Annotated in this window: 46 protein-coding genes (2 of these 46 only partly in view); 26 read left to right on the plus strand and 20 right to left on the minus strand. The window is 64.5% G+C overall.

Features of this window, described 5'->3' with window-relative positions:
• The 5 genes from V0R59_RS12080 to ahpF form a co-directional block, all read left to right on the plus strand.
• Positions 1–289, plus strand: the final stretch of a protein-coding gene (locus V0R59_RS12080; RefSeq protein WP_330074524.1) for a c-type cytochrome. It extends 626 nt beyond the left edge of the window; 289 of the gene's 915 nt are visible here — the last part of the coding sequence; the start codon falls outside the window, past its left edge; its stop codon occupies positions 287–289.
• A 243-nt stretch (positions 290–532) separates the two neighbouring features.
• Positions 533–1372, plus strand: a complete 840-nt coding sequence (gene galU, locus V0R59_RS12085) for a UTP--glucose-1-phosphate uridylyltransferase GalU (protein WP_009407129.1) — start codon at positions 533–535, stop codon at positions 1370–1372.
• A gap of 131 nt (positions 1373–1503) precedes the next feature.
• Positions 1504–2859, plus strand: coding sequence for a glutathione-disulfide reductase (gorA, locus tag V0R59_RS12090; protein ID WP_330074525.1), 1356 nt, complete (start codon positions 1504–1506; stop codon positions 2857–2859).
• A 243-nt stretch (positions 2860–3102) separates the two neighbouring features.
• Complete coding sequence (ahpC, locus tag V0R59_RS12095) at positions 3103–3666, plus strand: alkyl hydroperoxide reductase subunit C (protein ID WP_330074526.1); 564 nt, start codon at positions 3103–3105, stop codon at positions 3664–3666.
• A 117-nt stretch (positions 3667–3783) separates the two neighbouring features.
• Positions 3784–5346: an alkyl hydroperoxide reductase subunit F gene (gene ahpF / locus V0R59_RS12100; RefSeq protein ID WP_330074527.1), complete on the plus strand. Its 1563-nt coding sequence runs from the start codon at positions 3784–3786 to the stop codon at positions 5344–5346.
• A gap of 51 nt (positions 5347–5397) precedes the next feature.
• Here ahpF and V0R59_RS12105 read toward each other — a convergent pair whose 3' ends face one another.
• From V0R59_RS12105 to ribBA, 6 genes are all read right to left on the minus strand, one after another.
• A complete protein-coding gene (locus V0R59_RS12105; protein WP_330074528.1) occupies positions 5398–8247 on the minus strand; it encodes an RHS repeat-associated core domain-containing protein in 2850 nt (949 codons plus the stop codon).
• Between the two features lie 136 nt (positions 8248–8383).
• Positions 8384–9532: an ABC transporter ATP-binding protein gene (locus V0R59_RS12110; RefSeq protein ID WP_330074529.1), complete on the minus strand. Its 1149-nt coding sequence runs from the start codon at positions 9530–9532 to the stop codon at positions 8384–8386.
• Positions 9533–9551: 19 nt separating this feature from the next.
• On the minus strand, positions 9552–10361 hold the full coding sequence (locus V0R59_RS12115) for an ABC transporter permease (RefSeq protein WP_330074530.1): 810 nt from the start codon (positions 10359–10361) through the stop codon (positions 9552–9554).
• 6 nt (positions 10362–10367) lie between these two features.
• On the minus strand, positions 10368–11285 hold the full coding sequence (locus V0R59_RS12120) for an ABC transporter permease (protein WP_330074531.1): 918 nt from the start codon (positions 11283–11285) through the stop codon (positions 10368–10370).
• Positions 11282–12307 carry an ABC transporter substrate-binding protein gene (locus tag V0R59_RS12125; protein WP_330074532.1) on the minus strand — a complete coding sequence of 342 codons (1026 nt, stop codon included), beginning with the start codon at positions 12305–12307 and terminating at the stop codon, positions 11282–11284. The genes V0R59_RS12120 and V0R59_RS12125 overlap by 4 nt, the downstream gene beginning before the upstream one ends.
• 241 nt (positions 12308–12548) lie before the next feature.
• Entirely contained in the window at positions 12549–13670 is a 1122-nt protein-coding gene (gene ribBA / locus V0R59_RS12130; RefSeq protein WP_330074533.1) for a bifunctional 3,4-dihydroxy-2-butanone-4-phosphate synthase/GTP cyclohydrolase II, read from the minus strand.
• A 77-nt stretch (positions 13671–13747) separates the two neighbouring features.
• Here ribBA and V0R59_RS12135 point away from each other — a divergent pair, with 77 nt between their 5' ends.
• Positions 13748–14041 (plus strand): DUF1330 domain-containing protein, encoded by a 294-nt coding sequence (locus tag V0R59_RS12135; protein ID WP_330074534.1) that lies wholly within the window; start codon positions 13748–13750, stop codon positions 14039–14041.
• Between the two features lie 30 nt (positions 14042–14071).
• Here the strand turns inward: V0R59_RS12135 and V0R59_RS12140 are convergent, their stop codons facing one another.
• Entirely contained in the window at positions 14072–14794 is a 723-nt protein-coding gene (locus tag V0R59_RS12140; RefSeq protein WP_330074535.1) for a pirin family protein, read from the minus strand.
• 206 nt (positions 14795–15000) lie between these two features.
• On the opposite strand from V0R59_RS12140, the gene V0R59_RS12145 reads away from it, so the two are divergent.
• On the plus strand, positions 15001–15951 hold the full coding sequence (locus tag V0R59_RS12145; RefSeq protein ID WP_330074536.1) for a GlxA family transcriptional regulator: 951 nt from the start codon (positions 15001–15003) through the stop codon (positions 15949–15951).
• Between the two features lie 226 nt (positions 15952–16177).
• On the opposite strand, the gene V0R59_RS12150 is transcribed toward V0R59_RS12145, so the two are convergent.
• The 8 genes from V0R59_RS12150 to V0R59_RS12185 form a co-directional block, all read right to left on the minus strand.
• Entirely contained in the window at positions 16178–17401 is a 1224-nt protein-coding gene (locus tag V0R59_RS12150) for an OprD family porin (protein ID WP_330074537.1), read from the minus strand.
• 99 nt (positions 17402–17500) lie between these two features.
• Positions 17501–18625: a class II histone deacetylase gene (locus V0R59_RS12155; protein ID WP_330074538.1), complete on the minus strand. Its 1125-nt coding sequence runs from the start codon at positions 18623–18625 to the stop codon at positions 17501–17503.
• 33 nt (positions 18626–18658) lie between these two features.
• Positions 18659–19990 carry an MFS transporter gene (locus V0R59_RS12160; RefSeq protein WP_330074539.1) on the minus strand — a complete coding sequence of 444 codons (1332 nt, stop codon included), beginning with the start codon at positions 19988–19990 and terminating at the stop codon, positions 18659–18661.
• Positions 19991–20502: 512 nt separating this feature from the next.
• The gene (locus V0R59_RS12165) at positions 20503–21306 is read right to left on the minus strand and encodes an ABC transporter permease (RefSeq protein ID WP_330074540.1); all 804 of its coding nucleotides are present in this window, start codon (positions 21304–21306) and stop codon (positions 20503–20505) included.
• Positions 21303–22523 (minus strand): ABC transporter permease, encoded by a 1221-nt coding sequence (locus V0R59_RS12170; RefSeq protein ID WP_330074541.1) that lies wholly within the window; start codon positions 22521–22523, stop codon positions 21303–21305. The genes V0R59_RS12165 and V0R59_RS12170 overlap by 4 nt, the downstream gene beginning before the upstream one ends.
• 19 nt (positions 22524–22542) lie before the next feature.
• Positions 22543–23592, minus strand: coding sequence for an ABC transporter substrate-binding protein (locus tag V0R59_RS12175; RefSeq protein ID WP_330074542.1), 1050 nt, complete (start codon positions 23590–23592; stop codon positions 22543–22545).
• Between the two features lie 87 nt (positions 23593–23679).
• Entirely contained in the window at positions 23680–24795 is a 1116-nt protein-coding gene (locus tag V0R59_RS12180; RefSeq protein ID WP_375547363.1) for an ABC transporter ATP-binding protein, read from the minus strand.
• 35 nt (positions 24796–24830) lie between these two features.
• Positions 24831–26201 carry an aminotransferase gene (locus tag V0R59_RS12185; RefSeq protein ID WP_330074544.1) on the minus strand — a complete coding sequence of 457 codons (1371 nt, stop codon included), beginning with the start codon at positions 26199–26201 and terminating at the stop codon, positions 24831–24833.
• Between the two features lie 352 nt (positions 26202–26553).
• On the opposite strand from V0R59_RS12185, the gene V0R59_RS12190 reads away from it, so the two are divergent.
• From V0R59_RS12190 to V0R59_RS12235, 10 genes are all read left to right on the plus strand, one after another.
• Positions 26554–27327, plus strand: a complete 774-nt coding sequence (locus V0R59_RS12190; protein WP_330074546.1) for an IclR family transcriptional regulator — start codon at positions 26554–26556, stop codon at positions 27325–27327.
• 102 nt (positions 27328–27429) lie between these two features.
• Complete coding sequence (locus V0R59_RS12195) at positions 27430–28989, plus strand: alkaline phosphatase D family protein (RefSeq protein ID WP_330074547.1); 1560 nt, start codon at positions 27430–27432, stop codon at positions 28987–28989.
• A gap of 104 nt (positions 28990–29093) precedes the next feature.
• Positions 29094–29612, plus strand: coding sequence for a sigma-70 family RNA polymerase sigma factor (locus tag V0R59_RS12200; protein ID WP_330074548.1), 519 nt, complete (start codon positions 29094–29096; stop codon positions 29610–29612).
• The gene (locus V0R59_RS12205; RefSeq protein WP_330074549.1) at positions 29609–30520 is read left to right on the plus strand and encodes a DUF4880 domain-containing protein; all 912 of its coding nucleotides are present in this window, start codon (positions 29609–29611) and stop codon (positions 30518–30520) included. The genes V0R59_RS12200 and V0R59_RS12205 overlap by 4 nt, the downstream gene beginning before the upstream one ends.
• A 75-nt stretch (positions 30521–30595) precedes the next feature.
• A complete protein-coding gene (locus V0R59_RS12210; protein WP_330074550.1) occupies positions 30596–32947 on the plus strand; it encodes a TonB-dependent siderophore receptor in 2352 nt (783 codons plus the stop codon).
• A gap of 14 nt (positions 32948–32961) precedes the next feature.
• Positions 32962–33795, plus strand: coding sequence for an alpha/beta hydrolase (locus tag V0R59_RS12215; RefSeq protein ID WP_330074551.1), 834 nt, complete (start codon positions 32962–32964; stop codon positions 33793–33795).
• Between the two features lie 120 nt (positions 33796–33915).
• Entirely contained in the window at positions 33916–35310 is a 1395-nt protein-coding gene (locus V0R59_RS12220) for a heavy metal sensor histidine kinase (RefSeq protein ID WP_330074552.1), read from the plus strand.
• A 110-nt stretch (positions 35311–35420) separates the two neighbouring features.
• Positions 35421–35624: a hypothetical protein gene (locus V0R59_RS12225; RefSeq protein ID WP_330074553.1), complete on the plus strand. Its 204-nt coding sequence runs from the start codon at positions 35421–35423 to the stop codon at positions 35622–35624.
• A 174-nt stretch (positions 35625–35798) separates the two neighbouring features.
• The gene (locus V0R59_RS12230; protein ID WP_330105839.1) at positions 35799–36728 is read left to right on the plus strand and encodes a LysR family transcriptional regulator; all 930 of its coding nucleotides are present in this window, start codon (positions 35799–35801) and stop codon (positions 36726–36728) included.
• Positions 36729–36931: 203 nt separating this feature from the next.
• On the plus strand, positions 36932–38227 hold the full coding sequence (locus tag V0R59_RS12235; RefSeq protein WP_330074555.1) for an OprO/OprP family phosphate-selective porin: 1296 nt from the start codon (positions 36932–36934) through the stop codon (positions 38225–38227).
• A 59-nt stretch (positions 38228–38286) separates the two neighbouring features.
• Here V0R59_RS12235 and V0R59_RS12240 read toward each other — a convergent pair whose 3' ends face one another.
• The 4 genes from V0R59_RS12240 to V0R59_RS12255 form a co-directional block, all read right to left on the minus strand.
• On the minus strand, positions 38287–38607 hold the full coding sequence (locus tag V0R59_RS12240; RefSeq protein ID WP_330074556.1) for a DUF2790 domain-containing protein: 321 nt from the start codon (positions 38605–38607) through the stop codon (positions 38287–38289).
• A 158-nt stretch (positions 38608–38765) separates the two neighbouring features.
• Positions 38766–41918: a CusA/CzcA family heavy metal efflux RND transporter gene (locus V0R59_RS12245; protein ID WP_330074557.1), complete on the minus strand. Its 3153-nt coding sequence runs from the start codon at positions 41916–41918 to the stop codon at positions 38766–38768.
• Between the two features lie 24 nt (positions 41919–41942).
• Positions 41943–43181: an efflux RND transporter periplasmic adaptor subunit gene (locus V0R59_RS12250; protein WP_330074558.1), complete on the minus strand. Its 1239-nt coding sequence runs from the start codon at positions 43179–43181 to the stop codon at positions 41943–41945.
• Between the two features lie 29 nt (positions 43182–43210).
• Positions 43211–44458: a TolC family protein gene (locus V0R59_RS12255; RefSeq protein ID WP_375547360.1), complete on the minus strand. Its 1248-nt coding sequence runs from the start codon at positions 44456–44458 to the stop codon at positions 43211–43213.
• A 316-nt stretch (positions 44459–44774) separates the two neighbouring features.
• Here V0R59_RS12255 and V0R59_RS12260 point away from each other — a divergent pair, with 316 nt between their 5' ends.
• Both V0R59_RS12260 and V0R59_RS12265 read left to right on the plus strand, forming a co-directional pair.
• Positions 44775–46106: an OprD family porin gene (locus V0R59_RS12260; RefSeq protein WP_330074559.1), complete on the plus strand. Its 1332-nt coding sequence runs from the start codon at positions 44775–44777 to the stop codon at positions 46104–46106.
• 217 nt (positions 46107–46323) lie between these two features.
• Positions 46324–46998, plus strand: a complete 675-nt coding sequence (locus V0R59_RS12265; protein WP_330074560.1) for a heavy metal response regulator transcription factor — start codon at positions 46324–46326, stop codon at positions 46996–46998.
• Positions 46999–47004: 6 nt separating this feature from the next.
• Here V0R59_RS12265 and V0R59_RS12270 read toward each other — a convergent pair whose 3' ends face one another.
• On the minus strand, positions 47005–48384 hold the full coding sequence (locus V0R59_RS12270; RefSeq protein ID WP_330074561.1) for an MFS transporter: 1380 nt from the start codon (positions 48382–48384) through the stop codon (positions 47005–47007).
• Positions 48385–48664: 280 nt separating this feature from the next.
• On the opposite strand from V0R59_RS12270, the gene V0R59_RS12275 reads away from it, so the two are divergent.
• From V0R59_RS12275 to tssL, 7 genes are all read left to right on the plus strand, one after another.
• Positions 48665–50041, plus strand: a complete 1377-nt coding sequence (locus V0R59_RS12275) for an aspartate aminotransferase family protein (protein ID WP_330074580.1) — start codon at positions 48665–48667, stop codon at positions 50039–50041.
• A 605-nt stretch (positions 50042–50646) separates the two neighbouring features.
• Entirely contained in the window at positions 50647–51642 is a 996-nt protein-coding gene (locus tag V0R59_RS12280; RefSeq protein ID WP_330074562.1) for an ABC transporter substrate-binding protein, read from the plus strand.
• A gap of 81 nt (positions 51643–51723) precedes the next feature.
• On the plus strand, positions 51724–53136 hold the full coding sequence (locus V0R59_RS12285; RefSeq protein WP_330074563.1) for an APC family permease: 1413 nt from the start codon (positions 51724–51726) through the stop codon (positions 53134–53136).
• A gap of 547 nt (positions 53137–53683) precedes the next feature.
• A complete protein-coding gene (tssB, locus tag V0R59_RS12290; protein WP_330074564.1) occupies positions 53684–54178 on the plus strand; it encodes a type VI secretion system contractile sheath small subunit in 495 nt (164 codons plus the stop codon).
• Between the two features lie 42 nt (positions 54179–54220).
• A complete protein-coding gene (tssC, locus tag V0R59_RS12295; RefSeq protein ID WP_330074565.1) occupies positions 54221–55759 on the plus strand; it encodes a type VI secretion system contractile sheath large subunit in 1539 nt (512 codons plus the stop codon).
• Between the two features lie 23 nt (positions 55760–55782).
• Positions 55783–57135, plus strand: a complete 1353-nt coding sequence (tssK, locus tag V0R59_RS12300; protein WP_330074566.1) for a type VI secretion system baseplate subunit TssK — start codon at positions 55783–55785, stop codon at positions 57133–57135.
• On the plus strand, positions 57132–57671 hold the 5' portion of the coding sequence (tssL, locus tag V0R59_RS12305; protein WP_330074567.1) for a type VI secretion system protein TssL, short form. The gene runs 123 nt beyond the window's last position; 540 of the gene's 663 nt are visible here — the first part of the coding sequence; it begins with the start codon at positions 57132–57134; its stop codon lies off the right edge, out of view. The genes tssK and tssL overlap by 4 nt, the downstream gene beginning before the upstream one ends.

Here is a 57671-nt window from a genome sequence, read left to right on the forward strand (position 1 = left end):
GCCGCTGTGGGGCAAGGACTCCTACAACTGGGGCGCGGGCATGCACCGGATCAATACGGCGGCGTCCTTCATCAAGTACAACATGCCCCTGGGCAAGCCCGGCAGCCTGAGCGACCAGCAGGCCTGGGACGTTGCCGCCTTCGTCAACAAGCATGAGCGGCCCCAGGACCCGCGGCTGGTCGAAGGCTCGGTGGAGAAGACCCGCGTCAGGTTCCATGCCAACGATGGCGTCAACCTGTACGGCCAGACCGTCGATGGCGTGCTGATCGGGCAGGGCACGGGCAAGTGAGGGTGACGGCCTGAACGCCCTCGTCAGGATGATGGCAAAGGTGTCGTTTCCTGCCGTGGAAACGGCACCTTCGCGGCGCCTGACGAGTGGTGCAAAGCCAATATTTTCAATGGTTGGGAACTATCGCCCGCTGGTTTTCTCTATGATGGCGTCGGTTGCGTCCTGGCGGGGCATTGTAAGGTGCACGCCGCCTGATTAGACTGCGCCGAAATTCGTACGCACAGCCCTTCGTTAAGGACTTTTATGATCAAGAAATGCTTGTTCCCGGCAGCCGGTTACGGCACTCGCTTCCTGCCAGCAACCAAAGCCATGCCCAAGGAAATGCTGCCGGTGGTCAACAAGCCACTGATCCAGTACGGCGTCGAAGAGGCCCTGGAGGCCGGTCTGACCGAAATCTCCATCGTGACCGGTCGCGGCAAGCGCGCCCTGGAAGACCACTTCGACATCAGCTACGAGCTGGAAACCCAGATCAAGGGCACCGACAAGGAAAAATACCTGGTCGGCATCCGCCGCCTGCTGGACGAGTGCTCCTTCTCCTACACCCGTCAGACCGAGATGAAGGGCCTGGGCCACGCCATCCTCACTGGCCGTCCACTGATCGGTGACGAGCCGTTCGCCGTGGTCCTGGCCGACGACCTGTGCGTCAACCTCGACGACGACGGCGTTCTGACCCAGATGGTCAAGCTGTACAAGCAGTTCCGCTGCTCGATCGTCGCCATCCAGGAAGTCGATCCGCAGGAAACCAACAAGTACGGCGTGATCGCCGGCGAGATGATCCGTGACGACATCTACCGCGTGCACAGCATGGTCGAGAAGCCGAAGCCGGAAGACGCACCGTCCAACCTGGCGATCATCGGCCGCTACATCCTGACCCCGGACATCTTCGACCTGATCGAACAGACCGAGCCAGGCAAGGGTGGCGAGATCCAGATCACCGACGCCCTGATGAAGCAGGCGCAGAACGGTTGCGTCATGGCCTACAAGTTCAAGGGCAAGCGCTTCGACTGCGGTGGCGCCGAAGGCTACATCGAGGCAACCAACTTCTGCTTCGAAAACTTCTACAAGACTGGCAAGGCTTACTGAGTTCTTCCCAGCCCGCTTTACCCAGAACGCCCGGTGCCTTGCACCGGGCGTTCTGCTTTCAGGCCCGCAAGGAGCCCTTTTGTCTATGGGCATCACTGGCGCTATGCTGGCGACCTGCCGAGGAGATTGATATGGCCTACGATTTTGACCTGTTTGTGATTGGCGCCGGTTCCGGCGGTGTGCGTGCCTCGCGATTCGCTGCGGGCTTCGGGGCCAGGGTGGCGGTAGCGGAGAGTCGCTACCTGGGCGGGACCTGCGTCAACGTCGGTTGTGTGCCGAAGAAGCTGCTGGTGTACGGCGCTCATTTCGCCGAAGAGTTCGAGCAAGCCTCGGGCTTCGGCTGGTCGCTGGAGGACGCGCAGTTCGACTGGAGCCAGTTGATCGCCAACAAGAACCGCGAGATCCAGCGCCTCAACGGCATCTACCGCAACCTCCTGGTCAACAGCGGCGTGACCCTGCTGGAAGGCCACGCGAAGATCACCGCGCCCCATGAGGTGGAAGTGGAGGGCAAGCGCTACTCGGCCAGACACATCCTCATCGCCACCGGCGGCTGGCCGCAGGTTCCTGACATCCCGGGGCGCGAGCTGGCGATCAGCTCCAATGAAGCCTTCTTCCTCAAGACCCTGCCCAAGCGCGTGCTGGTGGTGGGCGGTGGCTATATCGCCGTCGAGTTTGCCGGGATCTTCCAGGGCCTGGGCGCCGATACCACCTTGCTCTATCGCGGCGACCTGTTCCTGCGTGGCTTCGACGGTTCGGTGCGTACCCACCTGAAGGAAGAACTGGAAAAGCGCGGTCTCGACCTGCAGTTCAACAGCGATATCGCGCGCATCGACCAACAGGCCGACGGCAGCCTCAAGGCCACTCTCAAGGATGGTCGCGAGCTGGTCACCGACTGCGTGTTCTACGCCACAGGGCGCCGGCCGATGCTGGACAACCTGGGCCTGGAGAACACCGAGGTGCAGCTGGACAAGCGCGGCTTCATCCAGGTCAATGACGAGTTCCAGACCGACGAATCGTCGATCCTCGCCATCGGCGACGTGATCGGCCGCGTGCAACTCACCCCGGTGGCCCTGGCCGAAGGCATGGCGGTGGCGCGGCGCCTGTTCAAGCCGGAGGAATACCGTGCGGTGGACTACCGCAATATCCCGACCGCAGTGTTCAGCCAGCCACCGATCGGCACCGTCGGCCTGACGGAAGAGCAGGCGCTGGAGGCCGGGCATTCGCTGAAGATCTTCGAAAGCCGCTTCCGCCCGATGAAGCTGACCCTCACCGAGGTCCAGGAAAAGACCCTGATGAAGCTGGTGGTGGATGCCGAGACGGACCGCGTGCTGGGCTGCCACATGGTTGGACCGGATGCCGGCGAGATCATCCAGGGCCTGGGCATCGCCCTCAAGGCCGGGGCGACCAAGCAGCAGTTCGACGAGACCATTGGCGTACACCCGACGGCGGCGGAAGAGTTCGTCACCATGAGGACCGTTACCCGCTGAGGCAATATAGGCACGGGTCATGTAGGAGCGGGTTCACCCGCGATGAGGCCGGTGAATTCACCACCGTAATCGCGGGTGAACCCGCTCCTACATGACCTGTGCCAACTGCGAGTTCTTCTATTAGTACTGTCGGTTATAGCCAAAACCAATCACCAACATCATTTTTGCCAATGAGCATTGAGCAACTCTATTGGCTAGGATCTCTCCATCAAGTTTTTACAAACCCTGAAGGAGAGACACCCGATGCCTATCATCAACAGCCAGGTCAAACCGTTCAACGCAACTGCTTACCACAAAGGCGAATTCGTTCAGGTCTCCGAAGCGGACCTGAAAGGCAAATGGTCCGTTGTGTTCTTCTACCCAGCCGACTTCACCTTCGTCTGCCCGACCGAGCTGGGTGACCTGGCTGACAACTACGCCGAGTTCCAGAAGCTGGGCGTGGAAATCTACGGCGTGTCCACCGACACCCACTTCACCCACAAAGCCTGGCACGACACTTCGGACACCATCGGCAAGATCCAGTACCCGCTGATCGGCGACCCGACCCACGTCATCTCGCGCAACTTCGACGTGCTGATCGAAGAAGCCGGTCTGGCCGATCGTGGCACCTTCGTGATCAACCCTGAAGGCCAGATCAAGATCGTCGAACTGAACGACGGTGGTGTCGGCCGTGACGCCAGCGAGCTGCTGCGCAAGGTCAAGGCTGCCCAGTACGTCGCTGCTCACCCGGGCGAAGTCTGCCCGGCCAAGTGGAAAGAAGGCGAGGCCACCCTGGCCCCATCGCTGGACCTGGTCGGCAAGATCTAAGTGATGCACAAGTCGGTGGCGGACTTCCGCACCTAACTGCTGTACCGCCCCGCAAAACGCCCGGGCGCTTTCGCCCGGGCGTTTGTATTTCTACCGTTTGAAAAAGGAATCGCCTGTATGTTGGACGCCACGCTTAAAACTCAGTTGAAAGCCTACCTGGAGCGGGTCACTCAGCCGATCGAGATCGTTGCCTCCCTCGATGACGGCGCGAAGTCCCGCGAACTTCACGATCTGCTGCGCGAGATCGCCAGCCTGTCGAACCTGATCACCCTGCGCGAGGACGGCAGCGACGCCCGCGTCCCGTCGTTCTCGCTCAACCGCCCGGGGGCCGATATCAGCCTGCGTTTCGCCGGCATCCCCATGGGCCACGAATTCACCTCCCTGGTCCTGGCCCTGCTGCAGGTCGGCGGCCATCCGTCCAAGGCCAGCGCCGAGCTGATCGAACAGATCGCCGGGCTGGAAGGTGAATTCAACTTCGAAACCTACTTCTCGCTGTCGTGCCAGAACTGCCCGGACGTGGTCCAGGCGCTGAACCTGATGGCGGTACTCAACCCCAACGTGCGCCACGTCGCCATCGACGGCGCGCTGTTCCAGGGCGAAGTCGAGTCGCGCCAGATCATGGCGGTGCCGAGTGTGTACCTCAATGGCGAAGTGTTCGGCCAGGGCCGCATGGGCCTGGAAGAGATCGTCGCCAAGCTCGACAGCAGCACCGGCGAGCGCCAGGCCGAAAAGCTCAACGCCAAGGACGCCTTCGACGTGCTGGTGATCGGTGGAGGCCCGGCGGGTGCCGCGGCAGCCATCTACGCGGCACGCAAAGGCATCCGTACCGGTGTCGCGGCCGAGCGTTTCGGCGGCCAGGTGCTGGACACCATGGCCATCGAGAACTTCATCTCGGTGCAGGAGACCGAAGGCCCGAAACTGGCCACCGCGCTGGAAGAACACGTCAAGCAGTACGACGTCGACATCATGAACCTGCAACGCGCCGAGGCCCTGCTGCCGACAGCCGCAGGCGGACTGCACGAAGTGCGCATGGCCAGTGGCGCGACGCTGAAAGCCAAGACCGTGATCCTCGCCACCGGTGCGCGCTGGAGGGAAATGAACGTGCCGGGCGAGCAGCAATACCGCTCCCGTGGCGTGGCCTACTGCCCGCACTGTGACGGCCCGCTGTTCAAGGGCAAGCGCGTGGCGGTGATCGGCGGAGGCAACTCCGGCGTGGAAGCGGCCATCGACCTGGCCGGGATCGTCGCCCAGGTGACCCTGATCGAGTTCGACAGCCAGTTGCGTGCCGACGCGGTGCTGCAGCGCAAGCTGCACAGCCTGCCGAACGTGAAGGTCATCACCAGCGCGCTGACCACCGAAGTGCTGGGCGACGGGCAGAAGGTCAATGGCCTGCGCTACAAGGACCGCACCAGTGATGCCGATCACGAACTGGCGCTGGAAGGAATCTTCGTGCAGATCGGTCTGCTGCCGAACACCGACTGGCTCAAAGGCACCGTCGAGCTGACGCCGCGCGGCGAGATCATCGTCGATGCCAAGGGCCAGACCAATGTGCCGGGTGTGTTCGCAGCCGGTGACGTGACCACGGTGCCGTACAAGCAGATCGTGATCGCGGTGGGCGAGGGGGCCAAGGCTTCGCTGGCGGCGTTCGATCACCTGATCCGTACCAGCGCACCGGCGTAAACCACGCGTGCCCTGACTCGGCCAAGCGAGTCAGGGCTTTTCGTGCGTGACTCATCGTGCCCAGGAGTGGTCCGCTCCGTTGGAGATGAATTTGCCAAGTCCGCGGATCTGGCGGTAGGGCCTCTGCAATGCAGCGATGTCCTCAAGGTTCAGATTGGCGTTACTGGAGACCAGACTCCGCTTGTGTGCGGTGAACAGGTCCAGCTTGAGATTGAAGTCGGCGGGTGCCATGCCGCGGTAGTGGTGGTAAAGGGTCGTAGTGAATGCCCTGGGGCCTGCAATCCTGAAAATGTCCTCTTCACCTTCTGCGACACGTGCGACCGCGCCTTCCAGCATCTGCTGGATGACGGGATGTCCTTCCACGGCTGCTATCGGTGAATTGCCGATGAATTCCCCGTAGCCGGCCATGCTGCTTTCGACATTCACGCCCAGGCCTCCGGGAAATTCCAGCGCTCCGAAGGGCTGTTCCTGCCGGTCGTCGATGTCCTTGTAAACGCCCCCTTCATACTTGAGCAGCATCAGCCGCAGCAGGTCGCTGGCTTCTGCATATTTCCTTCTTGCGGTGGCCTTTTCATAGAGGCCGAAGGAGGGATGTTTCCTGGCATCGGACAACCAGCGCGCGGAGCGAACGTCTCGCAGCCTGATTGCGCTTGAGTCGAACTGCTGGCGCATGTCCGCGAGGGCGGCCTCGTGGCCGGTGATGGCACTGTCGAACCATATATGCGTGGCGTAGTCGCTGTTCATTCGTGCGGTGTCATGGGAGAGCGCACTGTTTTTTTCGGAGAGCGGCGCGGTCCCGATCCAGATCATCTGGATGGCTTTCTTGATCGCGCGCATGGGTAGTCGGGCAACTTCCGCGTCGACCAGTTCGTCGAACCGTGCGTTGTTTGCCGAGCCAAGACATGCCGACCTCGCCACCCGGCCGTCGCTGTCGATCAGGGATACCGGATTGTTGCGCACCATTCGATAAAGATTCGGCCCATCGGCGGTGCCGGCCGGATCGCTCGACAACCAACGTCCCGCCCAAGGTTGGTAGTAGCGGTAACCGTAATAGTAAAGGCCGGTAGCATCCCGTTCCTTGCCGGAGTATCTGGCAATCTTCAAATCGGCCGCGCCAGGGGTGGGAGTGCTCCAGAGCGCCCTGCCGCCGTACGGATAGAACTCTTCGCGGCTGACCAGGGCACCTCGATCGTCCAGTTCCAGTTCGTGGCTGCCCACCAGGTTGGTCAGGCTGTAGCGGACTTGATCGTTTTCGATGCCCTCCGGCAGACCCGATTGCCAGTGCATCACGCGTACCTGACCCAGCGTCACGATATGAAGGCATTCCTTCTGTACGCCATCAATTGTGGTCGTGCGTATTTCAAGGTCCGGCAGATAAACCACGGTGCTCTGTACGACGGTGTTGCGGGCGTGAGCACGGCGTATCTTGCGAATGCGCCGGGCGTCGGCTCCGTACTGATACGACTCGATGTCGGAGTCGTTCCCCGGGCGCGTGACGGGGGTGACCTGGCTCAACTCGCCACGGCTGTTCCAGTGCAGCGCCTGGCCAGGCTGCAAGTACCGCTGGTGCCCCTGAGGACTGAACAGCGCATCGACCTGCTCGGGATCGTCCGTCAGGGCGGCGATCACCGCGCGATTGCTGTACTGCGAAACCGTCATGTCGAGCGTAAAGCCGTGGTTGGCGGCAGGAGCGGTGTGACGGATGCGTGTCAGGTTACCGCCCCGGTCGTAACTGTAGCTGCGCTCATAGCGCGTCAAGCTGTCGTCGGTCACAGGTGGCGGGTAGGTGGCCACCCACTCGTTCGTGGCGTTGCCGGCCATCTCACGACCGGTCGAATGGGTCATCTGGTACAGCGTGTCGTATTCGAACGCGCTGTGCGCCGAAACCCTCTGGTTGCGCCAGTAGCGCTCGGGTTGGGCCAAGTCCCTGATGTGGAGGACATTGCCCATGGGGTCATATTCATGGTTCAGGTCTTGCAGAGTGCGAGAGCCTTGGCGGCTGGTCAGGCGAGTCAGGCGCAAGGTCTCGGGTTCATGGCCGTGCTCGGTGGACACGCCATTGGCCAGGTGTTCGGAACGTTTTTCTCCCGAGGCACCGTAGGTGACATTGCTGATGACAGGCTGTTCGTCGGCACCCGCGAGCGTTATCCAGCTGCGAGTCAATTGACCGGTCACATCGTATGCCATGCGCTGACGATGGCCCATGGCGTCGATGATTGCGACCGGATCGCCGGTGCTGTCATGGTCAGTGCGGGTGGTGAACGCGTCGGGCTCCAGCAGCGTTCGCCAGTCGTCTTCGCTAGCACCTTGCCAGTCCACGTTGTCCGTGGCAGTCGCCAGCCGACGCGTCGTAGAACGCAGTTGGCCGCACAGGGCAACACTGTCGATCTGATCCAGCCCGGCAGTATCGTAGTGCCTTACGCAGTGGCCGCAGAGGTTGTGACGCTGTTCTTCCGGCAATTGCCGTGCCCAGACGAAACGTTCGCTGACCGTCGCGGGCTGCTCCGCCAGACCCTCGCGGATGCTGAGCACACGGCCCGGCAAGGAGGCGGGTTCGTACTCCCATTGACGGATTACCTGGCTGTCACTGCCAACCCCTGTGTAAAGCAATGAGGGCCGCCCTGCGGCGTCCATGAGGCTGATGCTCACACCGGCATCGATGCTTCCAGTGAGCGCAATGGCACCGCCCAACGTGTGGATGTGGTGCACACAGGGCGTTTCGCTCAATCGTGGATCGAACAACTTCGCTGGACGTCCTGCGAGGTCGTAGTGCTGGACCGACCTTCGGGTATCCGTCACCTCCGGGTTGTCCGGGTGGCGATGGTAAGACAGGGTGCAGACTTCCAGTCCGCGACCGTCACGCGCGGTAACGGTCGGCGTGTGGGAGAACAATGCACGCATGCTGGTGTCCTGAGGGAGGCCTTCTGTTCCAGTGAAGCGCCTCGCTTCAGGAGTCGCCAGGGCTCGATAGACCGATTTGCACTAACCTGACCTGGCTCCGCCACATGAATCCATGCGCAGATCGTGCCGGGATTGATCAGTGTGCCCCTGCAGCCTTGCTCAGATCACTCTCCTGCCACTCGGTATACACACAGGCATCCGCCACCGCCCAGCGCACCTTCACCTCATCCCCAGGCTTCATCGACATCCCGGCGGCCGACAGGGCCTTCACGGTCATGGCCGTGCCGCCGACGGTGATCACGCTGCAGGTCTGGCTCTCACCGAGGAACAGCACCTCGCCCACCTTGGCGGTGACTTCGTTCCAGCCGGCCGGCAACGGCTCCAGCGCCGCCTGCTCGCGACTCAGCGCCAGGGCCTTCTCCGGACGCACCATCAGCAACGCATCCTGCCCCTTGGCCAGGCCCGGCGTCAGGCGCATCGCCACCGCATGCCCCTCGAAGCTGGCAACCCCATTGCCCTGGGCCTGCACCCGCAGGAAATTCGAGTTGCCGAGGAACGACGCGACAAAGGCATTCGGCGGGTTCTGGTACAGGTCATAGCCGGTGCCGAGGCCGACGATCTTGCCGTGGCTGAAGATCGCGATGCGCTGCGACAGGCGCATGGCTTCTTCCTGGTCGTGGGTCACGTAGACGATGGTGATGCCCAGCCGCCGGTGCAGCTGGCGCAGTTCGTCCTGCAGGTCTTCACGCAGTTTCTTGTCCAGCGCGCCGAGGGGTTCGTCCATCAGCAGGATGCGTGGCTCGTAGACCAGTGCCCGGGCGATCGCCACGCGCTGTTGCTGGCCCCCGGACAATTGCGCCGGGCGCCGATGGGCGAACTTGTCCAGTTGCACCAGCTTGAGCATGGCGTCCACCTGCTTGTCGCGCTCGGCGGCGCTGCGCTTGCGGATGGCCAGGGGGAAGGCGATGTTGTCGCGCACCGACAGGTGCGGGAACAGCGAGTAACGCTGGAACACCATGCCGATGTCGCGCTTGTGCGGCGGCACGTTGACCAGCGACTGGCCGTTGACCAGGATTTCGCCGCTGCTCGGCGTTTCGAAGCCGGCCAGCATCGACAGGGTGGTGCTCTTGCCCGAGCCGCTGGAGCCGAGGAAGGTAAGGAACTCGCCGTCCTGGATCTCCAGGTCGATGTTGTCTACCGCGGCGAAGTCGCCGTAGTGCTTGTTCAGGTTGCGCAGGCTGACGAGGGTCTTGGCCTGGGCGGAATCTTTGATCACTGCACTCATCTTTATTCTCTCCAGGCGCTCAGGCGCTGACTTCGTTGCGCCGGCGCAGAGCGGCGGCGATCACCATGACCAGTACCGACAGGCCGATCAGCAGCGTCGAGGCGACGGCGATCACCGGTGTCAGGTCCTGGCGCAGGGTGGTCCACATTTTCACGGGGAGGGTCTGCAGGTTCGGGCTGGCCATCATCACGCTGAGCACCACTTCATCCCAGGAGACCAGGAAAGCGAACAGGGCGCCGGCGATCATCCCCGGGCGGATCGCCGGGAAGGTCACCTTGAACACCGACTGCAGGCGCGAGGCACCGCAGATCACTGCGGCATCCTCGATCGACTGGTCGAACAGCTTCAGCGAGTTGATGATCGAGATGATGGTGAAGGGCAGGGCGACGATCACGTGGCTGACCACGAAGGAAAACAGCGTGCCGGTCCAGCCCAGCTTGAGGAACAGCGCGTACACCGCCACGGCGATGATCACCAGCGGCACGATCATCGGCAGGGTGAACAGGCCATAGAGCATCTCGCGGCCGGGGAAACGCCCGCGCACCAGGGCGAAGGCGGTGGGCAGGCCCAGGGCCACGGCGCAGACGGTGGTCAGCACCGCCACCTTGAGGCTGGCCAGGGCAGCGTCCATCCACTCGGCGTTGGAGAAGAACTGCGTGTACCACTTCAGGGTCCAGCCCGGCGGCGGGAACACCAGCCACTGCGACGAACCGAACGACAGCAGGACGATGAACACGATCGGCAGCAGCAGGAACAGCGCGATCAGCCCGGTGGTGGCGTAGAGCCCGAAACGCATGCGCCGGCTCATGGCATTGGGAGTCAGGAGCATGGTCGCTTACCTCGCGTTGCCAACCGGGGATTCCGGTTGCAGCTTCAGATAGAAGTAGAACAGCACCAGGGTGATGACGATCAGCAACGCCGCGGCGGCGCTGGCCAGGCCCCAGTTGAGGAACGACTGCACCTGCTGGACGATGAACTCCGGCAGCATCATGTTCTGTGCGCCGCCGAGCAGCGCCGGGGTCACGTAGTAGCCCAGGGACATGACGAAGACCATCAACGCCCCGGAGAACAGGCCCGAGCGGCACAGCGGCAGGAACACCTTGAAGAAGTTGGTCCACGGGCTGGCGCCACAGATCGAGCCGGCCTGCAGGACCATCGGGTCGATGGCCTGCATGGTCGCCTGCAACGGCAGGACGATGAACGGGATCATGATGTAGCTCATGCCGATCACCACGCCGGTGAGGTTGTGCACCATCTCCAGCGGGGCATCGATGATGCCCATGGCCATCAACGCCTTGTTGATTACCCCCGAGGCCTGCAGCAGCACCAGCCAGGAGTAGGTGCGGGCCAGCAGGCTGGTCCACATCGACAGCAGGACGATGTTCAGCAGCCAGCGGCCCCAGCCGCGCGGCACCAGGGTGATCGCCCAGGCCAGGGGAAAGCCGAGCAGCACGCTGATCAGGGTGACCAGGCCGGCCACCGAGAAGGTGTTGAACAGCACCCGGGCGTAGGCCGAATTGGCGAACAGCTGCTCGTAGTTGCCCAGCCCCGGCACCGGTTCCAGCACGCCGCGCAGGAGCAGGCCGATCAGCGGTGCGAAGAAGAACAGGCCGAGGAACAGCAGGGCCGGCAGCAGGTTGCGGCTGCCGCGCCAGCGCTGGCGCAGCGGGGGCGTGGACGACATGGCCGCTCCCTTGGCGCCGGTGCCACCGGCACCGGTCGCGTTGTGCAAGGCGTTGATGGCGACTTTCATTTCACCAGCCACTCATTCCAGCGGGTTGCGATGGCTGGACCGTTCTTCGCCCAGTAGGCGAAGTCCAGGGTGACCTGCTCTTGAGCGTAGGCGGTCGGCAGGTTCGGTGCGAGATCGGCCTTGAGCTGGCTGATGCTGTCGAGGTTGACCGGGGCGTAGGCGGTGAGGTTGGCGAAGTCGGCCTGGCCCTTGGCGCTGCTGGCATTGGCCAGGAACTTCATGGCCGCGTCCTTGTTCTTCGCGCCTTTCGGGATCACGAGGAAATCGGCCATGACCAGGTTCTGCTTCCAGCTCACGCCGACCGGAGCGCCGTCCTGCTGCAGGGCGTAGACGCGGCCGTTCCAGAACTGGCCGAGGGTCGCTTCGCCGGACGCCAGCAGTTGCTGCGACTGGGCGCCGCCGCCCCACCAGACGATGTCCTTCTTGATGGTGTCGAGTTTCTTGAAGGCGCGGTCCAGGTCCAGTGGGTAGAGCTTGTCGGCGGGTACGCCGTCGGCCAGCAGGGCCAGCTCCAGCACGCCGGGGCTTGGCCATTTGTACAAGGCACGCTTGCCGGGGTAGGTCTTGGTGTCGAACAGCGCGCTCCAGTCCTGCGGCTTGTTGCCGCCCAGCTTGCCCTCGTTGAAGCCGAGGACGAAGGAGAAGAAGAACGAGCCGACGCCGTGATCGGAGACGAAGCGCGGGTCGATGCGGTCGCGCTTGATGGTGTTGAAATCCAGGGGTTCCAGCAGGCCTTCGCTGGCGGCACGCAGGGCGAAGTCGGCTTCGACATCGACCACGTCCCACTGCACGTTGCCGCTCTCGACCATGGCCTTGAGCTTGCCGTAGTCGGTCGGGCCGTCCTGGACGACCTTGATGTCGCTGCCCTTGGTGAAGGTATCGGCCCATGCCTGTTTCTGGGCGTCCTGGGTCGTACCGCCCCAGCTGACGAAGTTCAGGCTGTCGGCAGCCTGGGTGGCCTGACAGGCCAGGGTCAGCAGGCTGGCGGACAGCACTGCGGTTACACGTTTGCTCAACAGCATGGTTACGCCCTCGTTGCTTTTGTTATTCGAGGCGGGCTTTCTGTCGCCCGCCAATCAGTTCGGGGAGCAGCTTTTACAAAGTGTGGATGGCCGTTTGTGATTGTAGGTGCCGGCCTGCAGTTTTAAGGTCTACGGGATATCATATTATGGTATTCCAAACTTTTGGCAAGAGGTTGGAGGCTACCGGCTATCACTCGGTGGAATGTTTACAGCCAGAAGCGCGACGCGATCGGTGTAGGCCTTAGCCGAGCATCCCTTCCTCGAACGGAATGCTCTGCACCACCTCCAGGTCATACCCGGTCAGCCCGGCATACTTGAGCGGCGGGCCGAGGTGGCGCAGCTTGCCCACCCCCAGGTCCTGCAGAATCTGTGCCCCGGTCCCCACTTCCGAATAGGTCCGCGACTGCCCGCGCTGGTACGGCCGTGGCGGCTGGGTCAACTGCGGTACCCGTTCCAGCAGGGCCTGGGAGGATTCATGGTTGGCCAGCACCACCACCACGCCGCAGCCTTCGGCCGCGACCTTCTGCAACGCCGCCCACAGCGTCCAGTTGGCCGGTCCGGCGTATTCGGCACCCACCAGGTCGCGCAGCGGATCGATCACATGCACCCGCACCAGGGTCGGCTGCTCGCGGCGGATATCGCCCATGACCATGGCCATGTGCACGCCACCTTCGATGCGGTCTTCGTAGGTCACCAGGCGGAAGGTGCCATGCACCGTCGGCAGCTCCCGTTCGCCGATGCGCTTCACCGTCTGCTCGGTGCTCAGGCGGTAGTGGATCAGGTCGGCGATGGTGCCGATCTTGATGCCATGGCGGGCGGCGAAGATTTCCAGGTCGGGGCGGCGTGCCATGGTGCCGTCGTCGTTGAGCACCTCGACGATCACCGACGCCGGGCTGAAGCCGGCCAGGCGCGCCAGGTCGCAACCGGCCTCGGTGTGCCCGGCACGGGTCAGCACGCCGCCTTCGCGGGCGCGCAGGGGGAAGATATGGCCCGGCTGGACCAGGTCGTCCGCCGTGGCGTTGGCCGCCACGGCGGCAGCCACGGTGCAGGCGCGGTCGGCGGCGGAAATGCCGGTGGTGACCCCACGCGCCGCCTCGATCGACACGGTGAAGGCGGTACTGAAGGCACTGCCGTTGGCCGGCACCATCTGCTCCAGGCCCAGGCGCTGGCAGTGTTCGTCGGTCAGGGTCAGGCAGATCAGGCCACGCGCCTCGCGGGCCATGAAGCTGATGGCGGCGGCGTCGCAACGCTCGGCGGCGATCAGCAGGTCACCTTCGTTCTCACGGTCTTCGTCATCCACCAGCAGGACCATCTTGCCCTGGCGGTAGTCTTCGAGAATCTCTTCGATGCTGTTGAAAGCCATGCTGCGCGCTCACTGTGGTTCGACAAGAATTATGGTATACCATAATACGAATTTACCCAGTTGAGGAGCATGTTCCGATGAAGGCGTACTGGATTGCCCATGTCGATGTGACCGATCCCGAGCAGTACCAGCATTACACCCAGCGCGCCCCGGCGGCGTTCGCCGCGTTCGGCGGCAAGCTGCTGGCCCGTGGCGGGCGCAGCGAGGCGATGGAAGGGCGACCGACGCCGCAGCGCAGCGTGGTCATCGAGTTCGAATCCTATGAACAGGCCGTGGCCTGCTATCGCTCGGCGCAGTATCAGGAAGCCTGCGGCTATCGGCAGGGCGCGGCGAAGGCGGAAGTGATCATCGTCGAAGGCTATGCGCCCTGAACCGAAGCTCGGTCCAGGGCGCACAGAGGGTCATTCCATGCCTGGCAGTTCGTGAGGGCGCAGGTCGAACACCAGCACTTCGGCATCGTCGCCGTTGCGCAGCTCGACGATCTGCTCCTGGCGCAGGCGCACGCCGTCGCCTTCACGCAGTTGCAGGCCATTGAGCACCACGCTGCCGCGGGCCACGTGGACGTAGGCGTTGCGGTTGGCCGGCAGCTTCAGCACGGCGCTTTCGTCACCATCGAACAGACCGGCGTAGACCCGCGCATCCTGGCGGATATGCAGCGAACCGTCGGCGCCGTCGGGCGAGATGATCAGCTTCAGCCGGCCACGTTTTTCCTCGGCGGCGAAATGCGCCTGCTGGTAGCGCGGCTCGGCACCCTGTACCGCCGGGACGATCCAGATCTGCAGGAAGTGCACCGGCTCGTCATGGGAGTGGTTGAATTCGCTGTGGGCCACGCCGCTGCCGGCACTCATCAGTTGCACATCGCCCGGACGGATCACCGAACCGGTGCCGAGGGTGTCCTTGTGTTCCAGCGCGCCTTCCAGGACGTAGGAGAAGATCTCCATGTCGCGGTGCGGGTGCTGACCGAAGCCCTTGCCCTCGCTGACGCGGTCGTCGTTGATCACCAGCAGGTCGGAAAAGCCCTGTTCGGCGGGGTTGCGGTAATGGGCGAAGGAAAAGGTGTGGTAGGACTTCAGCCAGCCATGGTTGGCCAGGCCGCGGTCGGACGCTTTGCGCAGGGTAAGCATGGTGAATCTCCTTGTCTGGTCGGGTTGCGGAAGGCAACCGTCGATGCGATGGGTGTAGATTACTGTTTACCCGTTGGCGCAATAAGTAGATGGGAATGGAATCACTGTCCCGCCTGTGTGGACAATTCGCAGGAACATTCCGATAGCTCTGTGAGAAGGTCATAATGCGTCGCACCTGTACTCTCGACCTGCGGTGACCCCCTTCGATGAAAAGCGTGGCCATGGTGCTGTTCCCCGACTTTCTCCTGCTGGACATGGCGGGACCGCTGGAAGTGTTCTCCATCGCCAATCGCTACCTGCCGCCCGAGGACCATTACCGCTTGACCACCCTGGGTGCGCTGCCCGGCGCGATTCGCGCGTCCAATGGTGTTGCGGTGCAGCCGGACCGGTCGATTGCCGATGACGATGGCGGCTGGGACCTGCTGCTGGTACCCGGTGGCCCTGGCGCCTACAACGAGATCTGCCCGCCGCTGAGCCTGTGGTTGCAGGACGTCGCCCGGCGTGCCCGGCAGTACGGTTCGATCTGCACCGGCTCCTTCATCCTCGGCCATGCCGGCTTGCTCGACGGCTATCGCGTCACCACCCACTGGCACTACACCGAGCGCATGGCCCGGGCCTTTCCCCGCACCCAGGTGGAAACCGACCAGATCTACGTGCGTGATCGCCAGTTGATCACTTCGGGTGGTGTGACCGCAGGCATCGACCTGGCGCTGGCGGTGGTGGCCGAGGACCATGGCAAGAAGGTCGCCCAGGACGTGGCCAAGGTGCTCCTGGTGGTGATGAAGCGCCAGGGTGGGCAGGCGCGTTTCAGTCCGCTGGCGGGGGCGGTGGCCAAGGAAGAGACGCCGATCAGCCGGGTGCAGCAGCATGTCCTGGAGCACCTCGACGAGCCTATCGGGATCGAGCGCATGGCGGCGCTGGCGGCCATGAGCCCGCGGCACTTTTCCCGGGTGTTCAACCGCGAGGTGAACATGACGCCGATGGCCTTCCTGCAGAACGCCCGGATCGACCGGGCGCGGGCGTTGCTGGAAAGTGGCGACCTGCCGCTGAAGACCGTGGCCTATCGCAGCGGCTTTGGCAGTGTGCGCTACATGCGCCAGGTGTTCAGCGAGCGGCTGGGTCTGACGCCGGGGGAGTATCGCGAGCAGTTCAGCTGACGTTATCCCTGCGGTTCGGCGCCCCGGCAAGCGGGTTCCCACAGGTTCGCCACTGTTCTTGAGAACGGCGCAATACCTGTGGGAGCGGGTTCACCCGCGATTGCGTCGGTGATGCCTCCATCGCAATCGCGGGTAAACCCGCTCCCACAAGTCCCCGCTGAATCAATGAGTTATGCGGTGTTCCATGAGAGCGGGCTTGTCGGGACGCCGAACCGCAGCGCTAGCGTCAGAACAGGTTGAACGGATACTCGGTAATCACCCGCACCTCATTGAAGTTCAGCCCCCGGTCGGCACTGCGGAAGCTCGCCTGGCGCACCCGCACCGACAGGTCCTTGGCCTTTCCTGACTGCACCACGTACTTCAACTCGATATCCCGCTCCCAGGCCTTGCCATCATCGGTCTGCGCGGTATGGAAATCGCTGCCGCGCAGGTAGCGGGTCATGAAGCTCAACCCCGGCACACCCACAGCGGCGAAGTCGAAGTCATAGCGCGCCTGCCACGAGCGTTCGTTCTCGTAGTTGAAGTCCGAATATTGCACCGAGTTGGCCAGGAACACCGTGCTGTTGCCGTCCACGCCGTAGGTGTAGTTGCCGTCGCCACTGACCCGCTGGTGGGCGATCATCACGCTGTGCGCCCCTGTACTCAAGGTGGCCGACAGGCTCCAGATGCGGTTGTCCAGTTTGCCGCCGAGCGCGCGGCCCTGGCTGCGGGTGTCGTAGCCGTTGAAGTCGAACTTGGTCAGCCAGTTCGGCGCCAGTTGCCATTGCGCGGTGGCACCGGCGTAGGTCTTGCGCCAGTAGTCGTCGACGTCCGAGTGGTAGGCCCGCGCGCTGAGGTCGCGGTTGATCTGGTAGTTGCCGCCCACCAGGTCGAGAGCCGTCATGCGGCCACTGTCGTGCTCGCTCTGGTCTCGGCTGCGCAGGGCGGTGAAGTGGCCGGCGTGCAGGGTCAGGCCCTCGACTTCCTTGCTGGTCAGCAGCCAGCCCTGGGTGGTTTCCGGCAGCAGGCGGTTGTCGCTGGTGGCCAGCACCGGCAGGTTCATCAACTGGTCGCCGACTTTGAGCACGGTGTTGGAGATCCTCGCCTTGATCGCCGCGCCGCCATAGCCGTAGCTGTCCTTGGCGCCGTCGCTGTCCTCTTCCAGCAGCAGCGTGCCGCCGCCCTTGCGGCCATTACCGGTGTCCAGCTTGACGCCGAGCAGGCCGATGGCATCCACGCCGAAGCCCACCGTCCCTTGGGTAAAGCCGGATTCGAAGACGCCGATGAAGCCTTGCGCCCATTCCTCGGAGTAGTTCTGCGCCGTGCGGTCATCGAGGAAGTTGCGGTTCATGTAGAAGTTGCGCGCCTTAATCGAGAAATGCGCGTCCTCGACGAAGCCGCCAGCGTCCGCCAGGGCGTTGAAGGGAAGGGCGCAGGGAATGGCCAGGGCCAGGAGGGTTTTGCCGTTCATTGTTTTAGGTTTCCAGGCAGGTGCGCGGGTTCGCGCCCGGTGCCGTGAAGGGACCGGACGTTGGCCGCAGGGTTGTGAAAGAAAGTCGGGTGGTACGGCTCAGGAACCGTCGACGGCCTCGCGCCACAGGCGCATGCCGCGATCGATGACGCCACGCTGGAAGGCCAGGCTGTCGGCGTCAGGCTGCTGGGCGACAAGCATGTCCAGCAACGGGTCGACCACTGGTGTGCGCACGTCGCTCAGCGCCTCGATGGTCGCCAGGCCGCAGAACGGCACGTAGGCTTCGGCGTAGCCGCCTTCATGCACCAGCACCAGCTTGCCTTGGCACAGGCGCTCGGCCGCTTCGCGCACCAGCCGGGTCATTTCGCGGTAGCTGTCGCTGTGCAGGAGCATGCGGCCCAGGGGATCGACGCCGTTGGCATCGAAGCCGCAGGCCACCACGATCAGCTCCGGCTCGAAGCGCTCCAGCGCTGGCAGCACCGCGCTGTGCATGGCGTGCAGGTAGGCGTCGTGGCCGCTGCCCGGGGGCAGGGCGATGTTCAGGTTGTAGCCGCGTCCGGCACCGCTGCCGACATCGCGCTCGCCGGTGTAGCCGCGGGGGTAGGCGCGCTGCTGGTGGATCGACAGGGTCAGGGTGTCGGCGCGCTCGTAGTAGATGGCCTGGGTGCCATTACCGTGGTGCACGTCCCAGTCGAGCACCGCCACGCGCTTCGGACCGAACTGTTCGCGCGCGTTTTCCAGGGCGATGGCGATGTTGTTCAGGTAGCAGAACCCCATGGCCTGGTCGGGCAGGGCGTGGTGTCCCGGGGGCCGGCTGAGCACGTAGGCATTGCTGCAATCGCCGCGCAGGACCTGGTCCACCGCGTTGCACACCAGGCCGGCGGACACCCGCGCCACTTGCCAGGTGTCCGGGCCCACCGGGGCGCCGGGATCGAGCAGGCCACCGCCGGTCTCGCAGAGTTGGCGGAAGCGTTCGAGGTAGGCGGCACCGTGCACCTTGAGCATCTGTTGCAGGGATACCGGCGTACCGCTTTGGTGGGTCAGGGCGCGGCCGAGGCCGGAGACCTCCACCAGGTTCTTCAGGCGGCGCTTGGACTCCGGCGACTCGGCGTGGGCCGAGCCGGAGGGCGGTTCGACCCAGCCGCCCACCGGCAGGGTCAGGGCGAACAGGCCGCCGCTGTGCCAGAAGCAGTGTTCGTCGTAGAAAAATCGGGTTCGGGTCATGGTCTTTCCTTGTCGGTGCAGTGGGGCGCTGGATCAGGACGCCAGCGGCGCATGGGGCAGCGGCTGGACGCGGGGACGAACCCGCGCCATCACCAGGGCCGCGGCGAAGGTCAGCGCGGCGAGGATGTACAGGCCGTACTCCAGGTGGCCGCTGGCTTCCTTGACCCAGCCCATCATGAACGGGCTGGCATAGCCGCCCAGGTTGCCCACCGTGGTCATCAGGGCGATGCCGGCGGCGGTGGCGCTGCCGGTCAGCAGGGTGCCGGGAATCGCCCACAGCACGTTGAACGCCGACAGGCAGCCGGCCATGGCGATGCACAGGCTGAACAGGCAGAGCAAGGGCTGGGCGTGCAGGGCGGCGCTGAGCACCAGGCCGAGGCAGGCGGCGAGGATCGACAGCGCGGCATGCCAGCGCCGCTCGCGGGTGCGGTCGGAGTGCTTGCCCACGATCAGCATGCACACCGAGGCTACGGCGAAGGGGATCGCCGAGATCAGGCCGGTCTGCAGCAGCGTCTGCTCGCCGAGGCTGCGGATGATCTGCGGCAGCCAGAACGACACGCCGTAGGTGCCGCAGAGCAGGGCGAAGTTGACGAACACCAGGCACCACAGGCCGCGATGGCGGAAGGCACTGGCGAAGGTGTGGGGGGCGCCGGCCCGTTCGTGGGTCTGGCGCTGGCGTTCGAGGTCGGCGACCACCTTGGCGTTCTGTTGCGGCGTCAGCCAGTGGGCCTTGCCGGGGCGGTCGTCGAGGTAGAAGAACACCACGATGCCGAGGATCACCGCCGGCAGGCCCTCCAGCAGGAACAGCCACTGCCAGCCGGCCAGGCCGCCCATGCCGGCGAAGGTCTGCATGATCCAGCCCGACAGCGGCCCGCCGAGTACCCCGGCGATGCCCACGCCGAGGCTCAGGCAAGCCAGGCCCTGGGACTGGGCGTAGGACGGCAGCCAGTAGGTCAGGTAGAGCACCACTCCGGGGTAGAAGCCGGCTTCGGCCACCCCGAGCAGAAAGCGCAGGATGTAGAACGAGGTGGGGGAGGAGACGAACATCATCGAAGTGGATATCAGGCCCCAGACCACCATGATCCGGGTGATCCACAGCCGCGCGCCGACCTTCTGCAGCATCATGTTGCTGGGGATCTCGAACAGGCAGTAGCCGAGGAAGAACACCCCGGCGCCGAAGCCGAAGGCCATGTCGCTGAGGCCGATGTCGGCGGCCATCTGCAGCTTGGCGAAACCGACGTTGACCCGGTCGAGGAAGGCCACGACATAGAGCACGAAGAGAAACGGAAGGATGCGCCAGGCGATGCGGTTGTACAACGCGCAGTCCTGGTCGGAGGCGAAGGTGCGACGGGAGATCAGGTTCATTGCGTCTCTCTGTTATGGGAATTGTTGTTGGCAGTGAGCAATGTGTTTTGTTCTTTTTGTAGAAACAGTGTTTCTCTGAGTGGTGAGGATATGGACTGGTAAGGAGGGCTGTCAAGGCACTTTCAGGGGTATTTCCGCAGGCTTTTCCTGGCGCGGCCCAGAACCCTGCGGGAGCTGGCTTGCCAGCGATGAGCATGGGTATCTATACAACTTTTGCCGAGTGCAGATCCGGGGCAAAACGGGGACCTGTGGGAGCGGATTTATCCGCGATCGGCGGCGAAGCCGTCGTAAAACCTAAGTCCCGAGTCTGTCTGACACACCGAGAGCACTGGTTTTATGGCCGCTTCGCGTCCAATCGCGGATAAATCCGCTCCCACAGGGTTCTGTGTTGCGGCTGATTGAGATGTGTGGATACCCATGCAGCGATGAGGCCGGTACTGACAAAGAGGTTGTCAGGACTGGCCAAATCGTTGGCAAGCCAGCTCCCACAGGTTTTTCGTGTACTCAGGGAGTCAGCTGCGGCGGGTCAGCGAGCGCGATAGCAACAGCAGCAAGGTGGCGAACAGCACCATGATGGTGGCCGCCGACAACAGCACCGGACTCAATGCCTCCCGCGCCGTGGTGAACATCTCCCGCGGCAAGGTGCGCTGGTCGGGGCCGGCGAGGAACAAGGTCACCACCACCTCGTCCAGCGAGGTGGCGAAGGCGAACAGCCCGCCGGAAATCAGCCCCGGCGAAATCAGTGGCAAGGTCACCTTGCGCAGGGTCATCCAGGGCGTCGCCCCCATGCTCGCCGCCGCCCACAGCAGGCGCTGGTTCAAGCCGCCCAGCGCCGAGCCGACGTTGACGATGACGAAGGGCACCGCCAGCGTCGTGTGGGCCAGGATCAAGCCGAGGTAGCTGCGGGTCAGCCCGGCATTGGAGAACACGAAGTACATGCCCACCCCGACGATCACCGCCGGCACGATCATCGGCGCGATCAGCAGCACCTCGATCACCCGCTTGCCGGGCATCGCCGGATGGCGCAGGCCCAGCGCCGCCAGGCCACCCAGCACCACCGCAAGCACGGTGCTGGCCAGGGCGATGGCGAAGCTGTTGAACAAGGCGCCCAGCCACTGCGGCGAAGCGAAGAAGTCCTCGTACCAGCGCAGGGTGAAGTTGCCCAGGGGCAACGACATGTAGCGGCTGTCGCTGAACGACAGCGGCAGCACCACCAGGATCGGCAGCAGCAGGAAGGCCAGGACCAGCCAGCCACTGAGGGACAGGCCGAGGTTGCCGAACCAGGCGACGCGGCCGCTGTTGGGATTGCGGATCATCGTTGGACTCCTTCCGCGCCACGGCGGGCCAGGTGCGCCTGGATCAGGTAGAGCAGGGTGGTGGCCACCAGCAGCACCAGGCCCAGCGCCGAGGCCAGGCCCCAGTTGAGGGTGCCGGTGGTGAACTGGGCGATGTAGAAGCTGATCATCTGGTCCGCCGGCCCGCCCAGCAGTGCCGGGGTGATGTAGAAGCCTAGGGTGACGATGAACACCATCAGCGCGCCGGCGGCGAGCCCGGGCAGCACCTGCGGCAGGTACACCTGGAAGAACACCCGTAACGGCCGCGCCCCCATGGAATAGGCGGCCTGCACCAGCAGGCGGTTGGCCCCGGCCATGGCCGCCAGCAGCGGGAAGACCATGAACGGCAGCATCACGTGGACCAGGGCGAGGATCACCCCGAAGCGGTTGTAGAGCAGGTGCAGCGGACTGTCGGTCAGCCCCGTGGCCAGCAGCAGGGCGTTGACCATGCCTTCGTCCTGTAGCAGCACCATCCACGCGGTGGTGCGCACCAGGATCGAGGTCCAGAACGGCAGCAGGATCAGCAGCAGCAAGGCGTTGCGCGTACGCGGCGTGCGCCGGTCGAGGAACACGCACAGGGGGAAGGCCAGCAGCACGCAGAACAGGGTGGTGATCGCGGCGATGCTGAAGGTCCGCGCCAGGATCGAGCGGTACAGCCCCGCTTCGTCCTTGGCGACGATGCCGTCCTTGTAGTCATGCTTGACGTCCAGCGCCGATAGCAAGTGATAGCTGCCCACGGGGCCGGCAGCGCGCTTGAAGGTCTGCCAGGTGGCGTTGTCCAGCCAGCGCGGGTCCAATGCCGCGAGGCTGGCCGCGCTGCCGTCGAGGGTGCCGGCTTCGCGCTTGGCGGTGGTCAGCAGGCTGCGCAGGGCCGGCGTTTCATAGGCCAGGCGCCGGGCCAGGCCGGCGAGGTCGCGCGGGCTGGCCTGGCGCAGGTCCTGCACCAGTGGCTTGAACAGTTGCTCGTCCGGTGCCGATACGCCGTCCCAGGCCTTCAGCGCCTGCGCCGTGGCGGGCAGGGCCTGGGGCAGTTCGTTGTCGGCCACGGCGCGCCACAGCAGCGTGCCGATCGGCCCGACGAAGGTCAGCAACAGGAACAGCACCAGCGGCGCCAGCAGGGCATAGGCGCGCCAGAGGGCGGCGCGGTCCTTGCGCGCGACCACCGGCGTGGATGATGGGGTGAGGGCTACAGCGCTCATCTCGATTCCTCGACTGCGATCACTTGGCCGACCAGGCGGTCCATTTGGCGTTCAGTTCGTCGATGCGGTCGACCCAGAACTTGTCGTCGAGCACCAGCACGTTGGCGGCGTTCTGGGGGGCGCTCGGCGAGTCGGCGAGGGCCGCCGGGTCGGTATCGGCGATGCCTTTGACCGAGGTGATGCCGGTGGGCTGCAGGGCCGGCCAGAGTTTCTGGTGCTCGCCTTCGCCCATCACCTTGAGCAGGCCGTAGGCCTTGTCCGCGTTCGGCGAGTTGGCCAGGATCACCCAGCTGTCCATGGTCTGCAGCGACTGGTTCCAGACCAGGCCGAAGGGCTTGTGGTCCTGGCGGATGGCGTTGGTGACCCGGCCGTTATAGGAGGTGGTCATGGCCACTTCGCCAGAAGCGAGCAACTGCATCGGCTGGCCGCCGGCCTTCCAGAACAGCAGTTGCGACTTGATGCTGTCGAGCTTCTTGAACGCGCGGTCGACGCCGCCTGGCAGGTTGAGGGTCTTGTACACGTCGGCCGGCGCCACGCCGTCCGCCATCAGGGCGATTTCCAGGTTGCCCTTGGGGCCCTGGCGCAATGCGCGCTTGCCGGGGAAGGTCTGCGTGTCGAAGAAATCGGCCCAGCCGGTGGGGGCGCGGGAGACCTTGCTGGTGTCGTAGCCGATGACGAAGTTGTACACCGCGTTGCCCACTCCGCATTCGCTCACGGCGCTGGGGATGTAGGCGTCCTTGCCGCCGATGCGGTTGAAATCCAGGGCCATGAACAGACCTTCGCCACAGCCCAGTTGCAAGTCCTCGGCTTCCACCTGGACCAGGTCCCAGCCGCCATCCTGGCCTTCGGCGCGGGTGCGCAGGAGGCCGATGCCGCCTTCCCAGCTGTCATCGACCACCTTGTTGCCGCTGGCCTGGGCGTAGGGTTCGAAGAAGATCTTGCGTTGCACGTCCTGGTAGGCGCCGCCCCAGGAGGCGACGGTCAGGTCGCGGGCCTGGGCCTGGCCGGCGAGCAGGGCAAGGCCGCACAGGGCGAGGGTGAAGCGGCGTACGGAACGGGGTGTGAACATGATGTGACTCCCAGCCTTTGAAATTGGTTTTGGACGGCAGTGGTAGAGCGGTTCATCGAATCGGGCGGTGCTTGTTCTTGTGGTGGTTCAGCGCAGGACCATCGCCAGCTCCGCCGGCACGCCGAGGGCGACGGCTTCGCCTGGGAGCGGCGCCGCACGGCCGAGGCTGCCCGGGTTGTAGGTCATCGACAGTTCGCTGCCGCCGGCCATGCGCAGGCGCAGGCGGCAATGGGCGCCGTGGAAGATGCTGTCGACCACCCGCGCGGCGATCGCCGCATCGTCCGTGCTGGCCAGGCGCAGGTTTTCCGGACGGATCGCCAGCGCCGCGCTGTCGCCGAGCGCCAGGCTGCTATCTGCGCAGCGCGCCTGGTGCAGCGAGCCGTCCTCCTGCAGGCGGATCGTGGCGAAGTCGCCGGTACGGCCGATCAGCGTGCCTTCCAGCAGGTTGGTCTCGCCGAGGAAGTTGGCGACGAAGCGCGTCGCCGGGCGGTTGTACAGGGTCTGCGGCGGGGCGATCTGGGCGATGCGCCCGTCGTTGAACACCGCCACCCGGTCGGACATGGTCATGGCTTCGTCCTGGTCGTGGGTGACGTAGACGAAGGTGATGCCCAGCTGTTTGTGGATCGCCTTCAGCTCCAGCTGCATGTGCTCGCGCAGGGCCTTGTCCAGCGCGCCGAGGGGCTCGTCCATCAGCAGGATGCGCGGGCGATAGACCAGGGCGCGGGCCAGGGCCACGCGCTGTTGCTGGCCGCCGGACAACTGGCCCGGCTGGCGATCCTCGAAGCCTTCCAGGCGCGCCAGGGCCAGGGCCTCGCGCACCCGCTCGCGGCTCTCGGCGGCCGGCACCTTGCGCAGGTTGAGGGGGAAGGCGACGTTCTGCGCCACGCTCATGTGCGGGAACAGCGCGTAGCTCTGGAACACCACGCCCATGTCGCGCTTATAGGCCGGCAGGCGGCTGATGTCGGCGCCGTCCATGAGGATCTGGCCGCGGTCCGGGGCATCGAAGCCGGCGAGCATCATCAGCGTGGTGGTCTTGCCCGAGCCGCTGGGGCCGAGCAGCGACAGGAACTCGCCCTGGCGGATGTCCAGGTGCAGGTTGTCGACTACCCAGGAGCGTTCGTCGTAGGTCTTGCAGACCTGGTCGAAACGCACCAGGACCGGGGCATCGGCGAGCGGATCGGGGCTATCGGGCGCTTGGGTCATGGCGGCCTTGGGCTGGGGGCGGAGGTCACGGGCGATCATGGCCGGATACCTGCCAGCACGTCGTCCAGGGCCTGGGTCAGTGCCTTGAGGATAGTCTGGATCTGTTCGGCATCGACGATCAGTGGCGGTGCCATGACCAGGGTGTCGCCGAGGGCGCGCAGGAGGATACCGTTGCGCTGCAGGGCATTGCTGACCTGCTGGGCGATCTTCGCCTCGGCGGGGAAGGGCGTGCGGCTGTCCTTGTCGGCGACGAACTCCAGCGCCGCCATCAGGCCGATGCCGCGGGCCTCGCCCACCAACGGGTGGTCGGCCAGGGCCTTGACCCCTGCCTGGAAGGCCGGCGCCACGTCGCGGACATGGCCGACGATATCCAGCTCGTCGTAGATCTTCAGGGTTTCCAGGGCCACGGCGGCGGCCACCGGATGCCCGCCATAGGTGTAGCCGTGGCCAAGGCCGCCGAGGGCCTGGCTCTGGTCGGCGATGACCTGGTAGAGGCGGTCGCTGAGCAGCAGCGCGGAAATCGGCTGGAAGGCAGCGGACAGGCCCTTGGCGCAGGTCAGCATGTCCGGCTCGATGCCCATGGCGTCGCAGCCCCAGTAATGGCCGGTGCGACCGAAGCCGCAGATGACCTCGTCGGCGATCATCAGGATGTCGTACTTGCGCAGCACCGCCTGGACCTTGGCGAAGTAACCGGCGGGCGGCAGGATCACGCCGCCGGTGCCCATCACCGGTTCGGCGAAGAAGGCGCCGATGGTGTCCGGGCCGGCATCGAGAATCGCCTGCTCAAGCTCCTCGGCCAGGCGCGTGGCGAAGGCCTCCTCGCTCTCGCCCGGCAGGCCCTGGCGATAGAGGTGGGGGCAGCGTACGTGGATCACGTCGGCCAGCGGCTCGCCCCAGCCTTTATGCATGTTGGGCAGGCCGGTGAGGCTGGCGGCGGCCAGGGTGGTGCCGTGATAGCTGCGCTGGCGGGCGATCAGGCGGGTCTTGCCGGGCTTGCCGATGGCCGTGTGGTAGTAGCGGACGAACTTGATCGCAGTGTCCACCGCCTCCGAGCCGGAGCTCTGGAACACCGCCTTGGTCAGGCCGGCGGGGGCATGTTCGATCAGCATCGCCGCCAGCTCTGCCGCCGGGCCATGGCTGCGGTGGGCGAAGGTCTGCTGGTACGGCAGCTTGAGCAACTGCGCGTAGGCCGCCTCGGCCAGGCGCGGCTGGCTGAAGCCCAGGGTCGCGCACCACAGGCCGGACATGCCCTCGATGTAGCGCTGGCCCTGTTCGTCGAACACATAGATGCCCTCGCCACGCTCCATCAGCAGCGGGCCGACCTCTTCGTGCAGGCGCAGGTTGGTCTGCGGGTGGAGATGGTGAGCGATATCCCGTTGGGCCAGCGCCGAACCACGAGCTGTCATGACTTGATCCTCATTGCGATTTTTGTATGCGTATGCGGTACGTGGTTTCATTTTTACGACCATTCACCGGTGTCGTCAAATGCTTTGTGTTTCTCTGTGAGGAATTATTTTTCGCTGAGAGAACAAGGCTGTTGATTTCAAGGAGACTTGTCGGCGCAAGGCCAGGTAAATCATGGGCTTGCGCGTTCTAGGCGTTTGCAGGGTGCTTGGTAGTGACCGCGCCGGGGCTTGCAGGATTTCTCCAGGATGGGCGATAGTCGCGCCATCGACGCGTTTCGCCTGTGCGAACGCGGTGCCAATTCCCAGCATAAAACCTGCCAGTCCTGCGGCTGGCCCTGAAAGGATCTTCGACATGAGTGGTGATACAGCGACGGGCGGGGTGCGCTCGGTGCAACTGGCGCTGGACGTGCTGGAGCGGGTGGCGGGGGCGGCGGAAGAGATCGGCGTCAGCGAGCTGGCGGTGCAACTGGGCACTACCAAGGGCTCGGTGTTTCGCCATCTCAAGACCCTGGTGGAGCGTGGCTACCTGAGCCAGAACCCGCAGACCTCGCGTTATCGCCTGGGGGTGCAGGCCTATGTGCTGGGGCATGCGGCGGCGGGCGGGCTCGACCTGCTCACCGCGTCGGCCGACGCCCTGCGCGACCTGCGGGACGAGCTGGGCCTGTCGGTGGTGCTCTCGGTGCTGCAGGGCAAGCGCCTGGTGGTGATGGACACCTTGCTGGGCAAGTCAGCCCTGGAAATCGGCGTGCGCACCGGCACCGAACTGCAGTTGCACTGCAATGCCCAGGGCAAGGTGGCGCTGGCCTTTGCCCGGCAACTGAGTGTCGACCAGCTGGGCGAGTTGCCGGCGGTGACGGTCAATAGCGTGACCGACCGCCAGGTGCTCAAGCAGCAGGTCAGTGCGGTCCGCCAGCAGGGCTGGGCCGCTGCCATCGAGGAAGAAACCCTGGGCATTTCGGCGATCGCCGCACCGATCCTGGGCATGAATGCCGAGTTCATCGGTGCGGTGGCGCTGGTGGCGACGGTACAGAACATCGCCCGCGAGGTAGACCCGGCGCAGGTGCATGCGTTGAAGAAGGCGGCGCTGCGGGCGTCGTGGAACCTGGGGTATCGGGACGGTCCTTGACGATTGCTGGTGTGGCAGTTTCTTGCGCGCTGACTAGTATCCAATTGTTACTACAAGACGCCCGCCACTACACCGCCACCCAACGATCAAGGAGGATCCGCCATGAGTCTGCGACTCGGCCCTATCGTGCATTTCCAGGGAGTCCACGCCGGGAAGTACCGCGTTTCCGCGTTGCTGGTCACCGACCTCGGTGATCCGCAGCCAGCGGCCAGGCTGACCAACTGCAAGCTGCTCGATATCGAGAAGATCGCCGCCATTCCCTTCTCGAAACCGACCCGCGATGTCTGGCGAATCCAGGTCGCCGCCACCCAGAAGAAAAACGCCGCGCTGCGCTGCGAGATCGATGTCGGCGATGGCCTGGCGAGCTTTCACGTGCCGGCGGCGGGCGAATCGCCGCGTATCGCCTACGAGTCGTGCAACGGTTTTTCCGCCGAGAAGTACCGCAAGAAAGTCATCGACCGGGCCAACGAGCGCTGGTTCGACATGGGCCAGCGCCACGCCGTCAAGGACAAGGAATTCCACCTGCTGCTGATGGGCGGCGACCAGGTCTACACCGATTCCCTCACCGTGCTGACCGGGCCGATGAAGGACTGGTCGGAGCGCTCGCACAAGGAGCAGGTGACGGCACCCTGGAACAAGAAGCTGGAAGACCAGGTCGACCAGTTCCTCGCCGAACTCTACGTCTCGCGCTGGAGCCAGGACGGGGTGCGGCAGATGCTCCAGGCGATCCCCTACGTGGCGATGTGGGACGACCACGACATCACCGACGGCTGGGGTTCCTACCCGCAGGAACTGCACGAGTGCCCGGTCTACCAGAACCTGTTCAGGCTGGCTTCCGCGTATTACCGCCTGTTCCAGCAACACCTCAAGGCCGGCGAGACCCACCCCTCCGCGCTGCCCATCGATTCTGCCAAGCCGGCGCCGCTGCAGGGTTTCACACTGGCCTACCGGGGGCTTGGCGATCTGGCGATCCTGGTGCCCGACCTGCGCAGCGAACGCCACCCGGACCTCAAGGACAAGAACGGCCGTTTCACCCCTACCCGTATCGCCTCCGAGGCCACCTGGGATTCCATCTTCGCCTGGCTCGATGGCTTGGCCGCCGCCAGGCCCCGGCATCTTCTGCTGTGCTCCAGCCTGCCGGTGGCCTATCTGGACCTGAACGCCGCCGAGGTGGCGCTCAATGCGCTGCCGGGCACCTGGGAACTGGAAGACGACCTGCGCGACCACTGGCGCAGCAAGCCGCACCGCGACGAGCGCCAGCGGCTGATCAAGCGCCTGCTGAATTTCTCCGCCCTCGGCACGCGGGTCACCATCGTCTCGGGGGACGTCCATGTGGCCGCGGCCGCGGTCATCGAATCGACCTTGCCGCAACACGGCAACGGTGCCGGGGTGATCTTCCAGCTGGTCTCGACCGGCATCGTGCACACGCCGCCGCCCGCAGTGGCGGTGTACTTCATGGAGAAGTTCGGCGCAGGCCAGGAAACCATCGAATACGGTGTCAGCGCGCGGATGCTGCCCATCGGCTTCAAGGGGCACTACCTGGTGCCCGAGCGCAACTGGCTGAGCCTGGAGCCGGATTCGAAAGGCCGGATCTGGGCCAACTGGCATGTCGAGGGACACGATCACCTGCTGACCCAGGTGATCGATCCGGTCGTCCTGTAGTGCGATAACGCCCGGAAGGTCTTCGTCTGCAAAAGGTTGAAATAAGAATGATTCGCTATTAAGGTGCCGCCCCGTATCCAGCCGTTCCGGCTACGGGGAGTGCCATGTCGCTACAAGAAGCGGATTCCATCGTTCCTTTCGAAGTGCTCTATGGCACCCATCATGGCTGGCTGAACGGTTGGTTGCGCCGCTCGGTCGGCTGTTCGCAGCAGGCCGCGGACCTGGCCCAGGACACCTTCGTGCGCCTGCTGGTGCGCAGGCAGCCGGTCACCGCCCAGGCCCCCCGGGCCTTGCTCGCCCGCATCGCCCGCGGCCTGGTGATCGATTATTGGCGTCGCGATGCGCTTGAGCGTGCCTACCTTGAAGCCCTGGCGCACTTGCCGGAGGCCAGCCACCCCTCGCCGGAAGTGCGCCACGAAGCCCTGCAGTGCCTGGAGCGCATCGCGCAGATGCTCGAAGGCCTCAAGCCGGCGGTGCGCGAAGCCTTCCTGCTGTATCAGCTGGGCGGCCTGACCCATGCCCAGGTCGCCGCGCAACTGGGGGTTTCCAGCCGCACCGTGGAACGCCACGTGGCCAACGCGCTCCTGCACTGCTACCGCCTGTGCTTCGAGACGCCGGCATGAGCCTGGCCAACGAGCGCGTCCCGGAAGGTATCGTGCGCAGCGCCATCGAGTGGCAGATGCGCCTGCGCGGCAATCCACAGTTGCAGGAACCCTTTCAGGACTGGCTGCGTCGCGATCCGCGCCATCAACTGGCCTGGCAACGCCTGCAGCAGATGGCCGGGATGTTCCAGGCCAGCCAGTTGCCCGACGCCGAACAGAGTATCCCCTTGCTCAAGCGCGCGTCCGCCGACCTGAGTCGCCGGCGCACCCTGAAGATGCTCGGCCTGATCGTCGGCGGTGGCGCATTGACCGCCGTGAGCGTGCCCTCGGCCTGGCATGCCGGTTATGCCACGGCCCTTGGCGAGCGCCGTACCCTCAGCCTGGGCAACGGCACCCAGGTGCTGCTCAACGGTGACAGCGCCGTGGATCTCCAGGGCAGCGAACTGCTCCTGCGCGCTGGCGAGGTGCTGGTGGACGGCCCGCGCTGGCATGCGCGCTGCCGCTACGCCGAATGCAGCGGCAGCGATGCCCGGGTGTCGCTGCGCGAGCGCGACGGTTTCAGCGAGATTCGCGTCGACCGCGGTTCCGTGCTGGTCACTTCGCCGCTCGGCCAGCGGCAGCTGCAGGCCGGCGAGGGCCTGGGCGTGTCGGCGACGGCGATGACCGTGCTGGGCAAGAGTCCTTTCGATCCGTTCGCCTGGAGCCGTGGCTTGCTGGTGGTCAACGACATCCGCCTGGGCGAATTCCTCGCCGAGGCCGGACGCTATCGCCACGGCTGGCTGGGTTGCGACGAGCGCATCGCCAACCTGCGCCTGTCCGGGGTGTTCCGCCTCGACGAGCCGGCCTCGCTGCTGGACAACCTGACCCATCTGCTGCCGGTGAAGGTGGTCGAACGCACGCGCTGGTGGGTGCGCCTGGTCCCGGCATAGACGCCGGGAAAATTTTTTGTCGGACTTCAAGGACTCGTCCGGTTATGGGATATCTCTCCCTCATTGGACGTTGTCATGCACGCTGCCAGACCCCAGCCGTTTCCCTTTCAGCCTCGTTCCTTGACCCGCGCCGTGTGCCTGGCGCTGGCCCTCGCCGCCGTGCCGGCATTCGCCGACTCGGCGGCGCCGGTCGCCCCGGCGGTCGCGGCGGGATCCTTGGCCCAGGCCCTGAGCAGTTTCGCCGAGCGTTCCGGAATCACCCTGTCCTATGCACCTGACGATGTCCGCGGCCTGAGCACCCAGGGCCTGGGGGCCGGCGGCTCGCTGGAGGAAGGCCTGGCGAAACTGCTCAAGGGCAGCGGCCTAGTGGCGCACAAGACCGCTTCCGGCTTCGTCGTCCTGCGCGACAGCGGCGCCGACCTGCAACTGGAACCGACCAGCGTCGACAGCACCGCGCTGCAGAGCGCCTTCGCCCCGGTGGACGGCTATTTCGCCAGCAACGCCAGCGGCGCCACCAAGAGCGACAAGTCGATCCTGGAAACCGCGCAGAGCGTCAGCGTGGTCACCGCCGAGCAGATCAACGACCGCAAGGTCAACAAGGTCGAGGACGCCGTGGCCTACAGCGCCGGGGTGCGGGTCGGCAGCTCGGGCCTTGACCCGCGCTTCGACAACATCCAGGTGCGCGGCTTCGAGACCACCATCGCCGCCGACTTCCTCGACGGCCTGCGCCAGCCCGGCAGCGGTTGGCTGTCGCTGTATTCCACCGAGGCCTACGCGCTGGAACGCATCGAGGTACTGAAGGGCCCGGCCTCGGTGCTGTACGGCCAGATCAGCCCCGGCGGCATGGTCAACCGGGTCAGCAAGCGCCCGAGCCTGCTGGCTAAGAACGAAGTGCAGGTGCAGGCCGGCAGCTATGGCCACGAGCAGGGCCAGTTCGATGTCGGCGGCAAGCTCGACGAGGCCGGTGACGTGCTGTTCCGCACGGTCGGCCTGTACCGCGACTCCGGCTACTCGGTCGACCAGATGGACAACCAGTCACGCCTGCTGGCGCCGTCGCTGAGCTGGCAGATCGACCCGGACACCAGCCTGACCCTGCTGGCCCAGTACCAGGAACGGCAGACCGCGGCCTCGCCGATGATGCTCCAGGAAGGCGACCACCTGACCGACTTCTGGCAGGGCGACGAGTACTACGACAAGCTGCACCAGCGGCAGTGGACCTTCGGCTACGAATTCGAACACCGCTTCAACGACACCTTCAGCGTCCAGCAGAACCTGCGCTATGGCCAGGTCAGCACCACCAACCAGTACCTGCAGCCCACCGCGCTGGTCGACGGGCACACCCTCGAACGCTACGCCGTCGGCCTGTACGAGGACATGAGTTCGCTGACCACCGACACCCGCCTGGTCAGTCGCTTCTCCACCGGCAACCTGCACCACACCGTGGTCAGCGGCATCGACTACGCCTGGCTGGACACCTCGCTGCTGTACGCCTGGGGCGCGGCGCCGAGCATCGACCGCTGGGCACCGGACTACCACCAGCCGGTGGTCAAACCAACCGACCCGCTGGCCGACCAGGACGGCCTGGAACACCGCATGGGTGCCTATGTCCAGGACCAGATCGAACTGGACAACTGGCGCCTGTCCGCCGGCCTGCGCCGCGACTGGGTGCATGTGCGGCGTGACGACAACCTCACCGACATCAACAGCACCACCAGCGATTCCGCCACCACCGGCCAGTTGGGCGTGCTCTACCTGTTCGACAACGGCCTGGCGCCGTACGCCAGCTACGCCACCTCGTTCCTGCCGGTCAGCGGTGTGAACACCAGCGGCCAGCCGTACAAGCCCACCGAGGGCGAGCAGTTCGAGGTCGGCCTGAAGTACCAGCCGCCGGGCAGCCGCACCTTGCTCACCGGGTCGCTGTACCACCTGACCCAGAGCAACGTGCAGACCCGCGACCTGGTCAACCCGCTGAACAACGTGCAGACCGGCGAGCAGGTGTCCCGCGGGCTTGAGCTGGAAGCGGTGTCGGATGTCAGCGACAACCTGCGCCTGACCGCCAGCTACGCCTTCAACGATGCCGAGGTGACCAAGGGCAACAACGGTGACCAGGGCAAGGTACCGAAGAACGTGGCGCGCCACCTGGCCGCGTTGTGGCTGGACTACAAGCTGCCGTTCGGCGTCGGTGTCTCGGGTGGTGCGCGCTACACCGGCAGCACCTACGGCGATGCCGCCAACGAGGTGAAGAACGAGGGCTACACCCTGGTCGATGCCGGCGTGCACTACGACTTCGGCGGCGGCCTCGATGGCGTGCGCCTGGCGCTCAACGCCCGCAACCTGTTCGACAAGCGCTTCATCAACTGCCAGGACGGCTACTGCTACCGCGGCGAGGCGCGCAGCGTGGTCACCAGCCTCAGCTATCGCTGGTAAGGGGAGGGCGAAGCATGCTGCGCAACCTGATGAAAGCCCTCGCTATCCTGCTGTTCAGCACTGCGGCCCAGGCCGATCCGGTGACCCTGGACGGTACCGAGCAATGGACGATGAAGAGCGACGAAGGTCGCGAATACCGGATCATGATCAGCCTGCCGGAGGGCGACGTGCCCTGGACCGGCGGCTACCCGGTGATCTACCTGCTCGACGGCAATGCCTACTTCCCGGCGTTCCACGCCGCCAAGCGCGCCCAGGAGCGCCTGCGCGGGGCGATCCTGGTGGGCATCGGCTACCCGAGCGATACGCCGCTGGACTTCGTCCGTCGCGCCTACGACCTGTCGCCGCCGGCCCCGGCAGAGCGCAACGACCCGCCCCAGGGCGGGCAGGACGTGTTCCTCGACTTCATCGAGAAGCGCCTGATGCCCAGGGTCGACCAGCGCTTCAAGGTCGACCAGGACCAGCGCAGCCTGGTCGGGCATTCGTTTGGCGGGATGTTCGGCATCTACACGCTGTTCACCCGGCCGCAGCTGTTCCAGCACTACGTTGCCATCAGCCCGAGCCTGTGGTGGCAGGACCGCTACCTGCTGGCCCATGAAAAGGCGTTCACGGCCAAGGCGCATGCCGGCAAGCTCGACCTGATCCACCGCAGCCTGAGCCTGATCGCGGGTGATCGCGAGATGCCCCAGGAGATCCAGGACGTGCGCTCCCTGCAACTGCGCCTGGAGAACCTCTCGCAGTACGGCCTGCGCAGCGACTTCCAGATCGAGGCGGGGGAGGATCACGCGGCGATTCCGTTCCGCGTGCCGAACCGGGTGCTGGATGAGCTGATGAGTACGCGGCGCTACTGACGCCTGCGTCTGGCAGCCACATGACGGCCGGATTACAAGTTTGCAGGAATCCCTGGCCGGTCGTCGTCCCACGCTAAGATCCGCGCCCGCGGTGTCGCGGGTCATTGTCGGAGAGCGCGGATGAAGTCTGTCAGCCTGGCGGAGAAGCTGGGACTCAAGGTGGGGCTGCTGAGCGCGATGCTCCTGTTCCTGTTCGCTTGCCTCGGCTACCTGATGCTGGGGCAGGCCCTGGAAAACAGCGCCCGTGAAGACCTCAACGTGAAAATGACTGGCCTGGCCCACAACCTTGCCGCTATCGACAGCGTGGCCGAGATCGATGCTGGGACTCATCATCTGGTGGACCTGGTGCTGGGCCACGACAACCTTCACGTCAGCATTTTCAAGGAACGCGCCGACGAGCCTTTACTTGTCATCGGGTCGTGGTCGATTGGCAGGCAGGTACGCGGCCTGGCGGTCGCCGACCTCGCGCAACGTCACGAATGGCGCGATGACCAGGGGCGTCCCTTGCTCAGTGTCAGTCGTCTGCTGAGCCTGGGGGACGGTAGCCGCGTCGCGGTCTACCTCACCCTCGACCAGTCCGCCAGTGTCGCATTGCTCAAGTCGATGCTCGCCTGGGCGCTGCTGGCGTCGCCGTTCATGCTGGCGATGCTGCTGGGCATCGCCTGGTGGACCGTGCGCCGCGGCTTGCTGCCCTTGAGTCGTTTCCTCGGGGTTGCCTCGCGCATTTCCACCGAGAGCCTGGAACACCGTTTGCCGGTGCAGGGGCTGCCTCGCGAGCTGAAGAGCCTGGCCGAAGGCATCAACATCATGCTGGGCCGTCTCGATGACGGTGTGCGTCAGCTGTCGCAGTTCTCCGACGACCTTGCCCACGAGCTGCGCGCGCCCCTGACCAATCTCACCGGCAAGGTGCAGGTCACGTTGAGCCGCGGACGCAGCGGCGAGGAGTACCGCGAGACCCTGGAGTCATGCGCCGAGGAACTTGAGCGCATGGCGCGGATGGTGGCCGACATGTTGTTCCTGGCCAATGTCAGCAATCCTGCCGCAGGAGTGGCGTTCGAGACCGTGGTCCTGGTGGATGAGGCTCAGAGAGTATGTGACCTGTTCGGCCTGCCCGCCGAGGAAGCAGGCATCGACTTGCACATTTCCGGGAGTGCCGACGGCGTGCGCGGCAATCGGCTGATGATCCAGCGGGCATTGTCCAACCTGTTGTCCAATGCACTGCGTTATTGCCCGGCGGGACGTGCGGTGCTGGTACGGGTGCGCCGGGTGGATTGCCATGTCTGCGTCAGCGTGGGCAATCCCGGGGCCGGCATTGCTGCGGAGCATCGCCAGCATCTGTTCGAACGCTTCTACCGTGCGGATCAGGGGCGTGCGCGCAGCGAGGGTGGCACGGGGCTGGGCCTGGCCATCGTGCAGTCGATCATGGGGCTGCACCGTGGATCGGCGGTGGTCGAGGTCTGCGCCGATGACTTCACCTGGTTCCACCTGCGCTTTCCGGACAATGAGACATTGTGAAGATGTCGATATTGTCATTTGCGCCTCACCTTGGCGTTAGCCACCGCTTCTTAAACTGAGACTCAACAAGGGCCAACTTTCCCCGGGCCCTGGAACAGTCGAGGTGACAGATGAATATCGTGCGAGTGATGGCAGTTGCGGTTGTACTTTCCAGTGTTGTCGGTACGGCACAGGCGGCGGATGGCATGGAACGCATCCAGCAGTTCCAGGCAAAATTCCAGGCCGAACAGGATCGCTTGTGGGGCGATCAGTCCGAGCAGCGAAAAGAGCAAGTGGTGGAGAAGGAAACGGCCACTGACAAGTCTGATGGTTAAGGAACTTGAAGTTTTATCAAGCCAGGCTGATGCCTGGCTTTTTTGTGGGGGTTGGTTTTGTGAGGTATTGACCTTGCCTGTCGCTTGTATGTCGAGCTCATTACAATCCTGCAAGTAAAGATTCATGGGGCCGATGTCGCGTTAGATTCCTCTCGATAATCGAAGAGGATGCTCATGAACATTAAGCCTGAAACTTTTATTTCGCCAGGTGCCACGTCGCGCGAGGGCGCGTTCGATGATCTGGACATAGACGATGCGCTTGCCGCATCGTTTTTTGCCAGTGTGCGCTGTGCCTGTTTCAAACAAGCAGCACGTTCGCTGAATACCCCGGTACTGGACCTGCGCAAGCGTCTGGAGCGCCTGGAGGAACGCCTGGGCGCGCCACTGCTGGTCTACAGGCACAACCGCCTGGTCCCGACTCGAACGGGACAGCGCCTGGCGCACTGGCTGCAGGCGAGCCGTGAGCTGGCCGAGGGCCCGCCGGACGACCTCGGGCGCGGTCTGCTGCGTATTGCCATCTGTGAGCCGCTGCTCAGCGACATCGCCTGCCGTGACCTGGTCGGTTACGTGCGCGAGCGTGCGCAGGCCCGCCTGAGTATTCGCCCGGAATGCGACACAGAGGCTCTGCGCCGGGGCGAGGTAGATATCGGCGTAACCCTGGGCAGCGTCGAAACGGTGGCTGGTTACGGGGCAGAGCGCCTGGGACAACTGGGCTGGTCGCTGTTCATCGCCAGCCGCTATGGCCGCAGCGGCAGATTGCCGGCCAACCGTGACGAACTGATGGATTTCATGCTTGTGGCCAGCGCCGAAGCGCGTCCAGTGGTGGCCGAACTCTTGGCTGGACACCGCGGCGGCAGTACGCGGGTTCGCAGCCATGGCCTGGTTCGCACCATGGTCCTGGGGGGCGCCTGTGTCGGGGTGCTTCCCAGCTACAGCCGCGAACTGGAACGGAACATCCTGGCCCTGCCTGGGTTGATCGATGATACGCGACGCGAAGACATCAACCTGTATTTCAAGTTGGAACGATTGGGCGAACCGCTGTTCGACGAGATGCTGCGATTAATGACCAATAGTTTCGCCGAGCGCTGTTCCTGGCTCGCTTGAATGATAGGGTGCAATAAGTCTTTTATAGGGCTGTCATGGTTCTGTCATTAATTTTTCCGGGCTGGAAAGTTAACCTTCAATGCCCTCATGCTGTGTGGCGCAGATGGCGCAAGTTGTCTGTATTCAACATGTTTTTTCAATTAGCGCCGGCGACGGGGAGTTGGTTGTTGCCGGTGGCCAACATTCAGTATGAGAGGCAAACGATGAAACTGTGCAAACAGCTCCTGGCCGTTGCGGTGGCCGGTGCATTTTCGACGCATGCACTTGCCGGCACGGTTACTACCGATGGCGCGGATATTGTCCTGAAGACCAAGGGCGGCCTGGAACTTGCCACGACCGATAAAGCCTTCAGCTTCAAGCTCGGCGGCAGGGTCCAGGCGGACTATGGCCGGTTCGATGGTGTATTTACCCGCAATGGTGATACGGCGGATGCCGCGTATTTTCGCCGTGCCTATATCGAGTTTGGCGGGACGCTGTACCGTGATTGGAAATACCAGGTCAACTACGACCTGTCTCGCAATACCGGCAACGACAGCACCGGTTATTTCGACGAAGCCAGCCTGACCTATACCGGCTTCGATCCGCTGCAACTGAAGTTCGGGCGGTTCTATACCGACTTCGGCCTGGAGAAAGCCACCAGCTCCAAATGGATCACCGGCCTGGAGCGCAACCTGTCCTATGACCTTGCCGAGTGGGTCAACGACAACGCCGGCATGGGGGTGCAGGCGGGTGCCAGGGTGGCGGAGATGGCCTGGCTGTCCGCCAGTCTCTTCAGTGAGAACAATGGCGACACCGATGGTGACAGCGTCAAGCGCTACAACCTGCGTGGCGTATTCGCGCCACTGCACAGCGATGGCAACGTCCTCCATCTGGGGGCGCAGTACGCCTATCGCGACCTCAAGGACAGCGCCGTGGACACCCGCATCCGCTCCCGCCTGGGCGTGCGCGGTGTCGATACCAATGGCGGCAGCGATGCCGGCGACAACGGCAACCGCCTGCTGTTTGGCGGTGCCGCTGCGCAGGACGGCCTGTGGGGCGACGACGCGGTGTGGGGTGTTGAAGGCGCCTGGGCCAACGGCCCGGTCTCACTGCAGGGTGAGTACCTGCGACGTACGCTGGAGGCCGATCGCGCGCTCAATGACGTCAAGGCCAGCGGCTACTATGCGCAACTGGCCTGGACCCTCACCGGCGAGCCGCGCATCTACAAGCTCGACGGCGCGAAGTTCGACAGCATCAAGCCCAAGGACAAGGCGCTGGGCGCCTGGGAAGTGTTCTACCGCTTCGACAGCATCAAGGTCCAGGACGACAACCTGGTCACGGCGCTGAACCCCGACAACGAGCGCAAGGCGAAGAGCCATACCATCGGCGTCAACTGGTACCTCAACGAGGCGCTGAAGGTGAGTGCCGACTACATTGCGACCAGTACCGACAATACTGGCAACGCCGTCGGGGATGACAGCGGCAAGGCCATTGTTTCACGGGTTCAGTACGTGTTCTGACCGGCTGCAACCCAAGAAAAAACCGGGACTGCCTTGCCGTCCCGGTTTTTTCTTGCCGCTCAGTTGTTGTTCGTGCACTGCGCATGCAGTCGATAACGCACGGTGCGCAGGGTGCCGGCCGAGTCCTCGTAGGTCATCAGGCGCGGGTAGATCTCGCAATTGCGAGGATCCCTGGATTGGCGGACATACCGGGCCACGTCGATCTTCATTCCATAGCGGAAATCCTCGATCTCGGGCATTGGCTTGCCGTTGCGCTCGGCATAGGCGGCCACGGCGCGCTGGTGTTCCTCCAGCAACTGCTTTTCGCGAAGATCCGGGGTATTGGCCAACGCCAGACTGGAGAACAGGGCAAGGGCGGTGACGACGATGGACTTCTTCATGAAGTGGTTTTCCTTCAATGGGTTTGAAGGTCACCTTAACCAGTGCCGCCCAACGCAGGGGTGACGGCAGACTTACAATTCTGCAAGCCACATGCAGTGGCGCAAGCAATAGAAAACCCGCGCCTTGCAGCGCGGGTTCGTTTGTCCGCCGTCGCCGGTCAGGCCGGTTCCGGCGGGTCTTCATCCTTGCGATGCGCCCACTGATACAACGCCGGCAACACCAGCAAGGTCAGCGCCGTGGACGAGAGAATCCCGCCGATCACCACCGTCGCCAGCGGCCGCTGCACTTCGGCCCCGGTGCCTGTCGCCAGCGCCATCGGAATGAAGCCCAGCGACGCCACCAGTGCCGTCATCAACACCGGCCGCAGGCGGGTCAGGGCGCCCTCGGTCACCGCGCTGGACAGGCTCGCGCCTTCCTCGCGCAGGTTGCGGATGAAGGAAATCATCACCAAGCCGTTGAGCACTGCCACCCCCGACAGGGCAATGAAGCCCACCCCGGCCGAGATCGACAGCGGAATATCCCGCAGCCACAGGGCCAGCACGCCACCGGTCAGGGCGAAGGGAATCCCGGTGAACACCAGCAGGCCGTCCTTGAGGTTGTTGAACATCAGGAACAGCAGGGTCATCACCAGCAGCAGCGCCACCGGCACTACCACTTGCAGGCGCTTGGTCGCCGATTGCAATTGCTCGAACTGGCCGCCCCAGGTGGTCCAGTAGCCCGCCGGCACCTGCACGTCACGCTCCAGCGTGGTACTGGCGTCCTCGACGAAGGAGCCAAGGTCGCGACCGCGCACGTTGGCGCTGACCACCACCAGGCGCTTGCCGTTCTCGCGGCTGATCTGGTTCGGGCCCAGTTGCAGGTCGAGGCTGGCCACCTGCGACAGCGGGATGAAGCCGATGCGTTCGGCACCCAGCGCGGCATTGGCCGGCACCGGGATCAGCAGCTCGGAGAGGCCCGCCACATCGGTGCGCAGGGTCTCGGACAGGCGCACCACCATGTCGAAGCGGCGGTCGCCCTCGTACAGGATGCCGGCCTGGCGTCCGCCCACGGCGATGGCCACGGCGTCCTGCACCTCGCCGATGTTCAGGCCGTAGCGCGCAGCCTTTTCCCGGTCGATATTGATGGTCAGCACCGGCAGGCCGGTGGTCTGTTCCACCTTCACCTCCGAGGCACCCGGCACGCCCTGCAGCGCCGTGGCGATCTTCGCCGCAGTGCGGTTGAGGGTGTCCATGTCGTCGCCGAACACCTTGACCGCGACATCGCTGCGCACCCCGGAAATCAGCTCGTTGAAGCGCAGCTGGATCGGCTGCGACAGCTCGTAGTTGCTCCCCGGCACGCTGGCGGCGGCCTGCTGCACGGCGGCGATGATCGCCTCGCGGGACTTGCCGGGATCGCGCCACTGTTCCCTGGGCTTGAGCATCACGTAAGCGTCGGAAATGTTCGGCGGCATCGGGTCGGCGGCGATTTCGGCGGTACCGGTGCGGGCGAACACCCGTTGCACTTCCGGTACCTGTTGCATCACCGCTTTCTCCAGGCGCTGTTGCATGTCCACCGACTGGCTCAGGCTGGTACCGGGCACGCGCAGGGCCTGCAAGGCCAGGTCGCCCTCACTGAGGCTGGGGATGAATTCGCTGCCCATGCGGCTGGCCAGCGCGCCGCTCAGCAGCACCGCGACCACTGCAGCGGCGAATGCCGCGTTACGGTGTTCCAGCACCCAGCGCAGCACCGGGGCATAGCCCAGGCGCGCCTTGCGCATCACCACGCCTTCCTCTTCCTTGACCTTGCCGGTGACGAACATGGCGATGGCCGCCGGGACGAAGGTGACCGACAGCAGCATGGCGCCGAGCAGGGCGATGACCACGGTGAAGGCCATGGGGTGGAACATCTTTCCCTCGACCCCGGTGAGGGCGAAGATCGGCAGGTACACCACCATGATGATCAGCTGGCCGAAGATCAGCGGCCGGCGCGCCTCGCGGGCGGCGGCGAAGACTTCCTGGAAGCGCTCGACGCGGGTCAGCATGCGCCCGTGCCTGTGCTGGGCATGCGCCAGCCGGCGAATGGCGTTCTCGACGATCACCACCGCGCCGTCGACGATGATGCCGAAGTCCAGGGCGCCGAGGCTCATCAGGTTGGCACTGACCTTGTTGTTGAACATGCCGGTGAAGGTGAACAGCATCGACAGCGGAATCACCATGGCGGTGATCAGCGCGGCGCGGATATTGCCGAGGAACAGGAAGAGAATGGCGATCACCAGGATCGCGCCTTCGACCAGGTTCTTCTTCACCGTGGCGATGGCCTTTTCCACCAGGTGGGTACGGTCGTAGACCGTGACCGCGACCACGCCTTCCGGCAGGGTGCGGTTGATCTCTTCCAGCCTGGCCGCCACCGCTTGCGAGACGCTACGGCTGTTCTCGCCGATAAGCATGAACACCGTGCCCAGCACCACTTCCCGGCCATTCTCGGTGGCCGCGCCGGAGCGCAGTTCCTGGCCGATGCCGACCTCGGCGACATTGCTCACCCGGATCGGCGTGCCGTCGACGCTGGAGATGACGATGTTGGCGATGTCCTCGACGCTGCCGACCTGGCCCGGTGCACGGATCAGCAACTGCTCGCCGCTGCGTTCGATGAAGCCGGCGCCGACGTTGGCGTTGTTGCTCTGCAGCGCGGCGACCAGGTCGTTGAGGGTCAGCCTGTACGCAGCCAGGCGCTTTGGATCTGGGGCGATCTGGTACTGCTTGGCATGCCCGCCGATGGTGTTGATCTCGGCCACCCCCGGTACGTTGCGCAGTTGCGGCTTGATGATCCAGTCCTGGATCTCGCGCAGGTCGGTGGGCGTGTACGGCGTGCCATCGGCCTTGCGTGCACCGTCCTCGGTCTCGACGGTCCACAGGAAGATCTCGCCGAGGCCGGTGGATACCGGGCCCATCACCGCCTCGACGCCTTCGGGCAGTTGTTCCCGGGCCACCTGCAGACGCTCGTTGACCTGCTGGCGGGCGAAGAAGATATCGGTGCCGTCGGCGAAGATCACCGTGACCTGGGACAGCCCCGAGCGCGACAGCGAGCGGGTCTGCTGCAGACCGGGCAGGCCGGCCATGGCGGTTTCCACCGGGAAGGTGATGCGTTGCTCGGTTTCCAGCGGCGAGTAACCGGGGGCGGCGGCGTTGATCTGTACCTGGACGTTGGTGATGTCCGGCACCGCGTCGATCGGCAGCTTCTGGTAGCTGTAGATCCCGATGCCGGCCATCAGCAGCACGGCGATCATCACCACGATGCGCTGCTCGATGGCGAAGCGAATCAGACGTTCAAACATGCGAAGTCATCCTGTGCAAACGCATCAATGGCTGTGCTCGGCGGACGCCTTGCCCAGCTCGGACTTGAGGGTGAAGCTGCCGCGGGTGGCGACCTGGTCGCCGACCGCAAGGCCGTCGAGGATTTCCACGTGGTTGCCGTCGCGCCGGCCCAGGGTCACCGGGCGGGTGTCGAAGCCGTCGGCGTTGCGCACGAACACCGATGGGCGCTCTTCCACGGTCTGCACCGCCTCGAAGGGCACGGTGACCGCCGCTGGCGCCGTGCGGCTGGTGACCGCGACGCTGACGAACAGCCCCGGGCGCCAGGCGCCGTCCGGGTTGGTCAGGGTGACGCGGACGGTGGCGGCGCGGTTCTGCTCGCCCAGCAGGCTGCCGACGTAGCCGATGGTGCCGTCGACCTCAGTGTTCAGGTCTGGCGATGACACCCGCACCGGGCGACCGCTGGCGACCTTGTCGAGGTCGCGGGGCGGGACGGCGAAGGTGGCCCAGACCCGCGACAGGTCGGAGAGGGTGAAGGCGTTGCTGGCCTCGCTGACCACCTCGCCGAGGGCCAGGTGCTTTTCCACCACCACGGCGTCGAACGGCGCGCGCAGCTCGTAGCGGTTGCCGCCGGCGGCGGTGACCGAGGCGCCGAGGGCGGCGACCTTCTGCCGGGCATTGCTCAGGCCGATCTCGGCCTCCTGCAGCGCCTGGCGGGCCAGCAGGTAGTCCTGTTCGGCGGAGATCCTTTCCTGCCACAGCTGCTTCTCGCGTTCGAAGGTCACCCGCGCCAGTTCGAGTCGGCGCTGGGCGGCCTGCTGCTCGCTGCGCAGGTCGGAGATCTGCTGGCTGGCGATCACCGCCAGCAACTGACCCTTCTTCACCGTCTCGCCGAGATTGGCTTGGACGCTTTCGACCACGCCGGGCACCCGTGGCACGACGTGGGCGGTACGGTCCTCGTCGAAGCGGATTTCCCCGGGGAAGCTGACCACGCTGCCCAGCTCGCGCGGGGCGGCAGCCTGCAACTCGATGCCGGCGCTGCTGATCTGCTGTTCGTTGAGGACCAGCTTGCCTTCTTCGGCATGGCCGCTTTCTTCATCGGCGTGGCCTTCTTCTCCATGGCCTTCATCGCCATGTTCATCCTTGGCCGCCGTGCTGGCGGCCTTGCCATGGCCGTGGCCATCGTCGGCGCCATGGCCGGCATCGCTGCCATTCCAGGCGGCACCGGCAAAGCCGAGGGCCGCCAGCGCGGCTACGGCGAGGGCGATCTTGCGTGTGTTGTCCATTGTTGCTCCAGAGCGAGGTTCGGTCGGGTTCAAGGGGTGGCAGTGAGGGCGTCGAGGTCGCCGAAGACGCGTTCCACGCGGGCCCGGGCGTCGCTGGCGGTGGCCAGGGAGGCGAGGTATTGCTCGCGGGCGGCGATCAGGGTGCGCTGGGCGTCGAGCACTTCGATGAAGCCGAACTTGCCGCGCTCGAAACCACGGGTGGCGGTGTCCACGGCCTGGCGGGCGGCGGGCAGGATGGTGCTGTCGTAGGAGGCCACTTCCTGCATGGCCGTGCTCCATTGGTTGAGCGCGGTGCGGGTTTCGCTGCGCAGGCGCAGTTCCACGGCGTTGCGCAGGTCACGGGCCTGGTCGGCGCGGCGCGCAGCAGCGAGGACATTGCCCTGGTTGCGGTCGAACAGCGGCAGCGGCAGGGACACGCCGACCACATTGACCCGCTCGCGTTCGAGGCGGTCGTACTGGCTGCCGACACTAACGGTGAGGTCGGGGATGCGCTGGGCTCTTTCCGATCCCAGCGCGGCGTCGTTCTGGTCGATGCGGGCCATGGCCTGGCGCAGCTCGGCGGTCTGCTCCAGGCGGCCCAGCAGCAGGTCGTCGGCAGGCGGCAGGCCGGGTGACAGCGACGCTGCGTCGAGACGATCGACACTGTCGACGGCGCTGCCGGTGACCTGGGCCAGCTGCCGGTAGGCGTTGCTCTTTTCGCTCTGCGCCCGGCTCAGTTGCAGGCGTGCTTCGGCCAGTTGCACCTGGGCCCGGGTGGCTTCCACCGGTGACGAGGTGCCCGCCCGTACACGGCTCTCGACCACCTGCAGGCCGCGCTCGGTCAGGTCGAGGGACTGCTGCGCCAGCTCCACGCCGGTCTGCGCGCGCAGGGCACTGTAGAAGGCCTGGACCACGTCGGCGCGCAAGGTATTGAGCTGCTGTTCCAGGGTCATCTGCGCCAGGCTCTGGCCAACCCGCGCCACCTCGATCCGCGCGCCACGCTTGCCACCCAGTTCCAGCGGCTGGCTGAGGGTCACGGTGGTGGTGCTGGTGTCGCGCCGGGTGTCCTCGACCTCCCAGGACAGCTCCGGGTTGGGGATCAGCCCGGCCTGGCGCCGGGCACCGTCGGCGATGCCGATTTCCTGGCGGGCGGCGGACATTTCCGGGTTGCGCTCCATGGCCGTGGCGATGGCCTGGGGCAGGCTGAGGCTGTCGGCCAGGGTCAGCGGCGATGCCAGCACCACGCAGAGCGTGGCGATGCTTCGCGCAAAGGAGGGAAAGGCGGGGAGTCGGAGCACGGGCGGGTCCTCATGGGCGCCAGGCCTGACGAGAACGCCGAACGTGCCGCCAGGCCCTGATGGAAAGAGTCGTGGCACTCTAATTAGAGGCAGCTATCAGCGCGGTGGCGGCAAAATTACAATTCTGTAATCCACTGGAAGTTGCAGATAACAGCAGCATGACGAAATTGTAATTATCCCATCACCCTGTCGTTATCCACGGTTTGCAACTATCGCAGCGGCGCTTTCATCTGGCGCCCCGCAGCCAGAACAATCTTCCTATATCGCTTGCCGGGCACTTCATAATAAAAACTGCCGTCCCCCGAAGGAGCATTGCATGAGTTACACGTTTCCACGTTATCTGGTGGCGCTCTGTGCGTTATCCGCAAGTTACGCCGCCAATGCCGAAGAACCGGCCGAAGGTTTTATCGAGGGCAGCAACCTGACCGTGCTGAACCGCAACTTCTATTTCAACCGGGACAATCGCGACGGTCCCGCACCGACCTATGGCAAGGTCGGGGACAATGGTTATTCCGAAGCCTGGGCCCACGGCATCATCGGCAAGTTCTCCTCGGGCTTCACCCAGGGCACTGTCGGTTTCGGCGTCGATGCCTTCGCCATGATCGGCCTGAAACTCGACACCGGTGACGGTCGCAATGGTGGCCGCAGTTCCTTCGACGTGCTGCCGGTGAACCGCGATGGCGAGGCCCGCGATGAGTACACCAAGCTGGGGGGCGCCGCGAAAGTGCGCTTCCTCGACACCGTGGTGCGGGTCGGCGACGTGTTCCCGGCCACGCCGGTGGTGGCGGCGGGGGACTCGCGCCTGCTGCCGGAAAGCTTCCGTGGCGTGACCGCGGAGAACACCAGCTTCGAGGGCCTGACCCTGCAGGCCGGACGCCTGCATTCGATGAGCCAGCCAGTGTCCAGCAACCTGCGCGATGGCTTCGCGACCTTCTATGCCGGCGCGGTCGATTCGCCTTGGGTCGCCTATGGCGGCGGCGACTACGCCGTCTCCGATCACCTGAGCGTCAGCCTCTACGGCAGCCGCCTGAAGGACGCCTGGAACCAGTACTACGCCGGTGCCAGCTTCACTTACCCGCTGGCCGCCGATCTCGACCTGATCACCGGCTTCAACGCCTACCGTGCCGTCGACGAGGGCAGGCAACTGCTCGGCGAGTTCGACAACACCATCTGGAGCGGCAAGCTCGGCGTGCGTTTCGGCGCCCATACCCTGGCCCTGACCCATCAGCGCAACAATGGCGACGATGACTTCGACTACCTGCGCCAGTCCGACTCGATCTTCCTCGACAACTCGATCCAGTACAGCGACTTCAACTCGCCGAAGGAGCGCTCGTGGATGCTGCGCTACGACCTGAACATGGCCAGCTACGGGATTCCCGGCCTGTCGTTCATGACCCGCTACGGCAAGGGCAGCGACGCCGACTATTCAAACGCCAACGCCGTGTACATGCGCCGTGACGCCAATGGCGATCCGCTCACCGACCAGAAACGCTGGGAACGCGATATCGAGGTCAAGTACGTGGTGCAGACCGGTGCGGCCAAGGACCTGTCCTTCCGCATCCGCCAGGCCAATACCCGCGCGACGGCCTTCGAGTCGGACCTGGACGAATTTCGCCTGATCGTCGAATACCCGCTGTCGGTACTGTAAGCGGTATTTCGACAGGCCCCCCATTCACCTTTGGCTCCACAACTCCTTTGGTTGAAGGTGGATTATTTTGCGCCCCGTCGGGGCGCTTTTTTTATCTGTCGTTTTTATATGTCGCGTACATGACGAGGCTATTACAAAGCTGTCATTCGCAACTACTGGCAACGCTGTTGGACTATTATCCGGTGGTTATCGACAAGTGCCGAAGAGATAGTGAAACATGCGCGTCCTGGTTATCGAGGATGAAATAAAGACTGCCGACTATATTCGCCAGGGACTGTCTGAAAGTGGTTTCGTCGTCGATTGCATCCATAATGGCGCGGAGGGCCTGTTCATTGCCCGGCAGCAGGACTACGACCTGATCATCCTCGACGTGAACCTGCCACAACTGGATGGCTGGCAGGTGCTCGATGCCTTGCGCCGTGACCACTGCATGGCGCGGATCATGCTGCTTACCGCCCGCAGTCGCCTGGCGGACAAGGTGCGCGGGCTGGAGGGCGGTGCGGACGACTACCTGAGCAAGCCTTTCCAGTTTCCCGAGCTCCTGGCCAGGGTCCGGGCATTGCTGCGTCGCAGCGACCAGGCGCAGGCGGTGGAGCTCATCCGGGTTGCCGACCTGGAGCTGGACCAGGGCCGCCACCGGGCGTTTCGCGCCGGCAGGCGCATCGACCTGACCACCAAGGAGTTCGCCTTGCTGCACTACCTGATGCGCAACAGCGGCGTGGTCTTGAGCCGGACGCAGATCATTTCCCAGGTCTGGGACATGAATTTCGATTGCGACACCAATGTGGTGGAGGTCTCGGTGCGACGCCTGCGCGCCAAGATCGACGATCCCTTCGACAACCGCCTGATCCATACCCTGCGCGGAGTGGGGTATGTCCTGGAGGAGCGCTGAAGGTGTTCAGTCCCGCGCCAGGCGCCTGAACACCAGGCCTGCCGCCAGGCACATCGAACTCACCAGCAGCAACGTCAACTGGATGTCACCGGCCTCGGGCTGCGCATGTCCGCGCAGCCCCTGGACCAGGCCGAGGATCATCGCCGCCAGGCACACCGCCAGGCTCAGGCTGAGCTGCACGCTGGTGGCCGACAGGGTCGCGGCGTTGGCCGAGTGTTCGGCCGGGATGTCGGCATAGGTCAGCACGCCCACGGCCGTCATCTGCAGCGAGCGCGACAGCCCGCCGATGAACAGCAGCGTCATCACCAGCAGCGGTGCGGTGTCGGCGCTGAACAGTGCGCATACCGCGATGGAGAAGGCGCCCAGCAGGCTGTTCCAGACCAGCAGGTCGCGACAGCCGAAACGTCGCGCCAGGGGCACCGAAATGAACTTGATCAGCAGGGCACCTGCGCCGCTGGCGAAGGTCAGCAGGCCCGCCTGCAGCGCGCTCATGCCGTAGCCGAGCTGGAACAGCAAAACCAGCAGGAACGGCAGCGCGGCACTGCCCAGGCGGAACAGCGTGCCGCCGCAGAGCACCACGGCAAAACCGCGGATGCGCAGCAGCGAAAGGTCCAGCAGCGGCGCGCGGGCGCGTCGGGCATGACGCAGGTAAAGCACGGCGAACAGCACGCCGCTCGCCAGCAGCAGGCACGACCATTGCCAGCGCAGCGAGCCGTGCCCGAGGCTTTCGAACGCCAGGACCAGGCAGGCCAGCGCCGGGCTGCCGAGGAGAAAGCCGCGCAGGTCCAGGGGCCGGCCGCGTTGCCCCGGATAGTCCGGGACATGGCGCAGCACCAGGGTGATCCCCAGCAGGCCGATGGGCAGGTTGAGCAGGAAGATCCAGTGCCACGACAGCCAGGTCACCAGCAGGCCGCCCAGCGGCGGACCGAACACCGGCCCGAGCAGCGCCGGCATGGTCAGGTAGGCCATGGCCTTGAGCAGATCCTCCTTGCTTGACCAGCGCAGCAGGATCACCTGTCCCACCGGCACCATCAACGCCCCGGCCATGCCCTGGCAGAAGCGCGCCGCCACCAGTTGCCAGAGGCTTGCGGACAGCGCGCAGGCCAGCGAGCTGAGGGCGAACAGGCCGATGGCGGCTATGAACACCCGGCGTGGGCCCAGCCGCTCGGCCAGCCAGCCGCTCAAGGGAATGAACATCGCCACCGCCAGCAGGTAGATCGTCACCACCAGGTTCATGCGCAAGCCGGGCTCGCCGAAGTCGGTTGCCAGTTGCGGCAGGGCGGTGAGCACGGCGGTGGAGTCGAGCAGTTCCATGAACAGCGCGCAGCCGACGATCATAGGGACCTTGCGCTGGAACAGCGGTGCAAGGGAGGTAGATTCGGGCATGGCGCAAGCTTCGACACAGGAAAGGAGCCCGGCACGGTAACGGGCGCAGAGGGCTTTGTGAAATATCGGTTGGTGCTTTGTTAATAACATTGCGCATAAAAAATATTATTTTTATGCGCTTCTCGCATTTTGTCGTGGCAGCCCTGCAAAGCTTTCCCCTATTGCCCAAGCATATTTTTACTGGTTTCCGCTTTCCATCGGCTCGCGCACAATGCGGGACAGCAAGCCTACCAATCGGTAGGTCGCCATCCCGTCAGCACGGAGATCCTCGATGACCGCCATGAATAACAACAACAGCACCTCCACCAAGGCCTATCAGAAACTCGACGCGGCGCACCATATCCATGCCTTCCTCGACCAGAAGGTATTGAACGAGAAGGGCGCACTGGTCATCGAGAAGGGCCAGGGCCTGAACCTGTGGGACACCGAGGGCAAGCGCTACCTGGACGGCATGTCCGGCCTGTGGTGCACCGCGCTGGGCTACGGCCGTGCCGACCTGGCCGCTGCCGCCACCCGCCAGCTGGAAGAACTGCCGTACTACAACCTGTTCTTCCAGACCACCCACCCGCGGGTGATCGAGCTGTCCGAGTTGCTCTTCAGCCTGCTGCCCAGGCACTACAGCCATGCCATCTACACCAACTCCGGCTCCGAGGCCAACGAACTGCTGATCCGCACCGTGCGCCGTTACTGGCAGGTCGCGGGCAAATCGCAGAAGCGCATCATGATCGGCCGCTGGAACGGCTACCACGGCTCGACCCTGGGCAGCACCGCGCTGGGCGGCATGGGCTTCATGCACGAGATGGGCGGCATGCTCCCGGACTTCGCCCATATCGGCGAGCCGTACTACTACGTGCATGGCGGCGGGTTGTCCGAGGACGCCTTCGGCCTGCAGGCGGCCCGTGAGCTGGAGACCAAGATCCTCGAGCTGGGCGCCGAGAACGTCGCCGCCTTCGTTGCCGAACCGTTCCAGGGTGCCGGCGGCATGATCTTCCCGCCGGCCAGCTACTGGGCCGAGATCCAGCGCATCTGCCGCCAGTACGATGTGCTGCTGTGCGCCGACGAAGTGATCGGCGGCTTCGGGCGTACCGGCGAATGGTTCGCCCACCAGTACTTCGGCTTCGAGCCGGACACCCTGAGCATCGCCAAGGGCCTGACGTCCGGCTACGTGCCCATGGGCGGCCTGGTGTTGTCGAAGCGGATTGCCGAGACCCTGGTGGAAGAGGGCGGGGTGTTTGCCCACGGCCTGACCTACGGCGGCCACCCGGTGGCGGCGGCGGTGGCAATAGCCAACCTCAAGGCGCTGCGCGACGAGCAGATCGTCGAGCGGGTGAAGCAGGATACCGGGCCTTACCTGCAGCAGTTGCTGCGCGAGACCTTCGCCGATCATCCGCTGGTGGGCGACGTGCAGGGCGCCGGGCTGGTGGCCGCCTTGCAGTTTGCCGAGGAAAAGGCCACGCGCAAGCGCTTCGCCAATGAAAACGACATCGCCTGGCGCTGCCGCACCATCGGCTTCGAGGAAGGGCTGATCATTCGTTCGACCCTGGGCCGGATGATCATGGCGCCGGCGCTGGTGGCGACCCGAACTGACCTGGAAGAGCTGGTGGAGAAGACCCGGCGGGCGGTGGATCGTACGGCGCGGGAGATTGGCGTGCTCTGAGCCTTTGATGGCCCCATCGCGGTATGGGTATCTACACATCTTCAGTCCATACCTGTGGGAGCGGATTCATCCGCGATTGGGCGCGAAGCGGCCATAGAGCCTGTGCCCTCGGTGTGTCAGGCAGACTTGGGACTCAGGTTTTACGACGGCTTCGCCGCCGATCGCGGATGAATCCGCTCCCACAAGGTCCGCGTTCCACCAGATCAAAGATGTGTAGAAAGCTCATCGCGGGTAATGCCCGCGATGAGGATCCCGACTGCCACTACAAAGCTTTTTCATACCTTCACAAAACATATTTCATATTTTTCCTGTTCCACGAAACACCGCAGAATCGAACCCATACGAACAACCAACGACGCCCCAGAGCGATCGATACCAGGCCGGTGCCGGACCCCGCGACCCATCCCATAAGCGGGCACAGAACAATAAACCGCACCCGCCTTTAGCTGCCCTTTTCAAGCCTGTCCGTTCCAACTGTGTCGGGGTTTCATTCCCGCGCCCGCTCGCGCGTGCGCGATGCCCCGGCATTTACTTCGAGAAGCAGTGAGGAAATGTCGATGTCTTTGAAAATGCATGCGTGTGCACTGGCAGTGGTATCCGCGTTGATGGCGGGCCATACGATGGCGGCGGCGGACAAGCTCACCGTCATCTCCTTCGGCGGCGCGACCAAGGCGGCCCAGGACCAGGCCTATTTCAAGCCGTTCGAGCAGAGCGGCGCGGGCAAGGTGGTGGCCGGGGACTACAACGGCGAATTGTCCAAGGTCAAGGCCATGGTCAGCGTCGGCCAGATCTCCTGGGACGTGGTCGAGGTGGAAAGCCCCGAGCTGCTGCGCGGCTGCGAGGAAGGCCTGTTCGAGCGCCTCGACCCGGCATTGCTCGGCAACCAGGATCACTACATCGCCAACACCGTCAGCGAATGCGGCGTGGCCAGCTACGTCTGGTCCATGGTCATGGCCTACAACCCGGCCAAAGTCGGCACGCCGCCGGCGTCCTGGGCGGACTTCTGGGACACCGCCAAGTACCCCGGCAAACGCGGCCTGCGCAAGGGCGCCAAGTACACCCTGGAAGCCGCGCTGCTCGCCGACGGCGTAAGCAAGGCCGACTTGTACAAGGTCCTTGCCACACCGGCGGGCGTCAGCCGCGCCTTTGCCAAGCTCGACCAGATCAAGTCCTCGATCCAGTGGTGGGAAGCCGGCGCCCAGCCGCCGCAGTGGCTGGCCGCCAACGATGTGGTGATGTCCGCCGCCTACAACGGTCGCATCGCCGTGGCGCAGAAAGAGGGCACCCACCTGGGCATCGTCTGGAATGGCGGGCTCTACGACCCGGACCACTGGGCCATCGTCAAGGGCTCGCCGAACAAGGCCCTGGCCGAACGCTTCATCGTCTTCGCCAGCCAGGCGGACACGCAGAAGACCTTCTCCTCGAACATCCCCTACGGCCCGGTCAACAAGCAGACCCTCGGCACCCTGCCGGCCGATATCCAGGCCCAGTTGCCCACCGCCCCGGCCAATCTTGAGCAGGGCCTGCTGGTGGACTCCAGTTTCTGGGTCGACCACGGCGAAGAGCTGGAAGAGCGCTTCAACGCGTGGGCCGCACGCTGACATCCGCTTCACCCGCCCGGCGTCGTGCGTGCGGCGCCGGGCGATAACGCTGCACACAACAACGATAAGAAGGATGCTGCAATGAACGCTTCAGTGACGGCGGCGACGCCTGTGCATTCCGGCGGGCTACGCCGGGTTCTGGGCCTCGGGGCCCTGTTGTCGGTGGCCATCGGCCTGGTCGTGTCCCAGGGCGTCATGGTCCTGATGCTGCAAGGCGCGGGCATGGCCGGGCTGGGTTTCATCATTCCCCTGGGTATCGCCTATATCCTCGCGCTGACCTATGCCATGTCGTTCTCCGAACTGGCGCTGATGGTGCCGCGCGCCGGCAGCCTGAGCAGCTACACGGAAGTTGCCATCGGTCATTTCCCGGCGATCCTCGCCACCTTCTCCGGCTACATGGTGGTGGCCATGTTCGCCCTGTCCGCCGAGCTGCTGTTGCTTGACCTGATCATCGGCAAGGTCTACCCCGGCGTGCTGCCGCCGATGGTCGTGGCCGGCGGCATGCTGGCGCTGTTCACCGGCCTCAACCTGCTGGGCATCGACGTGTTCGCCAGGCTGCAGACGGTTCTTGCGGTGGTGATGGTGGTCATGCTCCTGGCCCTGGGCATCGGTGCCCTCGGGCACGCGGGAGGCAGCCTGCAGACGTCCATGGATCAGGGCTGGAACCCGCTGGGAGCAGGGGCGCTGGCCTTGGCGGCGATGGCCATCTGGGGCTTCGTCGGCGCCGAGTTCGTCTGTCCGCTGGTGGAAGAGACCAAGCGACCGGAGCGCAATATCCCGCGTTCGATGATGCTCGGCCTGACCATCATCTTCGGCGTGATCGTCCTGTACTGCCTGGGGGCCTTGCTGCTGATTCCCCGCGACCTGCTGGCCAGCGATCCGCTGCCGCATTTCCTCTACGCCACCACGCTGTTCGGCGAGAGCGGCAAGGCGCTGCTGGTGGCCGCCTCGGTGACCGCCACGGCGAGCACCGTCAACTCGTCCCTGGCGGCACTGCCACGGATGCTCTACGGCATGGCCGAGAACGGCCAGGCGTTCCCGCAGTTCCGCCGGCTGAGCACGCGCACCCGCACGCCGTGGGTAGCGGTGCTGTTCATCGCCGCGATCACCGGCCTGCCGATCCTGATCCTCGGGCAGAACCCGGACGCGGTGAGCCTGTTGTTGCTGGCGGCCGCGCTGGCCTGGCTGCTGGCCTATATCATCGTGCACATCGACGTGATCGCCCTGCGCCGGCGCTACCCGAATGCCAGGCGGCCGTTCCGCACGCCGTTCTATCCATTGCCACAGATCATCGGCATCGCCGGGATGCTGTTCGCCATCTGGCATGCCTCGCCGTCGCCGGAGATGACCGGCAAGATCTTCGGCGCAGCAGGGGTGGTACTGGGGGTGATTTCGCTGATCGCGGTGGCGTGGGTGAAGTGTGTGATGAAGAAGCCGTTGTTCAAGCCGGAGCCGTTGCTGGTGGATGAGGCTGTGGATTCGTCCGTGTCCTGACGATCCGTTCGCTTGCAACGCCAGTGCCTACAGGGTCAGTGTCGCCACGGACCCTGTGGGCGCGGGCACTTTCCCTGACGTCACCGCCCCGCTCGCAGCCTCCAGATCGCCCCGCCAGCCTCGCCGCGAAACTCCCTCCGATGTACCCCCAGGCCAACTTACCAGTTTGTCCTTTCTCTCTTCCTATCTGGCAGTTCTGTCACAAGCCGCCAAAATTACATTCGTAATTGAATGTTTCTCATATATTTCAGCGTTGAACTGCCTGAGGCCCGGTTTTGCTGGGCTATATATTTTATGTTTTAAGTTGTTTCTTATTTTGTTCTGAAGAGGTTCGCGAATAATCCAGGCTCTGTGTGGGAAAATTCTCAAGTGCGAGTAGAGGTCTGGCGCGCCCGGATAAGATAGTTCATTGTTTTGCGTAATTTGCTCAACGACTTCGGTGTAGGTCTTTCTTGGGTGAACGAACTTTTATAAATGACTGGAAGGGCCTGGTGTTTCTCAGGCCCTTCGGACAGTTTTATCCAGCTCCCTGATCTCGGAGGATTCAATGGCTTCAAACAGTTTCCAGAACGAAGTACCCAAGGCCCGCGTCAATATCAAGCTCGACCTGCATACCGGCGGCGCGCAGAAGAAGGTCGAACTGCCGCTGAAGCTCATGATGATGGGCGACTACAGCAATGGCCGCGAACAACGCCCGTTGTCCGAGCGCAGCAAGATCAATATCGACAGGAACAACTTCAATGCCGTCCTCGCCGACTTCTCCCCGGCGTTGAAACTCTCGGTCGAGAACACCCTCGCCGGCGATGCCTCGGACATGCCGGTACAACTCGGCTTCCGCCACATGAAGGACTTCGAGCCCGAGCAGGTGGCCCGGCAGATCCCTGAGCTGCGGGCGCTGCTGGCCATGCGCAATCTGCTGCGCGATCTCAAGTCCAACCTGCTCGACAACATCACCTTCCGCCAGGAACTGGAACGGATTCTCAAGGATGAAAGCCTGAGCGACGAACTTCGCCGCGAACTGACCGCGCTGGCGCCGCAATAAATCCGTTCACTCTCTTCGTTTCACACTACAGGAAGTTACAGCATGTCCGTAGAACACTCTTCCGCGTCATCCCGTGGCACCTCGACCGTGTCTGAAGACAACCAGGGTATCTACAGTTCCCTGTTCAGCAAGATCAACTTGAACCCGGTTTCGGAACTGGGTGATATCGAAGTTTTCCAGCATACCGAGGCACTTTCCGAAGTGTCCGCCGACGAGCGGGTCACGGCCGCCGTCGATGTCTTGCTGAAACTGGTCAAGCAGTCGTCGCGCAAGGTCGAGCGCCTGGACAAGGCACTGCTCGACGAGCATATCGCTGCGCTCGATGCACAGATCAGCCGGCAACTCGATGCGGTAATGCATCACCCTGACTTCCAGCGCGTCGAGTCGACCTGGCGCGGGGTGAAGCAACTTATCGACCAGACCGATTTCCGCCATAACGTGCGCATCGAGTTGCTGGATATCAGCAAGGATCACCTGGTCCAGGACTTCGAGGACGCTCCGGAAATCGCCCAGAGCGGTCTCTACCTGCAAACTTACACCCAGGAGTACGACACCCCCGGCGGCGAGCCGATCGCTGCTGCCATTTCCAACTACGAGTTCGGTCGCGGGCCCCAGGACATCGCCCTGCTGCGCAACATCTCCAAGGTCGCTGCGGCGGCGCACATGCCCTTCATCGGCGCGGTCGGGCCGGCCTTCTTCGGCAAGCAGTCGATGGAGGAGGTGGCGGCGATCAAGGACATCGGCAACTACTTCGACCGCGCCGAATACCTCAAGTGGAAGGCGTTTCGCGATACCGACGACGCACGCTACATCGGCCTGACCATGCCGCGGGTGCTCGGTCGCCTGCCATACGGTCCCGACACCACGCCGGTGCGCAGTTTCAACTACATCGAGAGCGTCAAGGGACCGGACCACGACAAGTACCTGTGGACCAGCGCCTCGTTCGCCTTCGCCGCGAACATGGTCAAGAGCTTCATCGCCAATGGCTGGTGCGTGCAGATTCGCGGTCCGCAATCCGGCGGTGCGGTCAGCGACCTGCCGATCCACCTGTACGACCTGGGCACCGGCAACCAGGCGAAGATCCCGTCGGAAGTGATGATTCCCGAAACCCGCGAATTCGAGTTCGCCAACCTCGGCTTCATTCCCCTGTCCTATTACAAGAATCGCGACTACGCCTGTTTCTTCTCCGCCAACTCGACGCAGAAACCGGCTCTCTATGACACCGCCGATGCCACCGCCAACAGTCGCATCAACGCGCGCTTGCCGTACATCTTCCTGCTGTCGCGCATCGCCCATTACCTGAAGCTGATCCAGCGCGAAAACATCGGTACCACCAAGGACCGCAGCGTGCTGGAGCAGGAGCTGAACCGCTGGATCAAGGGCCTGGTCACCGAAATGACCGACCCGGGCGACGACCTGCAGGCGTCCCATCCGCTGCGCGAAGGCAAGGTGGTGGTCGAGGACATCGATGACAACCCCGGCTTCTTCCGGATCAAGCTGTATGCCGTGCCGCACTTCCAGGTGGAGGGGATGGACGTCAACCTGTCGCTGGTTTCCCGGATGCCCAAGGCCAAGGCCTGATGCGCGCGGAGGGAGGCCATCCGATGAAGATCCATCGTCCACTCTGGTTCGCGGGTGCCTTGCTGTGCCCGCAGCAGTTCCAGCAACAGGCGCGCTGGGAGGCGCGCACCAACGAAAGCGTGGCCCGCCTGGCCCTGGTTCATCCATGGGGCGTGGAGGTCGCGGGCTTCGACCGCGACGCCTTGCGCCTTGGCGTGCTCAAGGCCAGCGAGCTACTGGTACGCATGCCCGATGGCACGCTGATCGACACCCTGCACAGCGACCGCTTGCCGCCGGCCGTGGAACTGGCCCGGCTGCTGCCTGCGGACGCAGCACAGGCCACCGTGCTGCTGGCCTTGCCGCGGGAACACGCCAATGGCGAGAACTGCCTGTTCGAGGGGCGCAAGGCCGAGCGGCCGTTGCGCTACCAGCAGGACTGGCGCGAGGTCCAGGATGTGTACGACGAGGATCGGCAACAGATCAGCGTCGTGGAACATAACCTGAGCCTGCGCCTGGACAGCGACGACAACGCCGCCTGGTCGACCTGCCCGCTACTGCGCCTGGTGCGCGACGGGCAGGGCGAGTGGAGCATCGACGCCAGCCACGTACCGCCACTGCTGCGCTTCTCTGCCCATGCCGGGCTGGTGGCGCAACTGGACAACCTGCTGATCCAGCTCGCCGTCAAGCGCCAGCGCCTGATGGGCATGCGCCGGGAAAGCAACCAGCGCATGGCCGATTTCGCTGTCGCCGATGTCTCGCTGTTCTGGCTGCTCAACGCGTTGAACAGCTATCAGCCGGTGCTCAGCGATCTCCAGGCGCATTCCCGGGCACCGGAACAGGTCTATGTCGAGCTGGCCAAGCTGGCCGGGAGCCTGCTGACCTTTTCCCTGGAGCACGACCTCGACCAGATCCCGGCCTACCGGCACGAGTGCCTGGAACAGGTGCTGCCACCGTTGATGCAGACCATCTCGACCCTGCTCGAAGCCAGCCTGCCGTCGCGGGTGATCGCGCTTGAACTGACCTCCAAGGGCAGCCATCGCTGGAAGGTACAACTCAACGATCCGCGCCTGCGCGAACCCGAGGGCGTCGATTTCTACCTGTCGGTGCGCTGTCGCCTGTCGGCCGTGCAGCTGCAGGAGCAGTTCCCGCGGTTGTGCAAGGTGGGGGCGCCGGACGATATCGATCAACTGGTCAACTCCGCCCTCGACGGCGTGCCGCTGCAAGCGCTCGCCCACGTGCCGGCGGCCATCCCGTTGCGTCTCGAGAACCAGTACTTCGCCCTCGACTTCAGGCACCCGAAGGGACTGGCCGCGCTGGAGGCGCAGAGTTGCGCCTTCTACGTGCCAGGCTCGCTGGGTGAGGTGAGGCTCGAACTCTACGCGGTACTGCGCTCATGAGCCGGCGTGAGGTGCAAGGCCTCGATATCGACGCGCTGTTGCAGGACAGCTATCTGCTGGTGGTGGAAGTCAGCAACAGCAAGGAGCTGGAAGGCAGCCAGGCCCTGTGGATGCGCTGCCTGGAACTGGTGGAAGGGCTGCGCGGGCGCTTGAGCGATGCCGGGCTGAGCCAGCGCTCCATGGACCTGATCAGCCACGCCCAGTGCGCGCTGCTCGACGAGACCGTGCTCGGCAAGAGCAAGGGCGCGGAGCATTCGACCTGGGCCAGGGAGCCGTTGCAGGCGCGCTTGTTCAACAGCCACCAGGCCGGGGAGTCGCTGTACGAGCAGATACGCGAAGTGCTGCGCGAGCCGTCGCCGGATCCGCTGGTGCTGACGGTGTTCCAGCGAGTGCTCGGCCTGGGGTTCAAGGGTCGCTACGACACGCTTGAGGACCCTGAGCGTGAGCAGCTGATCGCCGCGCTGGACGAGCGGGTCGCGCCTTTCGTCCCGCAGCACGGCCTGCCGGGCAGCGCGGGGCGGAAACGTCTGGGCGGC

This window comes from Pseudomonas ulcerans (genome assembly GCF_036324125.1).
Classification (GTDB): domain Bacteria; phylum Pseudomonadota; class Gammaproteobacteria; order Pseudomonadales; family Pseudomonadaceae; genus Aquipseudomonas; species Aquipseudomonas ulcerans.

Coding starts and splice junctions, on each gene's coding strand:
- galU (WP_009407129.1), top strand. CDS start 533: ATGATCAAGAAATGCTTGTTCCCGGCAGCCGGTTACGGCACTCGCTTC.
- gorA (WP_330074525.1), top strand. CDS start 1,504: ATGGCCTACGATTTTGACCTGTTTGTGATTGGCGCCGGTTCCGGCGGT.
- ahpC (WP_330074526.1), top strand. CDS start 3,103: ATGCCTATCATCAACAGCCAGGTCAAACCGTTCAACGCAACTGCTTAC.
- ahpF (WP_330074527.1), top strand. CDS start 3,784: ATGTTGGACGCCACGCTTAAAACTCAGTTGAAAGCCTACCTGGAGCGG.
- V0R59_RS12105 (WP_330074528.1), bottom strand. CDS start 8,247: ATGCGTGCATTGTTCTCCCACACGCCGACCGTTACCGCGCGTGACGGT.
- V0R59_RS12110 (WP_330074529.1), bottom strand. CDS start 9,532: ATGAGTGCAGTGATCAAAGATTCCGCCCAGGCCAAGACCCTCGTCAGC.
- V0R59_RS12115 (WP_330074530.1), bottom strand. CDS start 10,361: ATGCTCCTGACTCCCAATGCCATGAGCCGGCGCATGCGTTTCGGGCTC.
- V0R59_RS12120 (WP_330074531.1), bottom strand. CDS start 11,285: ATGAAAGTCGCCATCAACGCCTTGCACAACGCGACCGGTGCCGGTGGC.
- V0R59_RS12125 (WP_330074532.1), bottom strand. CDS start 12,307: ATGCTGTTGAGCAAACGTGTAACCGCAGTGCTGTCCGCCAGCCTGCTG.
- ribBA (WP_330074533.1), bottom strand. CDS start 13,670: ATGGCTTTCAACAGCATCGAAGAGATTCTCGAAGACTACCGCCAGGGC.
- V0R59_RS12135 (WP_330074534.1), top strand. CDS start 13,748: ATGAAGGCGTACTGGATTGCCCATGTCGATGTGACCGATCCCGAGCAG.
- V0R59_RS12140 (WP_330074535.1), bottom strand. CDS start 14,794: ATGCTTACCCTGCGCAAAGCGTCCGACCGCGGCCTGGCCAACCATGGC.
- V0R59_RS12145 (WP_330074536.1), top strand. CDS start 15,001: ATGAAAAGCGTGGCCATGGTGCTGTTCCCCGACTTTCTCCTGCTGGAC.
- V0R59_RS12150 (WP_330074537.1), bottom strand. CDS start 17,401: ATGAACGGCAAAACCCTCCTGGCCCTGGCCATTCCCTGCGCCCTTCCC.
- V0R59_RS12155 (WP_330074538.1), bottom strand. CDS start 18,625: ATGACCCGAACCCGATTTTTCTACGACGAACACTGCTTCTGGCACAGC.
- V0R59_RS12160 (WP_330074539.1), bottom strand. CDS start 19,990: ATGAACCTGATCTCCCGTCGCACCTTCGCCTCCGACCAGGACTGCGCG.
- V0R59_RS12165 (WP_330074540.1), bottom strand. CDS start 21,306: ATGATCCGCAATCCCAACAGCGGCCGCGTCGCCTGGTTCGGCAACCTC.
- V0R59_RS12170 (WP_330074541.1), bottom strand. CDS start 22,523: ATGAGCGCTGTAGCCCTCACCCCATCATCCACGCCGGTGGTCGCGCGC.
- V0R59_RS12175 (WP_330074542.1), bottom strand. CDS start 23,592: ATGTTCACACCCCGTTCCGTACGCCGCTTCACCCTCGCCCTGTGCGGC.
- V0R59_RS12180 (WP_375547363.1), bottom strand. CDS start 24,795: ATGACCCAAGCGCCCGATAGCCCCGATCCGCTCGCCGATGCCCCGGTC.
- V0R59_RS12185 (WP_330074544.1), bottom strand. CDS start 26,201: ATGACAGCTCGTGGTTCGGCGCTGGCCCAACGGGATATCGCTCACCAT.
- V0R59_RS12190 (WP_330074546.1), top strand. CDS start 26,554: ATGAGTGGTGATACAGCGACGGGCGGGGTGCGCTCGGTGCAACTGGCG.
- V0R59_RS12195 (WP_330074547.1), top strand. CDS start 27,430: ATGAGTCTGCGACTCGGCCCTATCGTGCATTTCCAGGGAGTCCACGCC.
- V0R59_RS12200 (WP_330074548.1), top strand. CDS start 29,094: ATGTCGCTACAAGAAGCGGATTCCATCGTTCCTTTCGAAGTGCTCTAT.
- V0R59_RS12205 (WP_330074549.1), top strand. CDS start 29,609: ATGAGCCTGGCCAACGAGCGCGTCCCGGAAGGTATCGTGCGCAGCGCC.
- V0R59_RS12210 (WP_330074550.1), top strand. CDS start 30,596: ATGCACGCTGCCAGACCCCAGCCGTTTCCCTTTCAGCCTCGTTCCTTG.
- V0R59_RS12215 (WP_330074551.1), top strand. CDS start 32,962: ATGCTGCGCAACCTGATGAAAGCCCTCGCTATCCTGCTGTTCAGCACT.
- V0R59_RS12220 (WP_330074552.1), top strand. CDS start 33,916: ATGAAGTCTGTCAGCCTGGCGGAGAAGCTGGGACTCAAGGTGGGGCTG.
- V0R59_RS12225 (WP_330074553.1), top strand. CDS start 35,421: ATGAATATCGTGCGAGTGATGGCAGTTGCGGTTGTACTTTCCAGTGTT.
- V0R59_RS12230 (WP_330105839.1), top strand. CDS start 35,799: ATGAACATTAAGCCTGAAACTTTTATTTCGCCAGGTGCCACGTCGCGC.
- V0R59_RS12235 (WP_330074555.1), top strand. CDS start 36,932: ATGAAACTGTGCAAACAGCTCCTGGCCGTTGCGGTGGCCGGTGCATTT.
- V0R59_RS12240 (WP_330074556.1), bottom strand. CDS start 38,607: ATGAAGAAGTCCATCGTCGTCACCGCCCTTGCCCTGTTCTCCAGTCTG.
- V0R59_RS12245 (WP_330074557.1), bottom strand. CDS start 41,918: ATGTTTGAACGTCTGATTCGCTTCGCCATCGAGCAGCGCATCGTGGTG.
- V0R59_RS12250 (WP_330074558.1), bottom strand. CDS start 43,181: ATGGACAACACACGCAAGATCGCCCTCGCCGTAGCCGCGCTGGCGGCC.
- V0R59_RS12260 (WP_330074559.1), top strand. CDS start 44,775: ATGAGTTACACGTTTCCACGTTATCTGGTGGCGCTCTGTGCGTTATCC.
- V0R59_RS12265 (WP_330074560.1), top strand. CDS start 46,324: ATGCGCGTCCTGGTTATCGAGGATGAAATAAAGACTGCCGACTATATT.
- V0R59_RS12270 (WP_330074561.1), bottom strand. CDS start 48,384: ATGCCCGAATCTACCTCCCTTGCACCGCTGTTCCAGCGCAAGGTCCCT.
- V0R59_RS12275 (WP_330074580.1), top strand. CDS start 48,665: ATGAATAACAACAACAGCACCTCCACCAAGGCCTATCAGAAACTCGAC.
- V0R59_RS12280 (WP_330074562.1), top strand. CDS start 50,647: ATGGCGGGCCATACGATGGCGGCGGCGGACAAGCTCACCGTCATCTCC.
- V0R59_RS12285 (WP_330074563.1), top strand. CDS start 51,724: ATGAACGCTTCAGTGACGGCGGCGACGCCTGTGCATTCCGGCGGGCTA.
- tssB (WP_330074564.1), top strand. CDS start 53,684: ATGGCTTCAAACAGTTTCCAGAACGAAGTACCCAAGGCCCGCGTCAAT.
- tssC (WP_330074565.1), top strand. CDS start 54,221: ATGTCCGTAGAACACTCTTCCGCGTCATCCCGTGGCACCTCGACCGTG.
- tssK (WP_330074566.1), top strand. CDS start 55,783: ATGAAGATCCATCGTCCACTCTGGTTCGCGGGTGCCTTGCTGTGCCCG.